This window comes from Bradyrhizobium sp. AUGA SZCCT0222 (assembly GCF_018130205.1).
In the GTDB taxonomy this organism is placed as follows: Bacteria; Pseudomonadota; Alphaproteobacteria; order Rhizobiales; family Xanthobacteraceae; genus Bradyrhizobium.
The window spans coordinates 1-57,671 of record NZ_JAFCLX010000010.1; the positions used below are offsets into that span (position 1 = coordinate 1).

General features: G+C 63.5%; 43 protein-coding genes and 1 pseudogene (1 of these 44 running past the window's edge). 13 read left to right on the forward strand and 31 right to left on the reverse strand.

Features of this window, described 5'->3' with window-relative positions; genetic code table 11:
- Positions 1-453: 453 nt before the first annotated feature.
- The 8 genes from nikE to hydA form a co-directional block, all read right to left on the reverse strand.
- On the reverse strand, positions 454-2,121 hold the full coding sequence (gene nikE, locus JQ629_RS10960; protein ID WP_212412669.1) for a nickel ABC transporter ATP-binding protein NikE: 1,668 nt from the start codon (positions 2,119-2,121) through the stop codon (positions 454-456).
- The gene (locus JQ629_RS10965) at positions 2,118-2,966 is read right to left on the reverse strand and encodes an ABC transporter permease (RefSeq protein WP_212412670.1); all 849 of its coding nucleotides are present in this window, start codon (positions 2,964-2,966) and stop codon (positions 2,118-2,120) included. Before JQ629_RS10965 ends, nikE begins: the two co-directional genes overlap by 4 nt.
- The gene (locus JQ629_RS10970; RefSeq protein WP_212412671.1) at positions 2,963-3,994 is read right to left on the reverse strand and encodes an ABC transporter permease; all 1,032 of its coding nucleotides are present in this window, start codon (positions 3,992-3,994) and stop codon (positions 2,963-2,965) included. The genes JQ629_RS10965 and JQ629_RS10970 overlap by 4 nt, the downstream gene beginning before the upstream one ends.
- 13 nt (positions 3,995-4,007) lie before the next feature.
- Positions 4,008-5,624 carry an ABC transporter substrate-binding protein gene (locus tag JQ629_RS10975; RefSeq protein ID WP_212412672.1) on the reverse strand — a complete coding sequence of 539 codons (1,617 nt, stop codon included), beginning with the start codon at positions 5,622-5,624 and terminating at the stop codon, positions 4,008-4,010.
- A gap of 138 nt (positions 5,625-5,762) precedes the next feature.
- A complete protein-coding gene (locus JQ629_RS10980) occupies positions 5,763-7,196 on the reverse strand; it encodes an NAD(P)-binding domain-containing protein (protein ID WP_212412673.1) in 1,434 nt (477 codons plus the stop codon).
- Positions 7,193-7,954 carry an SDR family oxidoreductase gene (locus JQ629_RS10985; protein WP_212412674.1) on the reverse strand — a complete coding sequence of 254 codons (762 nt, stop codon included), beginning with the start codon at positions 7,952-7,954 and terminating at the stop codon, positions 7,193-7,195. Before JQ629_RS10985 ends, JQ629_RS10980 begins: the two co-directional genes overlap by 4 nt.
- A gap of 1 nt (position 7,955) precedes the next feature.
- Positions 7,956-8,933: an NAD-dependent epimerase/dehydratase family protein gene (locus JQ629_RS10990; RefSeq protein WP_212412675.1), complete on the reverse strand. Its 978-nt coding sequence runs from the start codon at positions 8,931-8,933 to the stop codon at positions 7,956-7,958.
- A 31-nt stretch (positions 8,934-8,964) separates the two neighbouring features.
- Entirely contained in the window at positions 8,965-10,434 is a 1,470-nt protein-coding gene (gene hydA, locus JQ629_RS10995) for a dihydropyrimidinase (RefSeq protein ID WP_212412676.1), read from the reverse strand.
- A gap of 204 nt (positions 10,435-10,638) precedes the next feature.
- Here hydA and JQ629_RS11000 point away from each other — a divergent pair, with 204 nt between their 5' ends.
- The gene (locus tag JQ629_RS11000) at positions 10,639-11,301 is read left to right on the forward strand and encodes an aspartate/glutamate racemase family protein (RefSeq protein WP_212412677.1); all 663 of its coding nucleotides are present in this window, start codon (positions 10,639-10,641) and stop codon (positions 11,299-11,301) included.
- On the opposite strand, the gene JQ629_RS11005 is transcribed toward JQ629_RS11000, so the two are convergent.
- From JQ629_RS11005 to JQ629_RS11035, 7 genes are all read right to left on the reverse strand, one after another.
- Complete coding sequence (locus JQ629_RS11005; RefSeq protein WP_212412678.1) at positions 11,295-11,954, reverse strand: flavin reductase family protein; 660 nt, start codon at positions 11,952-11,954, stop codon at positions 11,295-11,297. The two genes, JQ629_RS11000 and JQ629_RS11005, sit on opposite strands and share 7 nt — an antisense overlap.
- The gene (locus JQ629_RS11010) at positions 11,955-12,887 is read right to left on the reverse strand and encodes an N-carbamoyl-D-amino-acid hydrolase (protein ID WP_212412679.1); all 933 of its coding nucleotides are present in this window, start codon (positions 12,885-12,887) and stop codon (positions 11,955-11,957) included. It lies immediately after the preceding gene.
- Between the two features lie 307 nt (positions 12,888-13,194).
- Positions 13,195-14,517, reverse strand: a complete 1,323-nt coding sequence (locus tag JQ629_RS11015) for an aminotransferase class III-fold pyridoxal phosphate-dependent enzyme (RefSeq protein ID WP_212412680.1) — start codon at positions 14,515-14,517, stop codon at positions 13,195-13,197.
- Positions 14,514-16,100, reverse strand: a complete 1,587-nt coding sequence (locus JQ629_RS11020) for a hydantoinase B/oxoprolinase family protein (protein WP_212412681.1) — start codon at positions 16,098-16,100, stop codon at positions 14,514-14,516. Before JQ629_RS11020 ends, JQ629_RS11015 begins: the two co-directional genes overlap by 4 nt.
- Positions 16,097-18,106 carry a hydantoinase/oxoprolinase family protein gene (locus tag JQ629_RS11025; protein WP_212412682.1) on the reverse strand — a complete coding sequence of 670 codons (2,010 nt, stop codon included), beginning with the start codon at positions 18,104-18,106 and terminating at the stop codon, positions 16,097-16,099. Before JQ629_RS11025 ends, JQ629_RS11020 begins: the two co-directional genes overlap by 4 nt.
- A gap of 377 nt (positions 18,107-18,483) precedes the next feature.
- Positions 18,484-20,175, reverse strand: a complete 1,692-nt coding sequence (gene pdxR / locus JQ629_RS11030; RefSeq protein WP_249134970.1) for a MocR-like pyridoxine biosynthesis transcription factor PdxR — start codon at positions 20,173-20,175, stop codon at positions 18,484-18,486.
- Positions 20,176-20,228: 53 nt separating this feature from the next.
- Positions 20,229-20,483, reverse strand: coding sequence for a hypothetical protein (locus tag JQ629_RS11035; RefSeq protein WP_212412683.1), 255 nt, complete (start codon positions 20,481-20,483; stop codon positions 20,229-20,231).
- Between the two features lie 249 nt (positions 20,484-20,732).
- Between JQ629_RS11035 and JQ629_RS11040 the strand changes: the two genes are divergently transcribed.
- From JQ629_RS11040 to JQ629_RS11085, 10 genes are all read left to right on the forward strand, one after another.
- Entirely contained in the window at positions 20,733-21,692 is a 960-nt protein-coding gene (locus JQ629_RS11040; RefSeq protein ID WP_212412684.1) for an AraC-like ligand-binding domain-containing protein, read from the forward strand.
- A gap of 276 nt (positions 21,693-21,968) precedes the next feature.
- A complete protein-coding gene (locus tag JQ629_RS11045) occupies positions 21,969-23,993 on the forward strand; it encodes a hydantoinase/oxoprolinase family protein (RefSeq protein WP_212412685.1) in 2,025 nt (674 codons plus the stop codon).
- 4 nt (positions 23,994-23,997) lie between these two features.
- Positions 23,998-25,959 (forward strand): hydantoinase B/oxoprolinase family protein, encoded by a 1,962-nt coding sequence (locus tag JQ629_RS11050; protein WP_212412686.1) that lies wholly within the window; start codon positions 23,998-24,000, stop codon positions 25,957-25,959.
- Between the two features lie 107 nt (positions 25,960-26,066).
- Positions 26,067-27,164, forward strand: a complete 1,098-nt coding sequence (gene torT, locus JQ629_RS11055; protein ID WP_212412687.1) for a TMAO reductase system periplasmic protein TorT — start codon at positions 26,067-26,069, stop codon at positions 27,162-27,164.
- A gap of 120 nt (positions 27,165-27,284) precedes the next feature.
- Positions 27,285-28,805 (forward strand): sugar ABC transporter ATP-binding protein, encoded by a 1,521-nt coding sequence (locus JQ629_RS11060; RefSeq protein WP_249134971.1) that lies wholly within the window; start codon positions 27,285-27,287, stop codon positions 28,803-28,805.
- Positions 28,802-29,821 carry an ABC transporter permease gene (locus JQ629_RS11065; protein ID WP_212412688.1) on the forward strand — a complete coding sequence of 340 codons (1,020 nt, stop codon included), beginning with the start codon at positions 28,802-28,804 and terminating at the stop codon, positions 29,819-29,821. Before JQ629_RS11060 ends, JQ629_RS11065 begins: the two co-directional genes overlap by 4 nt.
- Complete coding sequence (locus tag JQ629_RS11070) at positions 29,814-30,827, forward strand: ABC transporter permease (protein ID WP_212412689.1); 1,014 nt, start codon at positions 29,814-29,816, stop codon at positions 30,825-30,827. The genes JQ629_RS11065 and JQ629_RS11070 overlap by 8 nt, the downstream gene beginning before the upstream one ends.
- The gene (locus JQ629_RS11075) at positions 30,824-31,699 is read left to right on the forward strand and encodes an FAD binding domain-containing protein (RefSeq protein WP_212412690.1); all 876 of its coding nucleotides are present in this window, start codon (positions 30,824-30,826) and stop codon (positions 31,697-31,699) included. The genes JQ629_RS11070 and JQ629_RS11075 overlap by 4 nt, the downstream gene beginning before the upstream one ends.
- Positions 31,700-31,723: 24 nt before the next feature.
- A complete protein-coding gene (locus JQ629_RS11080; RefSeq protein ID WP_212412691.1) occupies positions 31,724-32,182 on the forward strand; it encodes a (2Fe-2S)-binding protein in 459 nt (152 codons plus the stop codon).
- A gap of 14 nt (positions 32,183-32,196) precedes the next feature.
- Positions 32,197-34,560 (forward strand): xanthine dehydrogenase family protein molybdopterin-binding subunit, encoded by a 2,364-nt coding sequence (locus tag JQ629_RS11085; protein ID WP_212412692.1) that lies wholly within the window; start codon positions 32,197-32,199, stop codon positions 34,558-34,560.
- Between the two features lie 88 nt (positions 34,561-34,648).
- Here JQ629_RS11085 and JQ629_RS11090 read toward each other — a convergent pair whose 3' ends face one another.
- Positions 34,649-36,574 (reverse strand): FAD-binding monooxygenase, encoded by a 1,926-nt coding sequence (locus JQ629_RS11090; RefSeq protein WP_212412693.1) that lies wholly within the window; start codon positions 36,572-36,574, stop codon positions 34,649-34,651.
- A 129-nt stretch (positions 36,575-36,703) separates the two neighbouring features.
- Between JQ629_RS11090 and JQ629_RS11095 the strand changes: the two genes are divergently transcribed.
- Together JQ629_RS11095 and JQ629_RS11100 are read left to right on the forward strand one after the other, a co-directional pair.
- Entirely contained in the window at positions 36,704-37,186 is a 483-nt protein-coding gene (locus JQ629_RS11095) for a MarR family winged helix-turn-helix transcriptional regulator (protein ID WP_212412694.1), read from the forward strand.
- A 330-nt stretch (positions 37,187-37,516) separates the two neighbouring features.
- Positions 37,517-38,320: pseudogene (locus tag JQ629_RS11100) on the forward strand (LysR substrate-binding domain-containing protein); the annotation flags it as partial.
- Between the two features lie 87 nt (positions 38,321-38,407).
- On the opposite strand, the gene JQ629_RS11105 reads toward JQ629_RS11100, so the two are convergent.
- The 15 genes from JQ629_RS11105 to JQ629_RS11175 form a co-directional block, all read right to left on the reverse strand.
- Positions 38,408-39,865, reverse strand: a complete 1,458-nt coding sequence (locus JQ629_RS11105; protein WP_349631248.1) for an amidase — start codon at positions 39,863-39,865, stop codon at positions 38,408-38,410.
- 7 nt (positions 39,866-39,872) lie between these two features.
- The gene (locus JQ629_RS11110; protein ID WP_212412695.1) at positions 39,873-40,676 is read right to left on the reverse strand and encodes an FAD binding domain-containing protein; all 804 of its coding nucleotides are present in this window, start codon (positions 40,674-40,676) and stop codon (positions 39,873-39,875) included.
- Positions 40,677-40,687: 11 nt separating this feature from the next.
- Complete coding sequence (locus tag JQ629_RS11115) at positions 40,688-43,075, reverse strand: xanthine dehydrogenase family protein molybdopterin-binding subunit (RefSeq protein ID WP_212412696.1); 2,388 nt, start codon at positions 43,073-43,075, stop codon at positions 40,688-40,690.
- A 2-nt stretch (positions 43,076-43,077) separates the two neighbouring features.
- On the reverse strand, positions 43,078-43,566 hold the full coding sequence (locus tag JQ629_RS11120) for a (2Fe-2S)-binding protein (RefSeq protein ID WP_212412697.1): 489 nt from the start codon (positions 43,564-43,566) through the stop codon (positions 43,078-43,080).
- Positions 43,567-43,593: 27 nt separating this feature from the next.
- Positions 43,594-44,700, reverse strand: a complete 1,107-nt coding sequence (locus JQ629_RS11125; protein WP_212412698.1) for an ABC transporter ATP-binding protein — start codon at positions 44,698-44,700, stop codon at positions 43,594-43,596.
- Between the two features lie 10 nt (positions 44,701-44,710).
- On the reverse strand, positions 44,711-45,571 hold the full coding sequence (locus tag JQ629_RS11130; RefSeq protein ID WP_249134985.1) for an ABC transporter permease: 861 nt from the start codon (positions 45,569-45,571) through the stop codon (positions 44,711-44,713).
- 29 nt (positions 45,572-45,600) lie between these two features.
- The gene (locus tag JQ629_RS11135) at positions 45,601-46,461 is read right to left on the reverse strand and encodes an ABC transporter permease (protein ID WP_212263734.1); all 861 of its coding nucleotides are present in this window, start codon (positions 46,459-46,461) and stop codon (positions 45,601-45,603) included.
- Positions 46,462-46,552: 91 nt separating this feature from the next.
- Positions 46,553-47,899, reverse strand: a complete 1,347-nt coding sequence (locus JQ629_RS11140) for an ABC transporter substrate-binding protein (RefSeq protein WP_212412700.1) — start codon at positions 47,897-47,899, stop codon at positions 46,553-46,555.
- Between the two features lie 396 nt (positions 47,900-48,295).
- Complete coding sequence (locus JQ629_RS11145; RefSeq protein ID WP_249134972.1) at positions 48,296-49,462, reverse strand: M20 family metallopeptidase; 1,167 nt, start codon at positions 49,460-49,462, stop codon at positions 48,296-48,298.
- Between the two features lie 99 nt (positions 49,463-49,561).
- On the reverse strand, positions 49,562-51,142 hold the full coding sequence (locus JQ629_RS11150) for a GMC family oxidoreductase (RefSeq protein WP_212412701.1): 1,581 nt from the start codon (positions 51,140-51,142) through the stop codon (positions 49,562-49,564).
- 4 nt (positions 51,143-51,146) lie between these two features.
- Positions 51,147-52,709: an ABC transporter substrate-binding protein gene (locus tag JQ629_RS11155; RefSeq protein ID WP_212412702.1), complete on the reverse strand. Its 1,563-nt coding sequence runs from the start codon at positions 52,707-52,709 to the stop codon at positions 51,147-51,149.
- 292 nt (positions 52,710-53,001) lie between these two features.
- Positions 53,002-54,192, reverse strand: a complete 1,191-nt coding sequence (gene mmsB / locus JQ629_RS11160) for a multiple monosaccharide ABC transporter permease (RefSeq protein WP_212032451.1) — start codon at positions 54,190-54,192, stop codon at positions 53,002-53,004.
- Positions 54,189-55,778, reverse strand: a complete 1,590-nt coding sequence (mmsA, locus tag JQ629_RS11165) for a multiple monosaccharide ABC transporter ATP-binding protein (protein WP_212412703.1) — start codon at positions 55,776-55,778, stop codon at positions 54,189-54,191. The genes mmsB and mmsA overlap by 4 nt, the downstream gene beginning before the upstream one ends.
- 104 nt (positions 55,779-55,882) lie before the next feature.
- Entirely contained in the window at positions 55,883-56,947 is a 1,065-nt protein-coding gene (chvE, locus tag JQ629_RS11170; protein WP_212412704.1) for a multiple monosaccharide ABC transporter substrate-binding protein, read from the reverse strand.
- Between the two features lie 183 nt (positions 56,948-57,130).
- Positions 57,131-57,671, reverse strand: partial view of an SMP-30/gluconolactonase/LRE family protein gene (locus JQ629_RS11175; RefSeq protein ID WP_212412705.1) — the 3' portion only. It continues 347 nt past the right edge of the window; 541 of the gene's 888 nt are visible here — the last part of the coding sequence; the start codon falls outside the window, past its right edge — the gene reads right to left on this strand; its stop codon occupies positions 57,131-57,133.

The following is a 57,671-nucleotide window of genomic DNA, read 5'->3' on the forward strand; positions in this document are numbered from 1 at the left end:
GCCGTTTCCGCTCACGCTTCTCCGACAGCTTGACGCCTGCAACGGGCGCCAGGACCACACGGTTTTGCCGTACGCTTATCCACGCCGTCGTCGAGGCGTAAACCAGCGTCCACCGCAACCCGCCCAACGTCCGTGACGACGGCCGACGCCCTTCTGAGTAGGACGGGATGGCCAAACATATGCACCTGATTTGCCTTCTGGTAAACAGAAATATTTTTAATTTTGGGGCTTGACACACTTTCCGTAAATCAGAACTGATTTGCCCGTCGGGTTGATTTGCCGCACTCCGCCGTCATTGCACATCGAAAAAGAGGACCTACGGGATGGAGCGCCAAAGCCTGCAACGCCAAAGCCCTGCCGATCTCGCCCGTGCGCTCTATGCCGCGCTGGCCGCCAGGTGCCGGACCTGTCGGCCTATCGGTGCTCGGCGGGAACAACTTTGCGGCGTCAATATCAGGTGACGGACACAGCCAGTTCCGGCTCGATATGCGGCACGGCTTCCACCAGCTCGCGTGTGTAGGCGGTTTTCGGATTGTCGAACATCGCGCGGCTCTCGCCCTGTTCGACGATGCGGCCATTTTGCAGCACGATGGTCCGGTCGCACATCATGCGAACGACGTTGAGGTCGTGGCTGACGAAGAGGAAGGCCAAGTCATCCTCACGTCGCAGCCGGTCGAGCAGTTGCAGCACCACCGCCTGTACCGATACATCCAACGCCGCCGTCGGCTCGTCCAGCACCAGGAGGCGCGGCCGGCAGGCGATGGCGCGGGCAATGCCGACACGAGCCTTCTGGCCGCCCGAAAGCTGATGCGGGAAGCGCGTCAGCAATTCGACCCCCAATCCGACCCGTCGTGCACACTCCTCCACCCGCTGCCGCAGCGCGTCGCCGGAGCGCATGCCACCCAGCCGCAACAGCGGATGGGCGATGCAGTCAAAGGCGGTGAAGCGCGGGTTGAGGCTGTCGTTCGGATCCTGAAAGACGATCTGGATATCCTTGCGAAACGGCGAGCGGTGAAAATCGCGGGCCGGGATATGGCCGATCGACTGTCCCTCGAACGCAATCTCGCCCTCGCTCGGATCGATCAACCGGCAGATGATGCGCGATGTCGTGCTCTTGCCGGAACCCGACTCGCCGACCAAGCCGACGCTCTCGCCGGCATTGATCATCATCGAAAAGTCCGCGACCGCCGGGGCCCCCTGATCGAACCGCTTTGCGAGTTTCTGCACCTCCAGCAGCGGCGGCGTGCCCGGAGCAGCCGGCGATTTGGGTGCGACCTGGATCGCCACTTCTCGACCCCTCTCCCCTTCCGGCACCAAATCCGCGATCCGGGACGTCGCCGTGGGCGAAGCAGCCACAAGGCGCTTGGTGTAGGAATGCTGCGGCGCCCGGAACAGTGTCAGCGGTTCGGCCTCCTCGACCAGCCGGCCTTGCTCCATCACCACGACGCGACGACAGTAACGGGCGGCGAGACCGAGGTCATGGGTGATCAGAATGGTCGCCATGCCGCGCTCGGCCGCAATCCCGGTCAACAAATCCATCACAACCTTTTGCGTCGTAACGTCGAGGCCGGTAGTGGGCTCGTCGGCGATCAGCAGTGCGGGATTACAGGAAATCGCCATCGCGATCATCACACGCTGGCACATACCGCCGGAGAGTTCGTGCGGATAAGCGGACATCCGCTTTTCAGGATCGCGGATTTGCACGGCGCGCAACAGTTCCAGCGCCTGCGCGCGCGCCTGATCCCGCGGCATTCGCTTATGAGCCGTGATGGCATCGGCGATCTGGTCGCCGACGGCACGGATTGGATTGAGCGCTGCGCGAGGATTCTGAAAGATCATCGCCATCGCCGCGCCGTGCAGATGACGGAAATCACTCCCTGATATCCGCGTGATGTCCTGCCCGCGAAACCGGATATTGCCTGCCGTGATACGGCCGGCCGCATCGAGCAGCCGCGTGATCGCAAAACCCGTCACGGACTTGCCCGAACCGCTCTCGCCGACCAGGCCGAGCATCTCGCCCTCGCCGAGCGACAGCGTGACGCCACGCACCGCCTCGACAAGGCCACGCCGTGTCGAGAAAGTGACGTGCAGGTCGTCCAGTGCCAGCAGCGATGGGGTCATGTGCGCATGCGGGGGTCGAGAATATCGCGCACGCCGTCGCCGAGGAGGTTAAAGCACAGCACAGTCAGCATCAGCGCCAACCCGGGGAACGCAACCAGCCACCATTTGCCTGTCGAAATGAAGCGCGCGCCTTCGGCAACCATGATGCCCCATTCCGGCGTCGGCGGCTTGACGCCGAGACCGATAAAGGACAGTCCGGCCGCATTGAGGATCGCCCAGCCGAGATTGAGCGATATCTGCACCGCCATGGCCGGCAGCACGTTCGGCAGCAGGAAGCGCAGCACGACCGAGATGTGGCTGTCGCCGCAGGCGCGCGCCGCCTCGACCCAGCCGACATTGCGGCGAACGTTCACCTCCGCCCGCGCAAAGCGGATGTAGAACGGCAGATTGATGATGGCGGTCGCGATGATGATGTTCTCGACCCGGTTGCCGAGGGCCGCGACCATCGCCATCGCCAGCACGAAAAGCGGAAAGGCCATCACGACGTCGACGAAGCGGCCGACGGCGCGATCGAGCCGGCCGCCGGTATAGCCGCAGATCGCACCGATGACGGCGCCGATGGCAAAGGAGATTCCGACCGCCGAGACGGCGATGGCGAGATCGAGCCGTGCCGCGACGATAAGGCGGCTGAACACGTCGCGGCCGAGCTGATCGGTGCCTGCGATGTGCGCCGCGCTCGGCGGCATCAGGGCTTGCGACACGTTCGAGACGATCGGATCATACGGCACGATCCACGGTCCGAAAATCGCGATCAGCGTGAGCAGGAAGACTCCGGTAGCGGCAACGGCGGTAAGCGGATTACCTCGCAGAATCCAGCCGGCATGGCGAAGTGTTGCTGATGTCATCCGATTGTCACCCGTGGATCGGCGATGCCGTAAAGGATATCCACCAGCAGATTGACGATTACGAACACGGTGGCCATCAGCAGCACAAAGCCCTGCACCGGCGCATAATCGGAGGAGAGCAGCGCATCGAGCGCGTAGGAGGCGACGCCCGGCCAGGAAAACACCTTCTCCACCAGGACATTGGCGCCGAGCATGGTCGAGAACACGATGCCTGCGATGGTGATGACGGGCAGGATGGCATTACGCAGCGCATAGGTGACGACGATCTTCCACCAGGGAAGGCCCATGGAGCGCGCGGTACGCACGAAATCGCTGCCGAGCGAGACCAGCATCGAGGCCCGCGTGATGCGCGCCAGCGGCGCCACCACGAACAGCGCCATGCTCAGCGCCGGCAGGATCAGTTGTCTGAAGGCGGCCCACCATCCATCGAAGTCGCCTGCGAGCAGGAAGTCGATCAACAGGAAGCCGGTTCGCCTTGGCGGCAGTGACGCGAAGATATCGACCCGGCCAGTCGGATCGGGCGCGAGCCCGAGCAGATAATAGAAGACATACATCAGCAACAGGCCCGAAACGAACGTCGGCACACAGACGCCGAGCGCGCAGAAAAACCGCACGCCGTGGTCGATGATGGAGCCCGGTCTCAGGGCCGCCAGCACACCAAGCGGCACCGCCGACACCAGCGCGATCAGCAGTGCAGTGAAGGTGAGTTCGAGCGAGGCCGGCAGTCGCTCGCGCAAATCCTTGGTGACGAGCTGGCCGGTCATCATCGACCGGCCCAGGTTTCCGCTGCCGACGTCGTACAAATAGAGCGCCAATTGTTCCGGCATCGGCTTGTCGAGACCCATCTGCTTGCGGATGGCTTCGATCTCCTCCTTGCCGGAATTCGGTCCGGAGGCGAAGAACACCGCCGGATCGCCCGGCAGCACACGCATCAAGAGGAAGGTGAAGACGAGCACGCCAAACAGCGCCGGCAGCGAGGACAGGAAACGCCTGCCCGCCCGTATCACCGTTGCTCCAAAGGCCGCCATCGTACCCGCCGGGTTACTTGCGACTGAGATCGCGATAATCGACCTGCCGGTGGAACTGGTAGGTGTAACCTTCGACCGAGGCCGCCATGACCGCGTCCTGGCTGGGCTGCCAGAGCGGAATCTGCGGCATCTCGGTGAAATGGATGGCGTTGAGCTTCCTGCCGTCTTCCTCATACTTGGCCGCATCGGGTTCGAAGCGGGCCTTCTGCGCGATCTCCACCAGTTCGGCATTGTTGATCGACGAGTAATTCCAGCGCTGATTGCCGGTGTAGAAGTTGCGGTAGAAATAGTCTGGCGAAGGCAACCAGGCGACGATGCCCTCGGTAAAGAAAGGCAGCTTCTTCTCGTTGATCTGCGTCGACATCTGCGCATCCGGCAGCTTCTGGATATCGACCTTGATGCCGATCTTGGCGAGCGACTCCTTCACTAGCGCAGCCATAGGCTCGGCGGTGGAAGCCTGACCGACGTTAAAGCTGAACGTGGTCGAGAAGCCGTCCGGCATGCCGGCCGCCTTCAGGTATTCCCTGGCCTTATCGAGGTCGAGTTTCACCGGCTGCGGTACAGGATAGGCGCCGCTCGATGGCTTGCCATCAGCCCATGTTGCGCCAAACAGCGGCGACCCGCGGCCGAACAGCGCCGCCTTGAACATGTCGTCATAGGGCAGCGCAAAAGCGACGGCGCGGCGCACATTGACGTTGTCGAAGGGCGGGATTTGATTGTTCATCGAAACGAAGGTGACGGAATTGTATTGCGGCGTCGAGATCACCTTCAGCTTGGCCTTGGCTTCGAGCGACTGGACGTCGCTCGCCTGCAGATCGACGACGATATCGGCGTCGCCACGCTCGACCAGATTGGCGCGCGTCGCCGGCTCCGGCACCGACTGCACGATGACGCGTTTGAAGAACGCCGACTTGTCGGTCGTGCCGCGGTTCCAGGCCTCGTTGCGCACCATGATCACCTGTTCACCCGGCTTGAACGTCTCGATCCTGTAGGCGCCGCTGCCGGCCGTGTTCTCCTTCAACCACGCCGTCGCCCAGGGATCCTCTGCCGTCGCATGCGACTTGGCGACCTTGGAGTTGATGATGATCGGGTAGACGGTGGCGAGATTCGGTAAGGCCAGCTTGTCCGGCTTCGGCAGCGTCACCTCGATGGTCAAGGGGTCGACGACCTTGAACTGATCGGCTGATGTCAACGATCCCGTGAGAAGCTGCGCCTTGCCGAGGATCGGCGCCGTGACGACGCGGTCGAGCGACCACTTGACGTCATCAGCGGTGACCGGTGTGCCGTCCTGGAATTTCGCGTCCTTGCGCAGGCGAAAAGTCATCTTCAGCCCGTCCGGGCTGACCTCGTAGGATTCCGCCAGCTCTCCGGTGATCTTGCTGAGGTCAAACACCCATTTGCCATTGAGTTGCTTGCGGCCAAATGACACGAGCCGGTCGTAGGTGCTGAGACTCACCGCAAAGGCTTCGCGGGTCGAACCTGGAACATTCGGCTCGAGCGTATTGACCGATGCGCCGGTGACGTAGCGCAGCGTTTCCGCGCGCGTTTGCGCCTGCACCGATCCGGCGGCCAGTGAAAACGCGACAAAGGCAACCGCCGAAAGCAGACGCCTGGATCCTGTAACGCCCATCGAACTTATTCCCTATTTTGTCAGGTTTATTTTCTGAATGAGAACATCAACTTAAAGCAAGGGATATGCCAACCGGAACCGCCAGAGGCAGGAGCATAGTAGGTATGAGCCGAGCTTCCCAACGCCGTTGAAAACCGTTCACCGTTCCTCACCCGTCGTCGATACTTGCCGCACGACGACAGCCTGGGGCACGTCATACGCCTTGAACGAAGCCCAGTGCCGCTCGATGTCCGCGCGAAACAGGCCGCGTGTCAACCCGTGCACCAGCTTCGGCACGGCCGTGGTCATCGCATTGATCGATGAGCCCGACGCACCGAAGCTCATGGTGGAGGCGATCGCGAAGACATGAATGTTCGCGATCCACGGCGTTTCACCGGCGACCCGCTCCATCAGTGCATAGTCGTCAGCAAGATAGGGGAAACGCCCGAGCCGCGGGCTGCGCTCGTCCGGCGGCGGCTGGTAGCGGTCGGCCCAGGTCGCGATGTTGGCGGCGCTGTTTCGCAGTTCGGGCCGGCCGGCAAAATTCATGTCGATCCCTGTGCCGCAAATCACGAAGTCGGCTGCAAACACCCCCCGCGGCGTCTGCAAGTCGACGCCGCGAGCCGTTTGCGTGGCGGCTTCGATCGGTGCCCCCTCCTGCAGGCGAAAATTGGGATGACGCGCGCAGCGGTCGTAGGTCGCTTGCGGAAAACCTTCCCGCATCTCCAGCACGGCGCGCATGAAGCGCCAGCGCCAGGCATCATCCAGATCACAGAAGTGACGCAGGAAGCCGCGGAACGTGAGCCAGCGGTAGGGCTGTATCACCTGGATCTCCGCCCTGCGGCAAAACAGGTCCACCTCGGCCGCGCCTGCCTCCAGTGCGGTCGCGGCATTGTCGAAGGCCGAGGCGCCGGCGCCGATCACCGCAACCTTCCTGCCGCGCAAGCGGGCGAAGTCGATCGGCTGGGCCGCATGCGCGCAAACCGACGACGGCAGATGGCGTAGCGGCTCCGGAATGGTCCAGTCGCCCATGCCTTCCTGCCCCGTCGCCAGCACAATCTTGCGCGCAAAGACAATATCGAAACCATCAGCCGTTTGCACCTTGGCAGCGAGCAATCCACCGGCCGCAGGCGAGATCTCGATAACCTCGCAACCATTCCGCACCGGCAGGTCCAGGATGCGCCTGAACCAGAGCAGATACTCCGCCCAAAGCTCGCGTGAAATCAGGTCGAGATTTCGCCAATCCCCCTCGCCGAAGCGCGCCTCGTGCCAGGACTGGTAGGTCAGGCTGGGAATATCAAGATCGGGCCCGGTGAAATGCTTCGGACTACGCAGCGTATGCATGCGGGCGTAAGTGAGCCACGGCCCCTCCTGCCCCTCCTCGGATTTGTCGAGCACCAGGATGTTGCTCACTTGCGAGCGCATCAGGCCAAAGGCCGTCGCAAGACCTGATTGCCCGGCGCCCACCACGAGCACATCCAGCGCCGGTCTGCCGTCGGGCCCGAGCTTCGGCGTCAGCCACGCGGCATCCGGATGCGCGGTCTTGGCAAGATCGGTGCGAACCTGGGCTTCGAGAGCGAGCAAGCTGTTCATGCCGCGAGCCAACCGCCATCGACCACCATGACGGTGCCGGTCGTAAAGGAAGACGCATCGCTGGCAAGATGGAGCGCGGCCTCGGCCACCTCCTCCGCCTGGCCAAATCGCTTCATGGCATGGCGGTTGCGCGACGCTTCGCGCACCGGCTCGGGGTCGGCGTGACGGGCAAAACTGCGCCGCAGCATCGGTGTGTCGATGGCGCCCGGCGCGATCGCGTTGACGCGGATGCCGTCCGTGGCGAAATCCACCGCCATCGTCCGGGTCAGGCTGATGATCGCGCCCTTGGCCGCGACATAGGCGCTATTGCCCTTGCCGCCGGCGATCGCCAATTGCGAGGCGAGCGTGATGATCGAGCCGCTGCCTTGCCGCTGCATCTTTGGCACTGCCGCGCGTGCCCAAAGCCAGGTGCCGCCGACATTGGTGCGGAACACCGCATCCCAATCGGCGGGATCGGTGGTCAGTACCGTGCCGCCGCAGGAAAAGCCGGCCGCGGCCATCAGCACATCGAGCCGGCCGCGCCGCGCCATGACGTCGCTAACCACCGTCTGTGCGAAATCCGCCTCGCCGACATCGCCGACATGGAATGAAGCTTCACCCTTCACGCCGTCGATCGCCGCCAGGGTCTCCTGCAAACCCGCGCCATCACGATCGACCAACGCGATAAAGGCGCCCTCCTTCGCAAGCAGCACCGCACTGGCGCGGCCGATGCCCGAGCCAGCGCCGGTTATGATCGCCGTCCGCCCTGTCAGTCTCATGTCAGGCTTCCCCTCGATGCTCTGTCCACCAACGGCTCAGGTCGGCAACCGACTCCGCGCAGCCGAACCGTGCGCGCCAGCCGAACTCTTCCGCCATGCGCGTGACCGAAAGCGGTGCCCGGTCGGCTGGACTATGCAGGTCGATCGTCGCCGCTTCACCGGCATCGGTCAGCCCGCAAATGAAACCGGGGCGCAGCGCGGCCAATTCCTGCCCCCATTGGAGCGCCGGCCATTCCACTCCGGTCGAAATATTGTAGGGCTGATGCTTGGGCCGCTCCGCCTCGATCAGCAATGTCACGGCTTCCGCGACATCCACCGCATAGATCCAGTCCCTGACACCCGGACGCGACAGCACGGCCTCGCGGCCCGCTTGCATCGCGGCCAGAATCTGCACCTGCGGGCTTGGCGTGTCGCGCACCTCGTTGCTCCGCTCCCACGGGCCGAATACGGCGCTCAGCCGCACGCTGATGATTTGGCATTGCCACAGGGTGGAAAGGCGCGCGGCCACTTTCTCCGACGCGAGTTTGGTAATGGCGTAGAGCGAAGCCGGATCGCAAGGCGTTTCCTCGTCAAGCACCGGGTTCCGGAATGCGCTGGCGCCGTAGGCAGCTGCGGACGACAGATTGATGATGCGCTTGACGCCAGCGCGCTGCGCCGCGATCAGGACCGGCGTCTGAGCCAGCAGGTTGACCCGCAGAATGGTCTCGGGATCCTTTGCCTCGCGCTCCGGACCGGCCGTGATTGCGGCTCCGAGAATGATCGCCTCATAGCCAGGTGCGATCGCCTGCCCGACGGCATTCTGATCGGTGATATCGCCCTGGATGACGGTCAGCCGATCCGCGTGAGAGGCAAGATCCCTGGCTGCGTCAGACGGCAAGCCCGCGCGGTCGAACAACGTCACCGCATGACCGCGCGCCAGCAATGTCGCGGCGATATTGAGCCCGACAAAACCGGTGCCGCCGAAAACAAGGATTCTCATTTCTCAATCCGAACTCGTCGCGGCGGACAGATCACAAGAGCCTCGCCCCGAAATTCTGTTCCGGGTCCATATCCGATACCAGCCGGCCGGTCGGTTTCGCCGCCTCTCCTCCCGTGCGTGCGAGGAAACGCCCTGAGCCTGCTTCGACCGAACGTTTGCCGTCCGACACGATCACGCGCCCGCGCGATAGCACGGTCACCGGCCAGCCGCGCAGCTTGCGGCCGGCGAAGGGCGTATAGCCCGTGAGGTCATGCATCATCTCATCGCTCAGCGTCACCTCGCGCGCCGGGTCCCAGATCGCGATATCCGCATCGGCGCCAACCGCGATCGAGCCTTTCCGCGGATGCAGATTGTAGATCTTTGCAGGTGCCGTCGCGGTCAGCTCGACGAACTTCTCGATTCCGAGGCGCCCCTTGGAAACCATGGCGTCGAACAGCAGCGGCAACCGGACTTCGAGGCCTGGCAAACCGTTCGCCACCTGCTTGAAATTGGGATTGGGGCCGGCCCGCAGTTTACCGGTTTCGTCGAACCGGTACGGCGCGTGATCGGACGACACGGTCTGGAGATCGCCGAGCGCCAACGCCTGCCACAGCGCTTCCTGGTCCGCGGCGCGGCGCGGCGGCGGGCTGCACATCCATTTGGCGCCTTCCACGCCGGGCTTGTCGAGATCATCGGCCGTGAGAAACAGATATTGCGGGCAGGTCTCCGCGAACACCTTCAGTCCCTGCCCGCGCGCATCGCGGATCACCTTGGCGCCTTCCGCCGTCGAGACGTGGAAGATCATGATCGGTTGGTCGATCAGCGCAGCCATGCCAATCAACCGCGTGAACGCCTCCGCTTCCGAAACGCGGGCGTGGCTGATAGCGTGATATTTCGGATGGGTATAACCGCGCGCGAGCAGCCGCTTCACCATCCAGGAAATGACCCCGTGGTTCTCGGCATGGGCGCAAAGCATCGCGCCGCCGTCACGCGCCGCCAGCAGAATGTCGAGCAGCGGCTCGTCATCGATCTTCAGGCGATCATAGGTCATGAAGATCTTGATCGAGCCATGGCCCTGCTTGATCAATGTCGGCAGATCCGTCTCCAGCGCTTCCTTTGTCGGATCGGCGATGATCATGTGAAAGGCGTAGTCGATCACCGCGCCCTTTTTGGCCAGCGCATGATAGTCCTCCAGCACCTGCGGCAGCTTCATGCCGACGTGCTGGGCCGCGAACGAGATCACGCTCGTAGTGCCGCCGAAGGCCGCCGAGACCGTCGCGCTCTCGAACGTATCGGCGTTCATGATACCCGCGGCCGAAAGCTGCTCAATATGGCAGTGGCTATCGACGCCGCCCGGCAGCACCAGCTTGCCGCGCGCATCGATCTCGCGTCGCCCGGCCGGCAGCCCGCGGCCGACCGCGACGATCGTCTCGCCGGAAATGGCGACGTCGGCCTCGAACACGTCGCTGACGGTCGCGACGCGTCCGCCCCGAATGAGAAGGTCGTAGGCGGGTTCGGTCATGGCAAACTCTCCAAGTCAGGTCCTGAATCGCAAATCGGGCGTCCGCTGCATAAAAGCACAGATCGTGTCGCTACACTCCCTTGCGCTTTGGGAGCAGACAGTGGACCATGCATCGCTCGATGGCATGGTCATTGCTTCCATCGAAGTCTCTTTGCGCCTCGGCCCCACGGCATCGGCCGATGCACCGTCCAGCAGGAAAACATGATGTCCAGGCAACGCATTCTCGTCATCAATCCCAATTCAAATCGCCTCGTGACGCAAGGGCTGGAAGACGCACTCAGGCCGCTGGGCTTTGAGGGCGGACCGGTGATCGTCTGCGAAACTTTGGCTGAAGGGCCCTACGGAATCGAAAGCCAGGCCGACGTCGATGGCGTGGCGATGCCGCTGCGCCGTCTTGTCGAAGGCGACAACAGTTCGGCCGCCTTTGTCATTGCCTGCTACAGCGATCCGGGCCTGCATGTCTGCCGCGAAGCGACGGACCGGCCCGTTTTCGGCATCGCCGAATGCGGCGTGCTGACGGCGCTTGCGCGCGCCGAAAGCTTCGGCGTCATTGCGATCGCACAGCGCTCGATTCGCCGCCACGTCCGTTACCTCAGGCAAATGGGATTGATGGATCGCCTGACGCGGGAGCGCCCGCTCAACATGAGCGTGGCGGAGACGGCGTCGGGCGAAGGAACGCTCGCGAAGATGATCGAGGTCGGGCGCGCGCTCAAGGACGAAGACGGATCCGGCGCCATCGTGATGGGCTGTGCCGGCATGGCGCGTCACCGAAGGCCGCTGGAACAGGCGCTCGGGATTCCCGTGATCGACCCGACGCAGGCGGCCGTGACCATGGCTTTGGGTGCGGTACAGTTCGCCCATCACTGACTTTCGCCGGACGGTTCACGCGCACCGCTGCGCGCGAGCCACTGCGCGTGGCTTTCGCGCGTCAGCGCGAAAGTATCGCGCTGGGCGGCGTAGAGATTGCCGAACAAGCGCCCGATCGGCCGGTAGGCGTCGAAATCGACGTACATCTTTTCCCGGTCAATCAGCCCCTCGCGGGCATGCAGGCGCAGCACTTCCCCTACAAGGAGTTCGCGGCCGGGCCCGAAAGCGAGTGCGACATGTTGCCGGCATTCCAGCGCAAACGGGGCCGCCGCCAGCCGCGGCACGGCGACATCGACCGATGGCAATGTCTCCAGCCCCGTCGCCTCCACTTCGCTGCTGCCGGATGGAAAGTCGACGGCACAGTCGTTCATGGTGGCTGCGAGCGCCTCGTCGACCATATGCACGACGAACTGCCCGCTGCGGTGGATGTTGCGCGTGGTGTCCTTGGGGCTCTGGTCGGCCTTGTGCTGCAGGCCGAGCACCAGAAGGGGCGGATCTTCGGAGAACACGTTGAAGAAACTAAACGGCGCCGCGTTGACGCGGCCATTCTCGTCGAGCGTGGTGACCAGCGCGATCGGCCGTGGCACCACGACCCCGCACAGCAACTTGTATCGGTCGTGCGGATCAAGTTCGCGGAAGGAGATGCCGGACATCTAGTTTTCCGGCGGCGGCACCGCGCCGGTGCGGCTGGTGATCAGGCCATAATGCTCGATGCGGCGGTGGTTGGCGAAGTTGAAGATGGTTTTCTTGCCGAAATCGGTGGCGTCGAGGTCGCACGGGTAAACCAGCAACTCGTCCTCTTCGGTTTTCGCCTCGACGACGATCTCTCCGACCGGATTGACGATCAGGCTGCCGCCGATCAGGGGGTGGCCATCCTCGACGCCGGCCTTGGCAACGCATACGACCCAGGTAGAGTTCTGGTAGGCGCCGGCCTGTGCGGACAGCCGGTTGTGGAAGAGCCGCTTCTCGGGCCCCTCCTCGCTCTTCTCGGCATTGACCGAGGGCGTGTTGTAGCCGATCAGCACCATCTCGACGCCCTGCAGACCCATCACGCGGTAGGTTTCCGGCCAGCGCCGGTCGTTGCAGACGGCCATACCGAAGATTCCGCCGAGGGTCCGCCAGACCTTGAAACCGAGATCGCCGGGCTCGAAGTAGCGCTTCTCCAGATGCTGGAAAGCGCGCTCGGTATCAAACTCCGAATGCCCCGGCAGATGGATCTTGCGATAGGTCCCGACAATTCTGGCGGACTTATCGGTGAGAATACAGGTGTTGAAGTGATGTCCGTCCGCTGTCAGTTCGGCATAGCCGAAGCTCATCGCCATCTGGTGCCGGGCGGCGCGCTCAAACAGCGGCATGGCCGCAGCATTCGGCATCTCGCGTTCGAACCACGTGTCGACCTCAGCCTGGTCCTCCATGTACCAGCGCGGAAAGAACGTGGTGAGGGCGAGCTCCGGATAGACGATCAGATCGGCGCCCCTCGCCTTGGCTTCATCCATCAGCGCGATCATGCGCTTGACGACGGTTTCGCGACTGTCGGCTTTCTGAATCGGACCCAACTGGGCGGCGGCAACATTGATGACGCGCATGGATACCTTTCTGGGCGCTTGCATTTAAGGCGGCGCTTGCATGAAAATGAAGCAGCCTGTGAAGCTCGGAGTCTTATCCGGCTCAATCGAGCCAGCAGTTAAAGTTTTGGTTCACACGAAGTCAATTCCGGAGACAGTCCTTGTGATGCACGTCAGTTCTGCGTTTCTGCTCGCCGCCCGATGCTCGGCGCGCGCCTGCGCATGTTAAAGCGTGCCCTCAGGCATCGGCAGGTACCAGGGTTCGCCAACCGGCCAAGCGAGAAACGCAGCTCACTGGCGGTATCCTTGATGACTCAGTCCAGCCCTCCTATCGGCCGTGGCCAGGGGCAGCATGGCGTTCGTGCTCTTCATCCGCAACCTGCAGACCGTGATCAAGCGCATCGAGCAACCGATGGGATTCATCCGCGGAGATCACCAAAGGCGGCGCAAGGAACAGCGAGGTCTGTTCACCGCTGGTTCCGATCACCGCGCCCGCCTCAAGGGCGCGCAACGCGACGCGGGAAGCGATGGGATCCTCAAGGCTGTCCGCGTGCCACGTCCGCCAGTCCGGCCCGTGCAGCTCGATGGTCCAATGCAGGCCTTGTCCCGCCACGCGTCTTACGCTGGGATGCCGCCGCGCGATCTCGAGCAGACGCTTTGCGAACAGTCCCTCGAGCTGGCGTACCCGGGACAGGATGTCTTCGCTGGTGACCACGCCGAGATAGGCGCTGATGGCGGCCATGCTGATCGGGTGCCCGCGCAACGTTCCGTAATTCTGCCAACTCTTGCCCTTGAGCTGCTCGACGATGGCTTTCGACGCCACGACCGCCGCGACCGCCGCGGCGCCGCCCCCCAACGATTTGCCGAGCGTCACGATGTCCGGACGGCTCTCGCCACCTTGAAACGCGAACCATCGGCCCGCCCGCCCCGCGCCGGTCACCACTTCGTCGGCGATCCAGATCGATCCAGCCTCGCGAGCGTGCAGCGCCAGCTGGTCCTGATAGTCGGCGTCGTAGTAGATGCCGCCTTGCGTATAGTCGATGATGGTTGCGGCAGTGTCCGACAGGGTGCTTGCGGCATCGGCGAGATACTGTTTCGCCGACGGATTGTTTGGCGGTGCGCCGTAGATTGCGCCATCGGGCGCGGGCAGAATGCGGACCGGTGCCATCACCGCAGGCAGTTGCGAGCCACCGGCATGCACCGCCAGGCCACCATGCCATTGCGGCTGCACGGTCATGCTGCGGGACAGACCGACCAGGCCGTGATAGGCGCGTTCGCGGGTAGCGAGCGCCGTGCGCTGCGTCAGTGCCTGGCAAAGCGAGAGCGCCATGTCATTCGCTTCGCTTCCGCTGATGCAAAAGCGAACGGCGCCGACCCAGTCCTCTTCACCCTCGAAGGCGACCCGGATCAGATCATCGGCGGCTTTCTCGCGCCCGATCCAGGTCCAGCCTTCGTTCACGACAGGCGTATCCGCGGCGCGACGGATCGCTTCCACCATCGCCGGATGACGATGGCCAAGGCCGCCACCGGTATTGCTTCCGTCGATCAGGCGGCGGCCATCTTCGAGGTGGAAATAGACGCCCTCACCGCCGACGACGGTAAGCGGTGCGCTGTCGCCCGCGTTCAGGCCGGTTCGCAAAAGCCTACTCATCGAGAAACCTCATTCGCCGCTCCATAACCGCCGCCGCCGCAGCTTTCGATGGTGACGAGATCGTCGCGCTGCAGCACCAGATTCGATTTGCCGTCGATTTCGACATTGGCGCCATTTCTGACCAGTGATATCCGGCAGGTTTCGCCGGGTTGGCCGCCCTGCATGCCGAATGGCGGGATCACCATTCGCTCGATACATGTGGTCAGATGCATGGACGGCGCGAGAATCCGATAGGAACGCACCACGCCGTCGCCGCCGCGATACTGTCCGGCGCCACCGGACTCGCGGCGAATGGATTGCTGCTCAACCCGGATCTTGTAGTTGGCCTCGATCACCTCGGCCGGCGTATTGGACGTATTGGCCAGGTGCACGCGCGTCGCCGAAACGCCGTCACGATCATGGCGCGCGCCCTCGCCGCCGCCATGGACCTCGTACAGCATCTTCCAGGAGCCGTCCGAGCGCGGCTCGGCGAAAAAGAGCACGCTGGCTGTCGTCGTCCCGCCGGCGGACAAGCGTTCCGGAATCGCGTCCTGCATCGCACGGAAGATGGCATCGACGATGCGCATTGAGGTTTCGTGATTTCCCGCCGCGACGGCCGCCGTCCACCCCGGCTCCAGAATCGAACCCTGGCGCGTGATGATCGTGAGCGGCCGCAAGGCTCCGGCATTTTGCTGCATCTCACGCCCGCTCATGATGCGTGCTGAATAGGCAACCGCGGAACGCGCGATGAACGGCGTCGTGTTGCAGAAATTCGAGGCCCGGTCGGCGCTGCCGGACAGATCAAACGTGGCCTCGTCGCCAGCGATGGTGATCTTGACGTGAATGCGGGCGGGCTCGCCGCCCGCGCCGCCATCGTCCAGGTAATCTTCCCCTTGATAGACGCCATCCGGCAGTTCGCGGATCGCCTCCCGCATCTCGATCTCCGACAGGTCGTGGAGACGCGCCAATGCCACGGTGAACACATCCGTGCCGTGGTGCCGGCAAAGCTCGACGATGCGCTTTTCGCCCGCCTTGGTTGCCGCGATCTGTCCGAGCAGATCGCCCTCGCACGCTTCGGGATCGCGTACATTGGCCTTCAGAAGCTGCATGATGGGCGTATTCACTCCGCCCGCTGTCGCAATCAGAACCGGCGGAATGCGCATCGCCTCCTGAAACGTATCGATGGCCTTGGCGAAGTAGCTGCCCGGCCATGTTCCGCCGATATCGGGCCAATGCGCGAGGCTGATCGCGAATGCGACGATATCACCGTCGACAAAAACCGGCCGGACCACTTTGACGTCGTTGAGATGGTTGCCGCCCAGCGCGCCAAGATTATAGATCAGCACGTCGCCGTCGTTCAGGCTACCTACGGGCACAACTTTCAGCAGTTCCGGGACGGTGTAAGCCATGGCGCCGAGGTGGATCGGGATGTCCCGGCCCTGACCGACCAGATCGCCCTTCGCATCGGTGATCGCAGATGAAAGATCGCCGGCTTCGCGCAACAGTGGCGAGCGTGCCGAACGCGTCATCACCAGGCTCATTTCCTCGGCTGCCGCCGACAATCCATGCCGGATCACCTCAACGGTAAACGGATCGAGCGTCATGGCGTCACCTTCGTCAAAAAGAGATGACCGATCGTGTCCGGTTTGGCCTGCCAGCCCGGGGGGACCACAATTGTGGACCACGCATCTTCAATGATCGCGGGCCCGAGGACCGGCTCCTTCATCGAGGCGCGGTCCACAATCACCGTCGCCACGTCATGGCCGCCATCGAACGTGCATCGACGCGAAGCCACCTGCAACTTGCGAACGGCGGTCGTGGGGCGATCGACGATGGTGGTCGATGGCCGCCGCGCCTGCACGCGCACCGATTCGATGACGCAACTCTCCTGCGTCGCGTAGCCGAACAGTTCGTGGTGACGAACGAGAAAATCTTCCCGCAGGCGCGTGGTATTCAGAGGCAGGGAGAACGGCACGGCAATGGCGTCGTTCTGCGCGGCATAGCGCATCAGGGCGACCAGTTCGACGTCGATCTCTGCGCGCGCAACGCCGTTGGCAATCAATGGTTCCGACGCCTGCCCGATCAAGGTCTCGATCCGCTCCAACACCCGAGCGAGATCGATACCGTCCAATGCGACACGGAAGGTCTGCTGCTGCAGAAAGCTGAAATCGGCAGTGAGACAGCCAAGCGCAGAAAATGCACTCGATGCGTTGGGCACCACGATCGAACCGATGCCGTAGAGATCCGCCATTCCCGCCGCATGCATCGGACCACCGCCGCCGAAGGCAAGGAGCGTACAGTCGCGGCCGTCGATGCCGCGTTCCACCGTCACCCGGCGCAGCGCCCTTGCCATGGTTGCATTGGCGACCTTGACGATGCCGAGTGCGGTCTCCTCGAGGCCCAGTTTCAACGCTTGTGCTATGGGCGCAATGGCGCGCCGGGCAGCCTCGATGTCGAGGCTGATACGGTCCCCGAGCCGCGTTTCGGGATTGAGATAGCCGAGCACCGCGTTGGCATCGGTGATCGTCGCCGCCGTGCCGCCGCGGCCATAGCAGGCCGGGCCGGGTTCCGACCCCGCGCTCTGGGGTCCCACGGTCAAGCCGCCCGGCCCATTGCGCACGATCGAACCACCTCCCGCTCCGATCGAGTGAACCGCCAGCATCGGCTGGCGCAGCGGCCGATCCCCGAGCATTCGGCCGTCCGCCATCTCCGCCTGCCCGTCGATGATCAGACAGACGTCGGTGGTGGTGCCGCCCATGTCGAAGGTGAGCATTCTCGGCGTGCCGAGCTGACGCGCGATGCTGACCGACGCTGACACACCGGCCGCGGGCCCGGACATCGCCATCACCAGAGGACGCCGCTTGACCGCAGCAATCGGAACCATGGCTCCGGCGGAATGGAACACCTGCAGGCCAGGTCCAATCGGCAAGCGCTGCTCCAGCTCACTCAAATATTCGACGGCAATCGGCATCGCCGCCGCATTGAACACCGTCGACGACGTGCGCTCGTATTCGCGTGCTTCCGGATTGACCTCATGTGACAGCGAGACATGCGGCACGATCGCCTTGAGCCGTTCGGCCAGAATCCTCTCATGTACCGGATTGGCGTAGGCATGCAGCAAGGCCACCGCGACGCTTTGCACACCGGTCTGCTTCAGCCAGGTCACCAGACGGTCGATCTCGCGATCCTGCAACGGCTTCAGCACGTTCCCTTCGTGATCGAGCCGCTCGACCAGACCGAAGCAAAGCTCGCGCGGCACCAATGATGGCGATTTCGGCGGGATATCGAGGCGGTACAGATCACGGCGCCGGTAGCGGGCGATATCCAGCACATCCTCGAATCCAGCGGTGGCGATCAGCGCAACCTTTGGGAGGCGTTCCTCGACGATCGCATTGGTTACCCGTGTGGTGCCATGGACGAAGCGTTTGACCTGATGCTTCTGCAGTCCAATGGCCTCAAGGGCTTCGAGCATCGCATCGACCGGCGCATGCGGACGCGACGGAACCTTGGCGATCCGGGTTTCGGCGGGGTCACGCCGGATGGCAATGATGTCGGTGAACGTGCCCCCGATATCGGTACCGACCTCCCATTCCCTGTATAAGCCGCTCATTTCATTCCTTGTTCAGCCATTGCCTTCCTTCTCAGCGCACCGAACGAGGCCGGGGGCGACGACAGAAGCCACGTTGCGACTCAAATCGCGAAAGTCGAGCTAGAGATAGGCCGCGCCGATCAGTAGTTTCAACGAGACTCCACGATCCGTCATCATCACCCTGCTTCCCCTGTGAAGGCCACCCAGGCGAATTTGTGACAGACCGGTCGAGCCATCGCATAGAGCCAGACTTGCCGCAAACAGGTAGGCCAGCCGCTCGAACGCACTGCCGCTCTTCCAAGGTCTTCTGCATTAATCCGGGCATTGATGCTCACGGAAGATGCACACTCGCCGCCCCCGGAGCCGCGATTCCGATGGCTCAAGCTGATCTGCTGCCGCTATGCAGCACTGAGGCACGCGGCCATTTTGGATATCAACCGGCGTGCATCCTCCGTCTGCAGCCGCCCATATCCAAACACCAATCCATGTCGCGTGGGTTCGCCGAGATAGTTCTGCGACAGCGGCTGCACGTGAATGCCGGTTTGCAGCAGGAGCCTTGCCGCCTCTGCGTCGCTCATCCGTGCCCGCATTCGCTCGGTGAAGAAGGCGACCAGATGGAGCCCGGTCGCCGCGGATGACACGGTCAGATCATCAGGCATCAATGTGGTGATCGCGTCAATCAAGGCAGCCCGCCGCGCGGCATAAACCTTCCGCATTCGTCGCAAATGTCTCACCAGGTGGCCTTCCCGCATGAATTCCGCCAGCGCCACCTGCCCGATTCCCGATGTGTGGACATCGATCCGGGCGCGACCTTTCGAGAACGCCCTGATGAGACGTTCGTCGGCGATCATGTAGCCGATACGCAAGCTCGGCATCATCAGCTTCGAGAAAGTCCCTAGGTAGATCACGCGTCCATCGCGATCGAGCGACCGCAGCGAGGCAATCATGCTGTCCTGGTGCCTGAACTCCGAATTGTAATCATCTTCGATGATCCAGGCGTCATTCTTGTTCGCCCAGTCCAAAAGCTCAAGCCGCCGCTCAAGCCCCATGCTGACGCCGATCGGATATTGATGTGACGGCGTCACGACCACCAGCTTGGCATGCGGCGCCAGCCGAATTCCCTCGCAAACGCAGAGGCCCTTGTCGTCGACAGGCACCGGAATGAGTCTCGCGCCGGCCGCGGTCAGCGTCCACCGGGCTTCGACGAACCCGGGCTCCTCGACCCACACCTCATCGCCCTGATCGAGGATCATCCGGCTGCAGAAATCCAGCGCGCCGGACGTGCCGGAGGTCACGGCCACATTGCCCGGAGCACAGACCAGGCCGCGCACCGATCCGAGGAAATTGGCGATTTCGCTTCGCAATGCCGGATGCCCCTCGGGCGGAAGATCCAGACAGTCGGAATTTTTCGGATTCTGCCAAGCCTGCCGCAGCAGCCTTGCCCACTCCTTGAACGGAAAGCTGGAAACATCCGGCGCACCGGGGCTGAATTCGGACTTCCAGTTGGTGTCGTATTCGAATGCCAGCAGGGACTGCCAACGATCAGAGACCGGGGCAATTTCGATAGCAATTGAATCCTCTCCTGACGAGGACGCCGCCGCTGGCGCCGGGCTCGCTTGCGCCTGCTTGACCGACGCGACGGTGACGCCTCCACGCGGGGTCGATTCCAGGTAACCTTCGGCATAGAGCAAATCCCACGCTGTCAGAATCACGGTTCGTGAACAGCCCAGTTCGCGCGCGATCTCCCGCGAGCCGAGGAACTGCGTGCCGGCCGAAAGCCTCCCCTGCAGAATGCCGTTCCGGAGATGCGCGGCGATCTGCAGGTGGATCGGGACCGCTGAAGCGCGATCGATATGCATGCCGGCGATCGACACGCGCCTCTTTTGGGGGCGGGATTTTTCCATAGACGAAGGATTTAACTTGAGCGCGGCCAACCAGCAAACCGCAGTCTTCATATGCACGTTCTTGAAACGATCGACCCGCCACTGATACCCCAGCACGTTCAGGTCGGCTTGCGCACGCTGGATGTTGCTCGATTTCCTCTGATCTCTCGGCGCAACCATCGTGCGCATGCCGCCTTCGCGCTCCAATCCATCAAGGGGGCGATGGAAAAGAGATAGTCTCGGTATTTCAGCGGCTTATCTTACGCCCTCAATGCGACTAACCACGGTTGGATTATCTGCTTGGTCGCGAAGGACTTGCGCGGCCTGCCGCCGGCGGCGATCCCGACGCCGTTTCGGGCGGCGGCTGTTTCATGTTCGGCACGGTGATCGCAGCCGACATCGAGCTGATCGGCCAGCGTCAGCCGCACTGGCGTGATCGCCGGAACGTTCTGACGATGGGCAAACTCCCCGGACCGTAATCCGTCCGGAAGGTTGTCGTTGACCGCGGCCTCCATCCTTCGGTTGCCTAAATCGAAATTGAGCACGCGTAGCCTAAAATATCGGCTTCCCCTTCCATTGGACTTGACGTCATCCTGCCGTCCTCGCCAAGCTGACGACGGCGGCAACGGGGTGCAGCATGAGTGCGGCCATCAGAAATCGGATCGACGCCGCCTTTCGCAGTCGTCACGGCATCGGCACGGCCGATGGTCCTGGTCAGGAGAGAACCTAAGACCCCGTAGTCGACGGCAGTGACGGAGCGCAAGATGCAGACCACTTTCGCGACCAACGACATTCCTACCCATCACCGCCGCCAGTTCTGGCAGAAGGTCGTCTCCGACATCTACTACTCGTTGGATCTTCGCTTTCTCGGAGGTCATGACTTCCACGGCAATTTGGGCGCCTGGTCGCTCGGGCCGGTTTCGATCTCCCGCAACGTCTGCGACGGCCTGCTTTACAAGCGGCACGAGCGCCACCTCGTCAATGAACGCGAGGAATGCTTCCTGATCACCGTGCCCGAGCTCGCCGAGATCCGCTTTGAGCAGGACGGCAAGGACATCCGCTGCCGACCGGGCGCCTTCCTGATCGAGCGCAGCCATTTACCCTATGAGTTCAGCCACCACGATCCCGCCGCGCTCTGGGTGCTGAAAATCCCAAGCGCCGTGCTGCGCGGGCGGATCTCCCGCCCCGAACGCCTCGCAACCTTGCAATTCGACGCCAGCCGCAGCGTCGGCGCGCTCTTCGTCGATACGCTACGCCTGTCCGGCGAGCGCATCGAGGAAATGGACGAGACCGCGCGAACCATGATGGGCAAGCATCTCATCGATTTGCTGGCGATGGCGGTCGAGTCCGACGAGCGCGTGCTGGCGGGTCACTCGTCCACGATCCGCAATGCGCATCTGCATCGCTGCGAGCATTTTATCCGTACACACCTCGACGACATGCGGCTGACGCCGCAGACGGTGGCGGACGGTTGCGGCATTTCTCTCAGATATCTGCACCAGATATTCGAAGGCGAAGGCGTCACCGTGAGCACCTATATCCGCGCCCAGCGCCTGCTGATGTGCGATGCCATGCTGCGCGATCCGCACTGTCGCAAGAGCATCTCCGAAATTGCCTACCATTGGGGATTCGGCGACCAGGCGCAGTTCAGCCGCAACTACCGCGGCCGGTTCGGCTGCACGCCGAGCGAGGCGCGGGCGGCGGCGCGCGCAGCCTATCCATGAAGCAATGACGGCTCCAGTACTCTTCCTGATCCGACCCTTGATTGTTTCCTGGGCAGGCTGGAGTAGACGCGACGGCTGAGCCGTTCGTGCTCTCTGGCACAAATCTTCCTGCGCTCAGCGTCAAGAAGCCTCACCGAAGGCCTGCCTATAATCCTCGCGACAACTTTCGAAATCCGCCGGTCGAACGGGCCGTCTGCGGCAGCCGGATCATCGATCCGGCGCGCCTGAACCGTCGACCCGACCTCGCCCGGCACGCGTTGGAAAGGAAGCCGTATCGTGCAAAATCTTCGCGTGGCCGTCGACGTCGGCGGCACCTTTACCGACATATGCATCATGGACGAGGCCACCGGCCTCATCCGCATCGAGAAAACATCCACGACCCGGGATCCCATCGAGGGGATCATGGGCGGCGTCTCCAAGGCCGGCATTGATCTGTCGAAGGTGGCGCTGTTCTCGCACGGCACCACGGTTGCGACCAACGCACTGATCACGCGCCGTCTTCCGCGCACGGCCGTGGTGACGACCGAAGGCTTCCGCGACGTCATCGAAATCCGGCGGGCCAACAAGGAAGACCTCTGGGACACCTACAAGGACGTCGTCAAACCCTACGTGCCGCGACGCGACCGGCTGACCGTACCCGAACGCGTCGATGCGGCCGGCAAGGTGATCCAGCCGCTCGACACTGACGCCGCGCGCAAGGTCGCGCGCATTCTGAAGCGCCGGGGCGTGGCCGCGATCGCGGTCTGTTTCATGAACGCCTACCTCAATGGCGAGAATGAGCGCGCGATGCGCGACATCCTGCTGGCGGAGATGCCGGACATTCCGGTGTCGATCTCCTCGCAGGTGCTCCCCGAAATCTTCGAGCACGAGCGATTCTCGACGACGGTCGTCAACGCCGTCGTCAGCCCGGTCGTGGTCAGCTACACGAGCCGCCTCGGCGAGCGCCTTGCCGATGAAGGCTACACCCGCGATCTTCTGCTGCTGCACACCGGCGGCGGCGTCATGACGCCGGCGAGCGTCAAGGATTTCGCCGCGCGCCTCGCAGGTTCCGGCATTGCCGCCGGCGCGATTGCCAGCCGCTACATCGCGGGCCTCTGCGGCTTTCCCAATTCGATTGGCCTCGACATGGGCGGTACTTCGACCGACGTTTCGCTGGCCTATGAGGGTCAGTCACGCATCACCAAGGACTGGTACATCGAATACGGCTACCCGATCCGGTTTGCGTCCATCGAGGTGCTCACCATCGGCGCGGGCGGAGGATCGCTCGCCTGGACCGATCCGGCCGGTTCCTTGCGCAACGGCCCGCAATCGGCCGGCGCCTATCCGGGCCCGGCCTGTTACGGCAATGGCAATGCGCAGCCGACCAATACCGACGCCAACGTCACGATGGGTCGGCTCGGCACCAGTCTGGCCGGCGGCAAGGTGATGCTCGATCCCGAGCTTGCGCGCAAGGCCGTCGAGGAAGGCGTCGCAAAGCCGTTCGGTTTTGGCCTTCACGAGGCAGCCGACGCGATCCTGAAAGTTGCCAACGCCAACATGTCGGATGCGGTACGGCTGATCTCGATCAGCCGCGGCTACGATCCGCGCGACTTCGCGCTCGTCGCTTTTGGCGGCGCCGGCGCCCTGCACGGCGTCGATGTCGCCCGCGAACTCGCGATCCCCGTCGTGATCGTGCCGCCCAATCCCGGCGTGACCTCGGCGCTCGGATGCCTCCTGGTCGACATGCAGCACGACTTCTCGCAAAGCTGCATGGTCGGCGCCGACGAGGCCGATTCCGCCGACATCGAGGCGCAGTTCGCCGCGCTGGAGAAGGAAGCCCTGGCGCGGCTGACCCACGAAGGCGTCGCCCAGCAGGACATCGTGCTGCAGCGGTCGATCGATATGATGTATCGCGGCCAGTGGCGGTCGCTCGCCGTCAGCGCGCCGCGTCCGATCGGCGCGATAGCCGACCTCGTCAAGAGCTTCCACGCCGAGCATCAGCGCGAATACAATTTCCGCCGCGACGATTCTCCCGTCAGCTTCTTCCGTCTCAACCTGAAGGCCGTCGGCATCGTCCCCAAGGCCGAGTTCGCGGTGCACAAGCCCACCGGAGCGATCCCGGAGCCGGTCGACCGGCGCCGGGTATGGTTCGATGGCAACGGACTCGACACACCGGTCTTTCAGCGCGACGACCTGCCCTGCGGCTTCAGCTTCCAGGGTCCCGCGATCATCGAACAAGTCGACGCGACCACCGTGGTGCCGCCCGGCGCCAGCGCGGAAGTCGACAAATACCTCAACATCATCATCCGCGTGAAGGAGTGAGCCGATGGCCGGCAATCTTGCGCTCGACCCTGTAACCTTCGAAGTCCTGAAGAACTCCTTCATCACCAGCGTCGACCAGATGGGCGAGCAGGTGCTGCGGACCTGCTATTCCTTCGTGATCTACAACCGCGATTTCTCGAGTGCCCTGCACGACGCCAAGGGCGAATGTGCAGCCCAGGGCAATCAGGACATCGCCGTCCATGTCGGAACGCTGCACTTCACCTGCCAGGACGTCATGCGCCACTTCGAGGGCGACATGCATGAAGGCGACGTCTATGCGATCAACGACCCCTATGCCGGCGGCACGCATTTTTCCGACGTGCGCCTGATCCGGCCGATCTTTGCCGACGGCAAGATCATCGCCTTCAGCCAGTCGAACGGACACTGGTCTGATGTCGGCGGCAGTGTGCCCGGATCGTTCGACGTCGCCGCCCGCGAGATGTTCCGCGAGGGACTGCGCATCACGCCGGTACGGCTGTTTGACAAGGCCGGCCTGCGCAGGGACGTCGCGCACCTGATCGCCTCGAACACGCGCGATCCGGCTTCGATCATTGGCGACATCCAGGCGCAGGCCCAGGCAACGCAGGTCTGCGAGCGCGAAATCCTGCGCCTCGTCAACAAATACGGCCGCGACACCGTCGAGACGGGACTTGCCGCGGTTCAGGACTATGTCGAGCGCTCGGCGCGCCAGCGCATCGCCGCGCTCCCGGACGGTGAATGGGAGACGGTCGACTTCATCGATCGCGACCCCGCCGGCGGCGAAGGCATGATCCCGATCCGAATCAAGATGACGATCAAGGGCGACCGTGCGATCTATGATTTCACCGGCAGCCATCCGACCATCGGCTCGATCTACAATTCGGCCTTCGGCGCCACCTTCTCGGCCGTTGCGGCGGGCATGAAGACCTTCTTTCCCGACCTGCCGCTCAACTCCGGCTTTTACCGTTGCTTCGACATCATCGCGCCCGAGGGCTCGATCGTCGATGCCAAATGGCCGATCGCAGTCACCGGCTTCCTGATGCCGTTCGAGAAGATCATGAACTCGATCTACGAGATGTGGTCGAAGCTGATGCCGGAGCGCGCGCTCGCCTGCGCCTTCAATCTCGAATATTTGCTCACCGGCGGTCTCGACGCCCGCAGTTCCGACAAGCCGATCTTCATGTTCTACGACTGGCTGCCGGGCGGCTGGGGTGGACGCAACGGCAAGGACGGCAGCAACGTCACGACCGCCTGCTTCGGCACCGGCCTGATGTCGCAGCCTGTCGAGGGCCAGGAGCGCGCCAACCCTATCCTGACCACCAAGTGCGAAATCCTCACGGACTCGCCCGGCCCCGGCAAATGGCGCGGCGGTGCAGGGGTGGTGAAGACCTCACGGATGTTGCAGGCGGAGAAGACGGTGATCTCCTATATCTGCGACCGCGAACGCGCCGTGGTCTGGGGCATTGAAGGCGGCCTGCCTTCGATGCCGCATGGCCTGACCTTGCATCGCGCAGGCGCGGCCACCGAAGAACGGCTGGGTTCGATCTTCTCCGATGTCCCGATCGGCGAAGGCGACGTGTTCTCGCGCCCCACCGCCGGTGGCGGCGGGTTCGGCGATCCGCTTCTGCGCGATCCGCGTCTCGTGATCGAGGATATCAAGGACGACTACGTCTCGGTCGAGCGCGCCGCCAAGGACTATGGCGTGGTGGTCCAGACCATCGACGCCGAGCTCTGCGAATATGAGATCGACAGGGCCGCTACCGATGCACTCCGCGCCAAGATCAGGACCGAGCGTGTCGCCAAGGCGCGGCTCGACCCGGAAGTGGTGGCGCAACGTTTTCGCAGCGGCGCGATCGATACGCTCGACGTGATCCGCCAGCACGCCGTGATCCTCGACTGGGGCACCGGCGCTCTCCTTCCTGAATCCACGCGTCAGTTTCGCGAGGTATTCGAGCGACGCTCGGTCGCAAATTGGGCCGCGGACTAATCCCCGCCGGCAACCGCGTCGCCCACGGGCGGCGCGGCGCGCGCATGCAAATGAGGATCCGAACTTATCGGCCCTCGCCCTTTCATTCGAACCATGAGGATAGAGCTATGACCAGTACGACGTACCTTCCCGTCAACCGGCTTCGGCCGGTCCGCTCCACGCTCTGCATCGCCGCGGGCCTCGCACTTGCGGCGATCTCGCCCGCCGCGGCCGAGACGCCCTGGTTTCCGATGAAGGTCTACGACGCCTCGTCCGGCACACCGAAGCCGGCGGAGTACACACCGCTGCCGAAGGCCGAGAAGCCCTACAAGCTCTGCGTGCTGTTTCCGCATATGAAGGACAGCTTTTGGGTGGCGGTCGCCTACGGCATCGTCAAGCAGGCCGAGACAATGAACGTCAACATGACCCTCTACGAGGCCGGCGGCTACGAGAACCTGCCGAAGCAGCTCTCGCAATTCGACGATTGCATGGCGAGCGGCGCCGACGCGATCATTGTCGGCGCGATCTCCGGTGCGGGTCTCAGCAAGAAATTCGAGGAAGCCAAGGCCAAGGGCGTGCCGGTCGTCGGTGTCGCCAACCCGCTGCCGCCCAACGCCCTGCCCGCCGCGATCTATGTCGACTTCGTCGCCATGGGCGGGGTGACCGGCGAAGGCCTGCTGGCGCAGGCCAAGCCCGACGCCAAGCTCAACATCGTGACATTCCCGGGTCCCGCCGGCTCGGGCTGGGCGGAATCCTTCAATGAAGGTTTCAAGAAGGCGGTGGCGAAGAATCCGAACGCCAAGGTCCTTGCCGAGAAGTTCGGCGACTCCGGCGTTGCGGTCCAACTCCAGTTGATTCAGGACGCGCTGCAGGCCTACCCGGGCATGAACGTGATCTGGGGCACCGCACCCACCGCTGAAGCGGCGATCGGCGCGGTCGCGGAAGCCGGCCGCAGCGACATGAAGATCATGTCCTCCTACGAGAACCAGGCCATGCTCGATGCACTGAACCGCGGCGACGTCCTCGCCTTTGCGACCCAGTACCCGGTCGGCGAAGGCGCCGTCTCGGTCGATCAGGCCGTGCGCCTGATCGAGAAGAAACCCGTGATGAGTCTGGCTCAACCGCTGGCCTCGGCCGTCGACAAGACCACCGTACCGAAGCTGCAGATGGGCCTCGTGCTGGCGCCCGGAAGCTGGAAGCCGGTCTACTCGGTCAAGGCCAAGTAAAGCCTCAAGTAAGACCTAAGGTAAGACCTAAGTAAGCCCCGGCAACACACCGGCGGGAGACAAGCGCTCCCGCCTGCTTACCGGCCGCCTGCGGAGACGGGGATAAGTGTCGACATCGACTTGAAGCAGACCGGGCCCCTGCTCGCATTGCGGGGGATCTCAAAACGATTCTCCGGCGTCCGCGCGCTCGACCGGGTCGATCTCGATGTCCGTGCCGGCGAACTGCATGTGCTGTTCGGCGAGAACGGCGCCGGCAAATCGACCCTGATCAATGTGGTATCAGGGACGTTTCCGCCCGACGAAGGCACATTCCATTTCGGCGGCGAGGAAATCCGCCACCTCACGCCGCAGCGGGCGCGCGCGATCGGCATCAGCCCGGTGTTCCAGGAATTCTCGCTGGTTCCAAGCCTCACGGTGGAAGAGAACCTGTTCCTCGGCCGCGAAGTCTCGAGCAGCGGCGTGTTGCGGGCGCGCGAGATGCGCAAGCGGGCCCGGGCGCTGATCGACGAACTCGGCTTCGACCTTGATCCATCGCAGCGCGTCGACGATCTCTCGCGCGCGCACCAGCAGATGACGGAGATCGCCAAGGCGCTGCTCGGCCGGGTGCGTCTGCTCATCCTCGACGAGCCGACCGCCTCGCTGACGGAGCGCGAGACCGGGCGGCTGTTCGAGCTGATTGCCCGGCTGAAGAGCCAGAATGTCGGGCTGATCTATGTCTCGCACCGCATGCGCGAGATCCGCGCGCTTGCCGACCGCGTGACCGTGTTGCGCGACGGCCGCCATATCCGCACCCTCGATGCCGCCACGTCGACCGACGGCGAACTGGTCGAACTGATGACCGGCCGCAAGATCGATCTGCTGTTTCCGACGATCGCGCACAAGCCGGACAAGGTCATGGTCGACGTCGAAAACCTCACCTTGACCGACGGCAGCGTTCGCGACGTGAACTTCTACGCCCAGGCGGGCGAGATCACCGGCATTGCAGGCCTCGTCGGCTGCGGCAAATCGGAGCTGATCCGCGCCATCTACGGGCTGGAGCCGATGGCTTCGGGCGTAGTCCGGATCGATGGCTTGCGCTACGAATTTCCCACGCCGCGGCGCAGCCTGAAGCGTGGCATCGCCTATTTCCCCGCAAACCGGATCGCCGAAGGGCTCGCGCTGTCGCGTCCGATCCGCGAGAACGTCTCGATGACCGGGCTCGACCTGCCCGCGTTCGCCCGCTTTGGCGTGCTGCGACAGGCTGCGGAGCGCATCGCGATCACCGGCATCATGGAGCAGTTGCAGCTCAGGCCGCCCAACATCGAACGGACCGCCGGCGCGCTGTCCGGCGGCAACCGCCAGAAGGTCATGCTCGGGCGCGCGCTGACGCGCGAGCTGACCGTCTTTCTGTTCGACGAGCCGAGCGTCGGCATCGACGTCGGCGCCAAGCTCGAGGTCTACGAATTCATGAAGCGTCTTGTCGAGGCCGGCGCCGCCGTCATCGTGGTGTCGTCCGAATTGCCGGAGGTGCTGGCGCTGTCGAACCGGCTCTACGTCATGCACCATGGCCGGGTCGCTGCCGAGCTGAAGGGCGCCGAGAAGACCGAGCAAAACGTGCTTGCGAGCTTCTTCAGGGATCATCTTGCGGCGGAGGTGGCATGAGCACGGCCCTCACCGCCACCCAACTTCGGACTTCCATCGGCTCCGGCCGATCGATCGCCGGACGGATCGGATTGCTGCCGGCGCTGCTGGTCGCGCTTGTCGCCGGCATGTCGGCGATCGATCCCCAGTTCTACGGCATCATCAACATCCTCAACATCCTGCGCAACGCGTCGTTTCTCGCGATCGTCGCTTGCGGCCAGGCGATGGTGATCATCGCGGGTGGTTTTGACCTCTCGGTCGGCGCCGTCGTCGCGCTCGCCAGCGTGGTGACCGCAAAGACCATGGCGGCCGCCGCGGTCGCGTTTCCCGGCAACAACGCCCTCATCATCGCTAGCGGCGTCGCGGCCGGGCTCGGCTGCGGACTGCTGGTCGGGCTCGTCAACGGCTTCTGCGTGGCGAAGCTCAAGGTCTCGGGCTTCGTGGTGACGCTCGGCACGATGTCGGCGACCGCCGGCGTCGGCCTCATGATCACCAGCGGCATCCCGGTCTACGGCATGCCCGAGGCTTTCGTAAAAGGTTTTGGGCGTGCCCAGGTGTTCGGCTTGCCGACCGCTGTCTACCTCGCACTCGCCGTCATCCTCGTGACGATGTTCGCGCAGCGGCGAACCTTGTTCGGCCGCTACGTCTATGCGATCGGCGGCAACGTCGATGCGGCCGTGGTGTCCGGTGTGTCGATCCAGCGCCACATCGTCGGAACCTATGTCCTCTCCAGCGTGCTCGCCGCCCTCGCCGGCATATTGCTGACCGCGCAGGTAGGCTCCGGCCAGGCCAGCTTTGGCGGCGACCGCATGATGCTGCAGTCGATCGCCGCCGCCGTGATCGGTGGGGTCAGCCTGCGCGGCGGCGTCGGCCGGGTCGAGATCGTCGCCATCAGCGCGCTGTTTCTGACCATCCTCGGCAACGCACTCAACCTCCTGCACATCGACTCCCGCCTGCAGCCGGTTTTCCTCGGCGTCATCATGGTGGCGGCCGTGGCGCTGGACGAACTCAGCCGACGGAGGAAGTCCCGTGTCTGACCTCGAATTGTCGGTAGCCGCCAAGGACACCGGTCACACGCGATGGCTTCCGGCCGAATGGCTCTGGCGCGCGATGCTGCCGATCGCGCTGGTCGTGCTGCTGCTCGGCTTTGCCGCCGTCGACGGCCGCGTGCTCTCCCCGGCCAACCTGCTCAACATCGCCCAGCAGACCAGCTATCTCGCACTCTTCGCGATGGCGCAGACCGTGGTCATCCTGACACGCGGCTTCGATCTTGCCCTTGGTCCGACAGTATCGATGGTCAGCGTCGGCACCGCGCTGGCGATGGCCGGCGCCACCGCATCGGGCCACGACACGACCACCGTCCTGCTCGCCGGACTTGGCGCCGGCTTCGGCCTTGGCATCGCGTGCGGCCTGTTCAATGGCGTGGTGATCGCGCTGCTCGGCGTGAACCCCTTTGTCGCAACCCTCGGCAGCTACAATATCGCGATCGGCGTCGCGACGACGCTGTCGGCCGGACGGCCCGTGCAGGGCGTACCTAGCACCTTCTCGCAGATCTTTTACGGCGGCAACATATTCGGTGTCCCCGCCGCCATCGCAATCACCGTCGCGATCGGCATCGTGCTGCAACTGATGCTGGCACGTACCGTCTTCGGCCGCTCGCTCTACATCATCGGCACAAACCCGCGCGCCGCAGCGGTGGCGGGTTTGCCGGTGAAGCGCATCCTGGTTCTCACCTATGTGCTGTGCTCGGCCCTCGCCGCCCTCGGTGCCATCATGATGACGGCGCGCACCGGCTCGGGCGAACCTAATCTCGGCGGCTCGCTGTCGCTGCAGGCGATTGCAGGCGCCGTGGTCGGCGGAACGAGCCTCGCCGGCGGACGCGGCGGGGTCGGCACCGCGGTGCTCGGCGCCTTGTTCGTCACAATCCTCTCCAACGGCATGAATCTCACCCGCATCGACGGCTACGTCCAGATGGTCGTGCTGGGCGCGATCGTCATCATCGGCGTACTGCTCGATCGCCTGCGACTGGAGCGGCGCCAATGACGACTGATCCCCTCCTGCAAAGCGGTCCGGCGGGATCGTTCTACGTCGCGCCCTCGCTGCCGGCAGCACTCGATGCGCTGAGCGACTACGGCACCGCTGGCGCTCCCTTTGCCGGTGGCACCTGGATCATGCGGTCTCCGATCCGGCACGAGCAGCTCAAGGCGCACTATGTCGCGATCGGGAAAATCCCCGAACTGAGCGCGATCCGGATCGGCACTGAGACGATCGAGATTGGCGCTGCGGTCACGCACGCGGCGTTGGCGGCGGCTTTGGCCGGTCTCCCCGGGTTCGGCGTGCTCACAGCGGCGGCCGGCCGCGCCGCCAATCCGGCGATCCGCGCGATGGCGACGATCGGGGGCAACCTCTCGGCAACGGCGTTCGCCGCGGCCGATTGTGTGCCGGCGCTGCTATGCCTCAACGCCGAGGTCGAAATTGCCAGCCGAAACGATCGTGAGCGGATCAATCTGGAACAGTTCCTCAGGATGCGATCGACACTCGCACCCGGCCGGCTGCTCACGCGGATCGTCGTGCCGCGGAACGCGCGCAAGACCGCGCATGCGCGCCTGCCACTGCGCCAGTCGGGCGACTACCCGGTCGCCATCGTCAGCCTCGCGGTGGCGATCGATCCGGCAAACCGTGTGCAGGCCCTTCGGATCGCCGTCGGTTCGGTCGAACCGGTCGCGCGCCGCTGGGTCCGTCTCGAAGCGGCGCTGCTCGGCCACGTGCTGGATTCGGTACAGGCTACCAAGGTCGCGGCCGAACTGGCCGATGAATTCACCGGCCGCGACAGCGTCGAGGTGCCGGCCTGGTACCGCGTGAGCGTGTTGCCAAGCCTTGTGCGTCGCGCTGCCGTCGCCGCGCTTGGCAGCTGAGCGCCGATGATGATGGAGGTGAACATGGCCCTGAGCCTGAACGTCAACGGCGATCGTCGCGGCTTCACCGCCGATCCCGTCACGCCGCTGGTCGACGTCCTGCGCGAGGAGTTTCACCTGACCGGCGTCAAGCCGGTCTGCCGCGAGGGCTTTTGCGGCGCCTGCATGGTGCTGGTCGACGACAGGCCCACTTTGTCGTGTCTGATGCCCGCGGCGCTCGCGCAGGGTTGCGAGGTCCGCACCGTCGAAGGCCTAGCCGCAAATGGCACATTGAACCCGATCCAGCAGGCGCTCGAGGCTTGCGACGCCGTGCAATGCGGCATGTGTTTTCCCGGCATGGTGGTGACCCTGACGCACCTGATGAAGGCAACACCCGGCGCAACGCGCGACGACGTCCGCTCCGCGCTGACCGGCAACATCTGCCGGTGCACCGGATATGAGAGCATCGTCGAAGCGGCCGTGCGGGCGCTCACCGCGACATGATGGGAGGCCCAGCGATGGCCGACGTTTCCGCAACCATGGATTTCCGACGCCGCGATGCCGGCGACAAACTGCGCGGCCACACGCGCTACACGGTCGATCGCTATCTACCGGGCATGTTGCACGCCGCGGTGCTACGCGCCGGCGTCCCCTCGGGACGCATCGTCCGACTTGACACCGCCAAAGCCGCGCGCATGCCCGGCGTGCGCGCGGTGGTGACAGCCGCCGACGCACCCGGCACGATCGGAATCGGCATCGCCGATCACCCGCTGTTTGCCCGCGACGTGATCCGCTACGATGGCGAGCCCTTGGCAGCGGTTGCCGCCGACACGCTTGCGCAAGCCCAGGCTGCCCTCGCCGCGATCGAAGTTGAGATCGCGCCCGTGACGGCCGTGCTCACCATGGCCGAGGCGCTTGCGCCTGAAGCGCCCCTCGTTCATCCCGACTGGAGCGCGTACGAAGTCCTGTTCGAAGGCGGGGCACGCGAAGGTAACGTCGCGTGGGAGGCGACCGTGGTCCGCGGCGATGTCGATGGCGCCTTCGCACGGACTGACGTTGAGATCATCGAGAGCACCTTCCGCGTCGGCCGCCAAAACCATGTCGCCTTCGAGCCGCGCGCGGTGCTCGCAAGCTACGAAGACGGACGCTTCCATATCGAGACCTCGACCCAGGTTCCCTGGGGCATCCGCAACGCAACCGCACGGCTCCTCGGTGTCGCCGCATCGCAGGTGCGCGTCACGGTGCCACCGGTCGGCGGCGGCTTCGGCCTCAAATTCGATCTTGCGGTCGAACCCTTCGCCGCCCTGCTTGCCCGCGCCAGCGGACGGCCGGTCCGGCTGGTCAACTCGCGGGAGGAGGAGATGCTGACCTGCCTGTTCCGCGAGAATGCCGAGATCCGCATTCGCTCGGCGGTGACACGCGAAGGCGAGATCATCGGGCGCGAAGCCGTCGTCCTGATGGACTGCGGGGCGTATGGCGGAGAACAGATCTTCCTGACCACCATGACCGCGCACACGCTCGGCGGCAACTACCGGCTCGGCGCGGTGAGGCTGGTCTCGCGTGCGGTCTACACCAACACCGCTCCGAACGGAGCGTTCCGCTGCTGCAACGGCGTCTACAACACCTTCGCGCTGGAGCGGCACACCGACGAGATTGCCGCCCGGATCGGCATGGACCCCCTCGCCTTCCGCCGCCGCAACGTGCTCGGCGATGGCGATCTCGGCGCCACCGGCCAGGTGTTCGAGGGCGACGTGCTCGGCCCGATGCTCGCGCGGATGGACACGCTACGCGACGCGGCCGCCCCGCCCCGCAAGCTTGCCGACGGTCGGCTGTTTGGCCGCGCCACCACGGTCGGAACCTGGTTCGTCTTTGTCGGTCCTTCGGCGGCAACCGTGAACATGAATGCCGATGGCACGGCCACGCTCGTGACGTCAGGCGTCGAGATCGGCTCCGGCTCGATGATGCAGAGCCTTCCGCAGATCGTCGCTAGTACGCTCGGCATTGACCCTGGAAATGTGATCGTCCGCGCCGCCGACACCGATGCGGCCGGCTACGATGTCGGCGTCGGCGGCGGCCGCACCACGGTCGCGCTCGGCGCAGCCAGTCTGTCGGCCGCGCAGGAAGTACGCACAAAGCTGCTCAAGGTCGCCTCTGACATGATCGAGGCGGCACCGGAAGACCTCGTGATGCGCCAGGGACGAATCGAGATCGCGGGCGCGCCCGGTTCGGGCCGCACGGTCGCCGAGGTCGCGACCCGCGCCCAGGCCCAGATCGGACCGGTCTCCGGCACCGGCGCCTTCACCGGAGCCGGCGTGCCGGCGATGCCGGGATGCGTCGCCGGCCACTTCATCGACGCGATCGACATCCCCGTATTCGCTGTCCATGATTGCGAGGTCGCCGTCGACGGAGAGACCGGGCATGTCGAAGTGCTCAGCTATCGCGTCGTCCAGGATGTCGGCCGCGCACTGAACCCGCGCGCGATCCAGGGCCAGATCCAGGGCGGCGTCGTGCAGGGACTGGGCTATGCCTTGCACGAAGAGGTGACGATCGGCACCAACGGCCGCGTCAACCAGAGCGGTTTCGAAACCTATCGCGTGCCGCTGGCGCTCGATGTCGTGCCGGTCGAGACCAGTCTTTATGAGGGTGCGCCGTCAATCGGACCACTCGGTACCAAGGGCGCCGGCGAAGTGCCCATCCTCAACGTCGGCGCGGCGATCGCATGCGCGGTCGCTAACGCAACGGGCAAACGCGTCCAGGAGCTGCCACTCACGCCGCCGCGCGTGCTCGAACTGCTCCTCGACCGGAAGCCAGACCTCTCGCTGCCCCACATTGCCGAAGACTGGGCGGACAATCTGGTGCGCCCCCACGGTACTACCGGATAGAATTGAACGAAGACTGCGATCGCAGCTTGCTGCCACGCGTCCCCCTTGGCAGGTGTGCAAGCACCAATTTAGTGGGCGTTGGCTGCGTTCAGTCCGGCTGGGTCATGAAGCCATCGAAGAATGTCGCGAGCGGCCCATAGCCATCGAGCGGCAGAACGTGCGCCACGTACTGGTCTGGCCGTACGACAACCATGCATCCCTGTTCGCGATCGATGCCACGCATCGTGAAGATGTCGTTGCCGCCTGTCAGGTCGGCGCAAAACATTTTTTCGTAATCACGAAGTCCATAACGCCCCTTCCCCGGAAGCAGGAAGGACGGCATCGCTTCGATGGTGAGCGCGTGATGATCCTGCTGGAAAACCGCGCGAACATCGATCACCGAGTCGATGTCCTCGTTATCAGGGGTGTATTTCCGCACAGGAGAGGCCTCCGCTTCGCCGAGGAAGTCGCACAGGGCCCGGATGCCGGAGTTGGACGCCGCGGGATCCTCCGCGCCGGCAAAGGCAAAAATGCGCCAGCGGCCGTCCGCCCTGACCGTGTGGCCGAGGTGAACCGGTTTGGCGTCGGCCACACGGATGACCGGCGCCGAATGAAAGCGCATGCCGATCGTCAGCCCCTGGGCCAGATGCTGATGGGTTGGCTCACCGGTCAGGATCGAGGGCCGGTAGCGGGCCGCGGTTCCGGCGGTGTAGCGACCATGCCTCACAAAGTATCTCTGGGTCTCGGCCGGATCGAACCCCTTGCTCGACGCGAGCAAGGCGGCCCATTCGCGGTCGAAGTCGATCAGTTCGCTGGCGATCGCCTGGCGTTCGGCCGAATAGCTGTGCAGGAGGCTGGGCGCGCAGCGCTGCCGCAAGACCGAGGCCAGCTTCCATCCGAGATTGAAGCCGTCCTGCATGGAAACGTTCATGCCCTGGCCCGCTTTCGGGCTATGGGTGTGGCAGGCGTCGCCGGCGATGAACACACGCGGCAGACGTTTCGCGACGTCCGCTTCCGGCACGTCATCGAACTTGTCGCACAGGCGCTGGCCGATCTCATAGACCGACCACCACGGAACCTCTTTCACGTCGAGCGAATAGGGCTTGAAAATGCGCCGCGCCGCCGCGATCAGGTCGTCGGCCGTGATGTTACGATTGGAAATCCTCTCGCCGGCATCGAGCTTGTCGAGTTCGATATACAGCCTGAAAAGATAGCCGCCTTCCCGCGGAATGATGATGATGCTGCCGTGGTTGGCGGACTGTATCAATGACTTGAAGCGGACATCCGGAAAGTCGGTGACGGCCAGCACGTCCATGACGCCCCAGGCATGGTTGGCGGAGTCGCCGCGCAGCGTGCGCCCGATGCTCGCGCGCACCGTGCTGCGCGCCCCGTCGCAGCCCACCACATAGCGCGCCTTGATGGTCTCGATCTGTCCTTCGTGCGCGGAATCGAGCCGTTCGAATCTCGCGCTCACCTGATGGGAACCGGCATCGTTGCCGGAGATGGCCGCTGGGTCGATCTGAAGATCGAGCAGGCGCCGCGCATAGTACGGCTCGAGCCGCGACGGCGATTTGCGCATGACGTCGAGGTAGAAATCATGCACCCGCGCCTGGTTCAGGACGACATGCGGAAACTCCGACAGCCCGTCTTCGGTGTCCTGCACCCGTCCGCTGCGGACGATGTTGTCGGGCTGCGCAGGGTCGGGCTTCCAGAAGGTCGTCTCGTTGATCCAGCAGGCTTCCTTCAGCACACGCTCGCTGAAGCCGTAGGCTTCGAACATCTCCATCGTGCGGCAGGCAACGCCATCAGCCTGGCCGCGGAGCAAAGGGCCCGGCTTCTGTTCAACGATGCAGGTCTTGATATCGGGAAAGGCGGACAGCTGAGCCGCCAGCGTCAGACCGGCCGGACCGCAGCCGACGATGAGGATGTCGACCTCCGCCGGAATGGCGCCGGCAGATCCTGACGCAACAACCCGTTGTGCAGGGTCTTGAATCTCGGGGTCGCCGGGTTCGAATCCGTTCAGATGAAATTGCACGAAACCCTCCCCGCGCCTGACGCGACTTCCGGGCCGTCAGCTTGCTGGGGCTCCACAAAGCCGTTGCCGAATTTAATCAGTATGCTTATTATCAGTATACTTGTCAAGCGAGCGACCTGGAGGGTTTTGTTGACCGAGAACGACGACAAGCCGGGGCACCTGGCGCGCCGGTTCCAACAGATTGCGGTGGCGGTCTTCCATGCCGCGGTCGAGGAAGCCGGCTATGACCTCACCCCCGTTCAATACGCAGCGCTCACCACCATCGGGACGCAACCGGGAATCGATCAGGCGACGCTTGCCGGGTTGATCGCCTATGACCGGACGACCATCACCGGCGTTGTGGATCGGCTGGTGCAGAAAGGCTTGCTGGTTCGGCTGGCTAGCCGCACCGACCGGCGCGCCCACGCGTTGCAGGTCACCGATGAAGGACATCGGACCCTCGAAGGGATAGAGCCGGCAGTCGAGGCCGCGCAGCGGATCATATTGGCTGGCCTGTCCGATGCCGAGGCCGCGACACTCATGCGGCTCCTGCGCAAGGCCATCGCTGCGGGCAATGAACTAAGCCGCGCGCCGCAGCAAACGGCTTTGACAGATGCGACCAGAAAGAAATAGCTTTCGTTCGTCAGGCAGCGACGACGGGAAATCTGCGGCGCCCTACTCGGCGCGTGCTGACAAGCCTTAATCCGGTCGTTTCCTGCCGACGTCCAGCTTAAATCGCACCGACTGCTATCTTTTTTGGCCTGCTGCTTAATCTGTGATCGCTGGCGCGCGAATCTTTCGAGAACAGGACGCGCCTGCGCCGCGCCAGTCGTAGGCACACCCCGCTCTTTATCAGCACCGGCCCAGGACTCCTTATTTTCCCACCCAAGCACGAAAATTGCATAGAACGGCCCTGCCTGCACAGCGAGCAACGCCATGAACCTGATCAATCTGGACATCCGCATGCTGCGTTCGCTGATGTCGGTCGTCGAAACCGGCAGCATCACCGAGACGGCGCGGCGGCTTGGTCGTACCCAACCCGCGATTACCCTTCAGCTACAGCGGCTGGAGGAGCTCACCGGAAAGGCGATTTTCATCCACGAGGGCCGCCGGCTGTTTTTGACGGCGGAAGGCGAGACGGTCCTGAGTTACGCGCGATCGATCGTCGGATTTCACGACGAAATGTTGTCGCAACTCGCCTCTCCGGACATCGAGGGTCACGTGGTGCTCGGCACCCCGGACCTCTATGCCGCCTTCATGCTCCCCTCGATCCTGAGGATTTTCCGCAAAGCCTTTCCGCGCGTTCAGCTGGAGCTGAATTGCTCTCTTTCGACACCACTCGTCGGATGCGTGAAGCGCGGCGAAGTCGATATCGCGCTGGTGACCCGCATGAACGATTTCACTGGCGGACAGGTGGTGCGGCAGGAGCAGTTAGTCTGGATGACCGGGGAGCAATCCACGGCGCATAACGAAAAGCCGATCCCCCTGGCGCTGCTGCCGCCGGGCAATATCTTTCGCGACCATGCGATCGAGCGGCTGGAAGCATCAAGACTCCGATGGCGCATTGCCTGCGTCAGTCCGAGCGTCGGCGGTTTGCAGGCCGCCGCTTTCGCCGGCATGGCGGTCACCGTCCTCGGCCGCTCCGCCTTGGTGCGCAACATGCGCGAGATCGGCGACAAGGAAGGGCTGCCGCCGCTACCGAAGGTCGATCTCCTGCTGTACAAGTCCCCGACCGCGACATCAAAGGCCGCGAGCGCCCTGCACGACTATCTCGCACACTATCTCAATCTCGAAGACGAGCTCCTGCTGGGCAAGGAGCTTCCGCTATCCGAAAACGACAGCAGCGCCAGCCGATCAGCTCATCTGGGGCCGAAACTCGCTCCAGGGCCTCGCCCGCTCGAAGGCAGCGGCGATGCGGATGATGAGCCTCTCCTCGAGCCACGGCGCGATAATCTGAAGTCCAATCGGAAGCCCGTCGCGGTCGAAACCGCAAGGAATCGTGGCGGCAGGCAGCCCGGTCAGATTTATCGGCCAAGAGAACGGCGACCAACCTAGGTGGCGGTCGACGGTAACGCCGTCGACTTCATCGACCCCAAGTGTACCGGCCGGAAATGCCGTCACGGCCACCGTCGGCGTGACGATCGCATCGACCTTGCCAAACATTTCCAAAAACGAACCGCGCAGGCTGTTGCGGCGATAGCTGGCCTCGACATATTGGACGCCGCTATAGGTAGTGCCCTTTGCCACGACGTCACGGTAGTCGCCATCCGAGCCTGCGAGCGCGCTGGCGTCGCGGGCCGCGACGGCTGCGGCCTGCTCGGTGTAAGCGATCGGCTTCAAGATTCGTTCGAGCATATCAGGTTCGAAATGAACGCAATCCGGAACGATGCTGGCGCCAAGCGAACCGAGCGTCTCAACCGCCGACTGAAAGGCCTTGCGAATGTCGGGCGCCACCGCCGCATAGCCGAAGTCGACACTGCTTCCGATCCTGATCCCGTCGAGCTTTACCGCTGTGGCGTCAAAGCTGCGCGTCGGCACCGGCAGGCTGGCGGCATCACGCAGATCGTGGGCCGCAATCACTTCGAGAAGCAGGGCCCCGTCGGCGACCGTACGCGCAATCGGTCCGGTATGCGCGAGTGAAGCCCACGACGGCGGCGCGAAGCCCGGCGACCTCGGAACCAGCCCGAAGGTCGGCTTGATACCGACCACGCCGCAGAAGGAGGATGGCACGCGTATCGATCCGACTCCGTCGGTGCCGATCGCGAGCGGACCGCATCCGGCAGCGACCGAGGCCGCGGCCCCGCCACTCGATCCGCCGCTGGTCCGTTTCGTGTTCCAGGGGTTGCGCGTAATACCGGACACCGGGCTGTCGGCCGTCAGCTTGTAACCGGATTCGCATGTCGTGGTTTTGCAGGTCACGATTGCACCTGCCGCCTTCAACGCCGCAACAACCGCGCCGTCGACGGTCGGCACCAGATCCCTGTTGGCGGGCGCGCCCCCGAGCGCGCGCACACCGGCGACATAGACGAGGTCCTTGATGCTGACCGGCACGCCGGTCAGTTTGCCTGCCGGCTGTCTGGCAGACCAGGCAGCTGTCGCCACGTCAGCCGCCTTGCGCGCCTGATCATAGGTCTCGGTCACGACCACGTTGCAGGATGCATTGGTCAGTTCCAGTGCGGCAATCACATCCTCGATGACGTCGCGCGGCGTAAACCGCCTGGTGCGATAGCCCTCCAGTAATTCAACGGCTGACAGCCTGGCCAACGCATTGGCTTCAGTGGCGCCGTCGGCGCGGGCCTTTCCTGCTTTCACGGCAACCTCACAACGTCTGGAGAGCGGCCGCTATGGCCTTCTTTGCCATCACAGTCACGAGATGGGCGCGGTATTCCGCATCCGCGTGGATATCGGAGCTGAGGTTTTCCGGGCTCACCTTGATGGCGGCGATGGCAGCTGGCGTGAACGAGCCTTCGAGCGCGGCTTCCATTGCGCCGACCCTAAACACGCCCGGCCCCGCCCCGGTCACGGCGACCCGGACCTTTCCGGCCTTCTTCGCCGCGCAGACGCCGACGACCGCATAGCGCGACGCCGGCGATTTGAACTTGGCATAGCCGCCGGCCGACGGCACCGGGAAGCGCAGCGCAATAATGATCTCGCCCGGTTCGAGCGCGGTTTCAAACAGCCCGCGAAAGAACGCGTCGGCGGCGATCTCCCGGCGATCGGTCACCACAATCGCATCCAGCGCGAGCACCGCGGCTGGATAGTCGGCCGAGGGATCGTTGTTGGCGACCGAGCCGCCGATCGTGCCGCGGTTGCGAACCGCGGGATCCCCGATACCGGCGGCGAGACTGGCCAACAGCGGGATCTTGCCGCGCACCAGTTCTGATTCCGCGACATCGACATGCCTGGTCATCGCGCCGATCGTGAGGACATCGTCCTTGAACGAAATCTCCGACATTTGCGGGATCTTCGACAGGTCGATCAATGCTGCCGGCGCCGCCAGCCGCTGCTTGATGGTCGGCAGCAGCGTCATCCCGCCGGCCAGCGGCATGCTGTCGGCGACACCGCCAAGCAGTGCCGACGTCTCGTAGAGCGTGCTCGGCCTGTGAAATGCAAATGATCTCATTTCGACTTCTCCTACTCTGCGGCCTGCGGCATCGCGGCATTCTGAATGACACGCCAGATCCGGTTCGGCGTCGCCGGCATATCGACATGCATCACGCCAAGATGCGACAAGGCATCGACGACGGAGTTGATGACGGCCGCGGGCGACCCGATGGTGCCGACCTCGCCGCAACCCTTCACGCCCATCGGGGTGTGCGTACACAGCGTGGAATGGGTCTTGATCGTCATGTTCGGCAGATGATCGGCGCGCGGCATGGTGTAGTCCATGAACGATCCGGACAGCAGCTGCCCCGAGACGTCGTCATAGACGGCGTTCTCATAGAGCGCCTGGCCAACGCCCTGCACGATGCCGCCATGCAACTGGCCTTCGACGATCATCGGGTTGATAACGGTGCCGACGTCGTCGACCGCGGTATATTTCTCCAGCGTCACGATTCCGGTCTCGGGATCGATTTCGACCTCGGCGATGTGACAACCGCCGGGATAGGTGAAATTGACGGGATCGTAATAGGCCTGCTCCTCCAACCCGGGTTCGAGGATTTCGAGCGGATAATCGTGCGGCACATAGGCAGCACCCGCGATTTCCTGAAACGTCTTGCTGCGGTCGGTACCGGCAACCGAGAAGACGCCCGCCTCAAACTGGATATCCTGCTCACTGGCCTCGAGCAGGTGCGCGGCGATCTTCTTGCCTTTGACGACCACCTTGTCGCTGGCCTTCGAAAGCGCGGCGCCGCCGACCACCAGCGAACGCGAGCCATAGGTGCCCATGCCGAATTGCACACGGTCGGTATCGCCGAACACGATGTCGACATTGTCGAAGGCGACCCCGAGCTTTTCCGACACGATCTGCGCGAAGGTGGTCTCGTGCCCCTGCCCGTGATTGTGGGTCCCGATCAGCACGGTCACCTGCCCGGTCGGATGCACCCGCACGGTGGCGCTTTCGTAGAGACCGCCGCGGGCGCCGAGCCGGCCGGCAAAGCGCGACGGCGCGAGACCGCAGGCTTCGACATAGGTCGAATAACCCAGCCCGCGGAACTTGCCGTCGCGTTCCGACGCCGTCTTGCGTTCCGCGAAGCCGGCGACATCCGCCGCCACAAGCGCCCCCTCAAGGCAACCCATCGGATCGCCGGAATCATACTCGACCAGAACCGGCGTCTGGTACGGATAGGCTTCCTTGGGAATGATGTTGCGGCGGCGCAGTTCGACGCGATCGATGCCCATTTCCTTGGCCGCGACATCCACCAAACGCTCGACCACGAAGGTCGCTTCCGGCCGCCCGGCGCCGCGATAGGCATCGACCGGCACCGTGGTGGTGAAGACCACCTTCACGTTGCAATAGATCGCCGGGGTGGTGTAGACGCCGCCGAGCAGCGGTCCATAGAGGTTGGTCGGGATGTTGGGGCCGAAAGTCGAGAGATAACCGCCCATATTGGCCAGCGTGACCACCTTCAGCGCCAGGAATTTGCCGTTCTCGTCGAGCGCGAGTTCAGCCTCGGTGACGTGATCCCTTCCGTGCCGGTCCGAGACAAACCCTTCCGAACGGTCCGCCACCCATTTGACGGGACGGCCGACGCGTCTGGCCGCCCAGGTGATCACGGCCTCCTCGCCGTAATGGAATTGCTTGACGCCAAAGCCGCCGCCGACATCGGGCGCCACCACGCGCATTTTCTGCTCGGGGATCTTGAGCACCAGCGCGCTCATCAGGAACCGCACCACGTGCGGAAACTGGCTGGTCGTCCACAGCGTGTAGTGGCCCGTTCCGCCATTATACTCGGCAATCGCCGCGCGCGGCTCCATCGGGTTGCCGATCAGCCGATTGTTGACGAGGCTGAGGCGCGCGACATGCGCGGCCTTCCTGAACGCGGTCGCAACCGCGGCCTTGTCGCCGAGTTCCCAATCGCAGCACAGATTGTTCGGCACGTCGTCGAACAGTTGCGGCGCGCCAGGGCGAACGGCTTCGAGCACGCCGACTACCGCCGGCAGCACGTCATAGTCGATCACCACCGCCTCCGCGGCCGCGCGCGCGAGTTCCAGCGTATCGGCGATCACGAAGGCGACCATGTCGCCGACGAAGCGCACCTTGTCCTGCGCCAGCATCGGAAACGCCGGCTCCTTCATCGGCAGGCCGTCCGAGCCGTGAATGCCCCAGCCGCACGGCAGCGAACCGAGCCCGTCGGCGGCGACGTCGTCGCCGGTGAGCACGGCCTCGACGCCCGGCATTGCCAGCGCCGCCGTCTTGTCGATGCCACGGATGACAGCATGGCCGTGCTGGGAGCGAATGAACACGCCGAACGTCATGTCAGCGCGCTTGACGTCGGCGACGTAGTTGCCGCGGCCGGTCAGAAACCGGAAATCTTCCTTGCGACGGGGCGCGGCGCCAATTCCGATAATGTTGGACATGGCTATTCTCCGATCGCAGGTGCGTTCATGGCGGCGGCACCGGCCAGCACCGATGCCACGATGTTCTGATAACCAGTGCAGCGGCAGATATTGCCTTCGAGGCCGTGGCGGACTTCAGCCTCCGTCGGCGCCTGGTTCTTCGCGGTCAGCGCCACCGCCGTCATCACCATGCCCGGCGTGCAGAAGCCGCACTGCAGGCCGTGATTTTCATGAAACGCCTGCTGCATCGGATGCAGGGCGTTCGAACCGCCCGGTCCCGACAATCCCTCGATCGTCGTCAGCGTGCCGCCGTCGAGCATCGGTGCAAGCAGAGTGCAGCTCTTCACCGCCTCGCCGTTGAACAGCACGACGCAGGCGCCGCACTGGCTGGTGTCGCATCCGACATGGGTCCCTGTCAGGTTGAGGTTCTCGCGCAACAATTCGGCGACCAGCGTCGCAGGCTCGACATCGACCGTCCGGGGCCGGCCGTTAAGCGTAAAACTGATTTTCATCTGGCATCTCCGGGGCTGGGGCTGACATCAGGCAAGAACGCGGGCGCGGCCCGCCGACCAGGTCGCAAGCAGCATATCGCCGACATCGAAGGGATCGCGGAAGAACGTCCGCTCCGGGATGTAGGCGACAAAATCCTCGTCAGGCAACGTGTCGAGCATGACCTTGACGAACGATCCCTGGTACTCGATGGCGACGACGCGGCTCGGCAGCGCCGTCGCACCATCGCCGAGACCGCCGGCGTCGACCCGCATCAGTTCGATATCGTCACGCCGCACCGCCAGATCGATCCGGTCGCCGACGGAAAGCCGCGCATCGGCGCACAGCCCGACCTGGATCCCGCTGCGGTTCGGTTGCGACAGCACGACGTGGTCATCGCCGATCTTCTCGACCTTGCCGGACAGCACATTCTGGCCGCCCAGGAATTCCGCGACGTAGCGGTCCCGCGGATAGGCGTAGACGTCGCGCGCCGGCCCCGATTGCTTGATCTTGCCCTTCTCCATCACCACGACGATGTCAGCGAGTGCGATCGCCTCGAGCTGGGTATGGGTAACGTGAATGAAGGTGATGCCGAGTTCGCGCTGCATCCGGCGCAGCTCCTGGCGCATCTGAACCCGAAGCTGCTCGTCCAGCGCCGACAACGGCTCGTCAAGCAACAGCACCCGCGGTTCGGTGATCGCCGCGCGCGCCAGTGCGACGCGCTGCTGTTGTCCACCAGACAGATTGGCCGGCAGGCGGTCCGCCAGTTCGATCAGCCGGACCTTTTCCATCATCAGATCGGCGGCCTTGTAGCGCTCGGCCCTGGATTGGCCGCGCACCCGCAGCGCGAAGGCGATGTTATCGCGCACGTTCAGATGCGGAAACAACGCGTAGGACTGGAACATCATCGCAGTGCGTCGCTCGACCGGCGCCATTCCGGCGACATTCTCGCCGCCGATCACGATCTCGCCCGCGGTCGGATCCTCGTGACCCGCAATCATCCGCAGGATCGTGGTCTTGCCGCAGCCGGAGGGCCCGAGAAAGCAGCAATAGGCGCCGTCGGGAATTTTGAGGTTGACGCCATCGACCACGTTGGTCGCGCCATCGTAACTCTTGCAGAGACCTGCCAATTCGATATCGCCGGCGCCTGCGCGCATTCCCAATTCCTCAGTGCGTTGCCGCGCGCACGCCGCGGCGCTTGTTGATGAAAACAATAGCGGCGATGCAGCCGCCGATGATCGCAAAGGACACGATTGTGGTAACGGTGCCGAGTGCATAGAGCGATGGCGACGTCACGTTGAGCGTCATGCTCCAGATTTCGAGCGGCAGGGTGTTGAGCGAGCCCGCGGTCTGCAGCGTGCGGGCGAACTCGTCATAGGACAGCGTGAAGCCGAACAACGCGACCGCGACCAGGCCGGGCGCCAGCACCGGGATCACCACCAGGCGGATGGTCTGCCAGCGGGTGGCGCCGAGATCGCGGGCCGCCTCTTCCCATACGCTGTTGAAGCGGGACATCACGGCGAACATCACCAGCACGCCGAACGGCAGCGTCCACGACAGCTGTGCGCCGAGCGCGGAGGTGTACCAGCTCGCGCTGATGCCGAGCCACTGAAACAACAGACCGATGCCGAGCCCGAGCACCAGCCCGGGCGCCACCAGACTGCCGATCATCAAATAGAACACGAAGGTGTCACCGAAGAAGCGGCGGCGGAACGCCAGTCCCGCCATCAGCGACACCACCAGTGTAATCACCGTCACCAGCGCCGCCAGTTTGATCGAACGGTCGAACGATCCCTTGACGTCGCCGGTGCGCACCTGCGTGAACAGATCGACGAACCAGTGCAGCGAATGCCCTTTCATCGGAAACACCAGCCCGCCGCGGATATCCTGGAACGACAGGATGTAGATGCAGATCATCGGCCCGTAGAGTGCGGCCACATAAAGCGTGAAAACGGCCGCGAGCGCGTAGAACGTCCAGGGGCGGCGATCGCCGCGCGCGACGGCGGGGACACGCCGGGTTCTGACCATAGCCGTATCGGCCTCGCCGAGAGCGACCGTCATTGCGTGATCTCCCGGCGAATATCGACGACGCGCAGGATCAGGGCGATGACGGCAATCAGAACCACGGTCAGCAGCACCGCGCTGGCCGCGGCGATCGGATATTGCAGCACGCCGACGTTCTCGTAGAACGCGCTGACGACGGATGCCGACCCGCCGCCGGACATCACTTTGACCACGAAGAAGTCGCCCATCACGATCGAAATCACGAAGGTCGATCCCAGCGCGATGCCGCTCTTCGACATCGGGATGATGATGTAGCGCATCACGTCGAGGCGGCTGGCGCCGGCGTCGAGCGCCGCCTCCACCACCCGCTTGTCGATGCGCGCCAGCGAATTGAAGATCGGCACCACCATGAAGATCGTCAGCTGGTGGACATAGGCGATGACGACCGCGAGACCGGAATAGAGCAGCACTTCCAGCGGTTCGCGGATCAGGCCGACGCCAAGCAACGCCGAATTGACGAGTCCTTCCTTTCCAAGCAGCGGAATCCAGGAAATCATCCGGATGATGTTCGAGGTCCAGAACGGAATCGTGCAGATCAGAAACAGGCCGATCGCGAGCAGCTGGTTCTTGACGTGAAAGACCAGGAAATAAGCGACCAGAAAGCCGATGATCAGCGTAAACAACCAGGTCAGCACCGCGAATTTCAGCGTCGCGACATAGAGATGGAAGGTCTGCGCCGAGGTCAGCACATCGGCGTAGTTCGCCAGCGTGAACGTCGGCAGCAGCCCGCCAAAACCGTCGGTCTCGAAGAAGCTCGCAACCAGCACGACCAACGTGGGCAGCAGGAAAAACGGCACCAGCACCAGCATCAGCGGTGTCACGTAGAGCCATGCGCTCAGATTTGGTTGCCGCATCACCTGGCCTGACTGGATTTCATTCTGGATCTTTCGGGACGGCAATTTAAGGCTTGCCGGCGCTCGGGCTGCGCCGGCAGGCCCATTCACATCAAGCGACCTTGAAATCGTTCCATCGCTTGTTCATGTAGGCCGCCTCATCCATCAGCGTATTCCAGCAGGAGATGTTCTTGACCCGGTCGAGGAATGAACCGCCGTCCCGTTTGGTGCCGGCCTTCTCCATCGGCACGCCGTAGGGATCGTTGATGACGGAGGGCGCGGGCTTGCCGTCGTACCAGAAGTCCCATTCGGCCGCGGTCAGGAACTTCCTGGCCGTCGATGGCACCGGGCTGTAATAGCCGTAGCGTCCGACAAACCCACCCTGCCAGCCCGAGAGATACCAGTTGAGATAGTCGTAGGCGGCGCCGAGCTTCTTGCCCGACAGGTGCTTCATCAGGCCCATGCCGTTGCACCAGCCGCGATAACCTTCCTTGCCGTTCTTGACGTTGACCGGCGCATAGACGCAGGGAATCTCCTTGACGCGAACGGCGGCCACCGCAGGCGACCACATCGACTGGATCACCACCTCACCTGCCGCCATCAACTGCACCGACTGGTCGAAGGTGGTCCAGGTCGCGCGGAACTGGCCGGCCTTCTTCAGTTCGATCAGCTTGTTGCAGGTAAAGTCAATCTCCTCCTTGGTCATGTTGCCCTTGTTGCCGTATTTGATCAGCCCTGCGCTTTCGAAGCACAACGCTGCGTCCATGATGCCGATGGCGGGAACGTCGAGGATGGCGGCCTTGCCCTTGAACTTCGGGTCGATCAGGTCCTTCCACTCGGTGATTTCGCGGCCGACGAGATCGGGACGATAGCCGATCGAGTCCGCATTATAGACCTGCGGCAGGAAGGTCGCCCATTCCGTCACGCCGTCGTTCAATTCGGTCGAATTCGGCTTGGCGATATACATCGCCTCGTAGGGGGAAATGCCCTGCCGCGGAATCTTGTGGCCGTCGATCTCGCCCTTGGTGAAGATCGGCAGGATGTTGTCGAACTCCTTGATCTTCTTGACTTCGATGCCCTGGATCACGCCGCGCTTGGCGGCGAGCTTGGCCTGCCATCCCTCGAGGTCCGCGATATCCACCGAGTCCGGCTGGCTGATGAAGCGGTTGATCGAGGCCGACGTATCGAGGTTCTGCATCGTGACCTTGAAGCCCAGGTCCTTTGCCGCCTGATCGCCGATCGCCTTGACCACCGAGTAGGAGACGCCGACGTGCCGGAGCTCGATGTCCTTGATCTCCTGCGCCCAGATCGTCGGAAAGCCGCGAAACGCGTCGGATCCGACAGCCGCACCGGCCGCAGCCGCGCCAGCTTTGAGAAGCGCCCGCCTCGAAAGACCTTTCTTCTTTACCGGTAGCCTGGACGAACCGGCCTTCGCATGATCCTTGTCGTCATCAAACATGGTTCTCTCCGTTCGCGTTTGGTGGACCAGCCTGCACCCCAACCGGCTCGTTCGTTTGCGCGACCGTGTTGATGATGAACCGTAGCGAGGGAGAAATCCGTTTGTAAAATCGGAAGTTAAAATTCCACGTATAAGGACGACTAATGTAAATCGCGGCCTGCTCAATGTGGCAGCAAGCCGATCTATAATTTGACCTTTACTTTGGAGAACGGTGGACGGCCGATGAGCAGATGACGGAGGCTGCCTGACGTCGTTTCGACACCTCACATCGTCGTTTGCGACGTTTCGGTCCAACCAGGATGTCGGAATTCAGGATCGCTACCGTCGTCAGAAACTGAGCTGAACCTTCATGAACGCTCACGGTGTCATTGCGGTCGCGGTTGAGGAAGCGGCAGATTAATCGACGCCGGTCCTGAGGATCGCCAGCGCGAGCGCCTGGGCGCGCGGGACGATGCTGTCGAGCTCGAGATATTCCCGCGCGGTATGGGCATTGCCGCCAACCGGGCCGACACCGCAAATCGTCGGGGTGCCGACACTCGCGGTGAAGCCGGAATCGGCGCAACCGCCGGCGAATTCGCCGTCCAGGTTGGGCAGGCCTGCATCCTTCGCCGCCGCGCGGTAGACATCAAACAGGATTTTCGACGTCTCACTCTGCACCACCGGCAAGAATTCGCCGTTGATGTGCAGCTTCGCCGTCGTGCCCGGCACCGTCGACGTGGCGATAATGGCCTCGATCGCCGCCAGCGTGGTGGCGCGATCGGCGGGATCGATGTAGCGCATGTCGATCTGGCCCTCGGCGTACGGCGCAGTAGTGTTGACCGACTGGCCGCCGGCAACCAATCCGACATTGAGCGTGATGCCCTTTGCAAGGTCGGTCAAAGCGTGGATCTGCACGATCTTGTGCGCGAGCTCGCCAATCGCGCTGATGCCTTCCGCGAAATTGCCGCCGGAATGCGCCGCCTTGCCTGATATCTCGAAGCGCATGAACACGCCGCCCTTGCGGCTGGTGACGACGTTGCCGGTCGGTCGGCCGGGCTCGGAATTATACACCGCACGCGCCGCACGGCCTTCACGCTCGATCACCGGCCGCGACGACGGGGAAGCGATCTCCTCGTCGGCGGTGAGCAGCAGCTTGATCGGGCACGGTGCGCCGCCGAATTTGTGGAATGCCGCGGCGACGAAGGCGTTGATCACCAGCCCGGCCTTCATGTCAGCGACCCCCGGCCCATACGCCCGGTCGCCCTCGATGGTGAACGGCCGGCGCACCACCTCGCCCTTGGGAAACACCGTATCGCGATGCCCCATCAGCAAAATCGGCTTCTCGTTGCTGCCCGGCTTCGTGACCAACGCGTGGACGGCATCGCCGAAAACGTCATGCGGCTCGCGCCACACCTCGATGCCGTGCGCCGCAAAATGCTGCTCGAACCGCGCGCCCACCGCATCGACGCCCGCCTTATCGTAGGAACCGGAATCGATATTCACGACGTCGCGCAACAGATCGACCATTGATTGTTTCTGCGACGCAATCCACTCGGTGATCTGCGCTTCGGTGCTGGCGGGCATGGCATTTCCTTCGTAGCAATCTATCGAACCGGGCCTGCCTCCATTTGGGACACGGAGCGGCTCTCGGTTCTTACAATGCCAATTCCTAAAGTGCCATTCCTATAGCGCCATGGCGGTGGCGTTGTTCGACACGCCCGTCTTCATCATCATGCGTGCAATCAGCTCGCCAATCACCACCGTGGTGAAATGGGTGTTGGCGCGGCAATCGGACGGCATGATGGAGGCGTCCGCCACACGCAGCGCGGCGATGCCCTTCACGGTGCCATCCGGATTGACCACGCCGTTGGCGTCGTTGAAGCCAGCCATGCGGCACGAACCGGCGGCATGCTGGATGTCGCCTGTGTCGCGGCGGAGCAGCGCTTCGAGTTCCCCGTTCGGCAGCGCCGCGGCTTGCGGCAGCGTCAGATCGGTATCGATCAGGCGAATCCACTCGGCGATGTCAGCCAGCGCCGGCCGAGTGGTGAGCACGGCCAATCGCTTCACCGCATCGACCATGCGCAGCAAGTCGCGGTCATCGGCAAGCATGTTTTCCTCCACGATCGGATCGATCGACGGGTCGGTCGAAGCCAGCTTCAGATTGCCGCGCGAATAGGCGTTGAACAGCCCCGCACCGATGGCGCCGGGATTGCCGATGCCGCGATGGTTGAAAGCGATCAGGATCATGTCGCGCTTGCCGCCATCCGCGAGCCCGGACGAATACGTCACGCAGCAATTGGTGTGACGCGTGTCCGGATCTGTCGGCTGGAATCCGTCGCGCAGCTTGATGGTAGCGCGAAACAGCGGATGGTCGAAGAAGTGCCTGCCGACCGGCAGGTCGCGCTCGACCGCGATGCCCATCGCCTTCAGTTCGTCGGCCGGGCCGATGCCCGAACGTAGCAAGATCGCCGGACTGTGGATCGCGCCGGCGCACAGCACGATCTCGCGTGCGTTGATTACCGAACTGCCCTGCCCTTCGATGTGAACCAGCACACCGGTGGCCTGACCGTCCTTGATCAAGAGGCGGTCGACCAGCGCGTGACCCCGGATCTCCAGATTGGCGCGGCTGCGTGCCGGCTCCAGATAGGCTTCATTGGTGGTGATGCGGCGGCTGTCGCGGCTGTTGATCGGATAACAGGCAACGCCCTCGCCATCCGGCCCGTTGAGATCGGCACACCACGGATATCCCGATGCCAGCGCGGCGTCGCGCAGCCCACGATCGATCGGCCCCCACTTCTCCGGCGGCGCGCGATAGACGGGCAACGGTCCGCCGCGGCCATGACCTGCGCGGTCGCCGAACTCGAAATCATCCTCGATGACCGAAAACAGCGGCATGACGTCTCTTGCCGACCAGCCGGTGCAACCGCGAGCCGCCCATTCGTCGAACGCGTCAGCCACACCGCGGATGGCGATCTGGCCGTTCATCATCGAACTGCCGCCGAGGCCCTTGCCGCGCCAATAAAAGCGCGCTTCCTGCCCCGCCACCCGGCGCGTCAGCAGGTTAGGCCACTGCCATTTCTCCTGATATTCGCGCTGATGAATGATTGGAATCGGATTCGGCGTCCGGACTTCCCAGGGCGCCTCATCGGCGCGCCAGTCGAGGCCCGCTTCCAGCAGCAGCACGCGCCTGGCAGGATCCTCGGAGAGCCGGGCGGCAACCGCGGCGCCGGCAGAACCGCCGCCGACTACAATGACGTCATACATGGCGTTACTTCTCGATGTTCCAGAAGATCGGAATGGCCGACGTTATCAGACCGCGCAGATTGGAGCGATAGGCGGCCGGCTGAGCGAACTGTCCCCACGGGATGCCCGGCGCCTGATCGTACATCACGGTCTGGATTTCGGCAGCGATCTTCTTGCGATCCTCCTCGGCGGGTGCCTTGGCAAACGCATCCAGCAACGGCGTGATGCGCGGGTCGCATTGCCAGCCCGTGAAGTCGACGCAGTTGAACGCCACCATGACGTTGGTCAATGGTGACGCCAGATCGAAACCGCCGGCGTGAACGCCATAAACGCTCCAGCCTTCCTTCTTGGTGCGACGGGCAAGCACCGAGGCCCAATCCATCACCTGCAGATCGACATTGAAGCCGGCCTGCTTCAACTTCTCTGCAAGGACCTGCGCCGAAATGCGCGGCGCCTCGAGGTCGCTGGCCTGCATCACGATGACAGGCTCGCCGGCATATTTCGTCGCCTTGAGCGCCGCACGCGCCGCCTCGACGGAAGGATTTGCGGCAGCTTCGGTTCCGGCCTTGCTGTCATAGGTGGTGCCGCAGGTGAAGAATGTTGCGCAAGGTGTGGCGTATTTGGCATCGAGCCCCAACCCGTCCATCACCTCGCGCTGATCGACCAGCTTCCACAGTACGCGCCGGATCGCCGGATCGTCGAACGGCTTCTGCGTGGCGTTCAGGCGATAGGCGCCGGCAAACATGTTGCCGCCGGTGAAGTTGACGACCTTCACGCGGGCGTTCTTTTCAAGAACCGGCAGCAGATCGAACGGCGCGTATTGCATGTAATCGACTTCGCCGGTCTGCAGCGCCGACGCCGCGGTGGATCCGTCCGGAATAACGCGAATTTCCAGCGTGTCGATGTTGACGCGCTTGCCACCGGCCAGGAAGTCGGCAGGTTCAGAACGCGGCACATAATCGGCGAACTTCTTCAAGATCATGCGGTCGCCGCTGCGATGATCGGCCTTGCTGTAGACGAACGGCCCGGAACCGACGATTTCGGTGATGCGTTGATCGGCCGGCGTCTTGGCCACCCGCTCCGGCATCATGAAGGCAACAGGGCTGACGGGATTGCCGAGCGCGTCGATCACGAGGCCGGAGGGCTCTTTCAGCGTCAGCACAAAAGTCCTGGCGTCACTTGGCTCGAGCGATGCGGCGATGGCGAAGATTCGCCGGCCAAGCGCGTTGCGCTGTCCCCAGCGGCGCAGCGATGCGACGCAATCCGCTGCCGTGACTGGCTGGCCGTCCTGCCATTTCAGGCCGGCACGCAGCGTGAAGGTGTAAACTAGGCCATCCGGCGATACCTTCCAGTCCTGCACCATCTGCGGCTTGATCTCACCCTTGGTGTCCTTTGCGAACAGGGTGTCGAACACCATGAACCCGAAGGTCCGCGAGATATAGGCCGGCGTAAAATGCGGATCGAGCGTGGCGATTTCCGCTTCCAGCACCGCGACAAGATTGCCGCCAGCATAGGACGGCGTAATCGCCGGAGCCGCGCCGAGCGCGAGCGAAAACGTGGCAGCGATGAAAGCCTTCAATTTGAACATGGATGCCTTTTTTGGGTTCGTGAGGAGAGTCTGCGAGGCTTCGGAAGCCGAGAAACGCCCCTCCGCAAGCAGGTGCTTAATCAAGCAATGTCCGTGCCGTGTGGGGCGCGCTGCTCATGTCGCAACGACTACCTGCCGTGCATTTGCCGAGGCCTCGGAGCACCGGTTGTGACGTTGGTCCCGGCACGTCGCCTGCGAGAATGAAGCGATCGCAGACGTATCCGCGCCGCAACTACGGCCGCGCGCGCATGCCGGATCGCCTGCTGATTGAGGAATTGGATTGCTTCGCGCCTCAGCGTCGCTGGTTATAAACGTCAAGACATACCGCGCCCAGCAACACGAGGCCCTTGATCACCTGCTGGTAGTCGATCCCGATGCCGAGGATTGACATGCCATTGTTCATCACCCCCATGATCAGCGCGCCGATCACGGCGCCGGCGACTCGCCCGACACCGCCATAGGCCGAGGCCCCGCCGATGAAGCAGGCGGCGATCACGTCGAGCTCGAAGCCGACCCCGGCCTTTGGTGTCGCGGTGTTGAGCCTTGCGGCGAACACCAGGCCGGCGAGCGCGGCCAGCACACCCATGTTGACGAAGGTGAGGAAGGTCAGCCGCTCGGTCTTGATGCCTGATAGTTTCGCGGCCTTCTCATTGCCCCCTACCGCATAGATCTGCCGCCCGATCGTGGTGCGCGCGGTGATGAAGCCGTAGAGCGCGATCAGGGCGATCATGATCACGAGCACGTTGGGCAGTCCACGATGCGAGGCGATCAGATAGGTGAAATAGACGATCACGCCGAACAGAACGATGTTCTTGAACACGAAGAAGCCGGTCGGCTCGACCTCGACACCGTGGCTTGCGCGCCGGGCGCGGGTGGTGACGCTGACATATACCAAGCCAAGCGCCAGCACAGCGCCGATCAGGAGTGAGGTGGGGTTGAGCGAGCCGGCGCCGGGAAACAGTTCAGGAATGAAGCCGGAGGAGAGTTTCTGGAAGGTCGGTGAAAACGGCCCAACCGATTGACCTTGCAACACCGCCAGCGCCAGCCCCTTGAACACCAGCATGCCGGCCAGGGTGACGATGAAGGACGGAATCTTGAAATAGGCTACCCAGTACCCCTGTGCCGCGCCGATCAGTCCACCGAGCGCGAGGCAGATGATCGCGGCTGGAATGAAATGCATGCCGTAACGTACCATCAGTACCGCGGCGATCGCGCCGATGAAGCCCGCGACCGATCCGACCGACAGATCGATGTGCCCGGTGACGATGACCAGCAGCATGCCGAGCGCCATGATCACGATATAGCTGTTCTGCAGCACCAGATTGGTGAGGTTGAGCGGGCGCAGCAGCGTGCCGTCGGTAACGACCTCGAAGAACAGCATGATCGCGAACAGCGACAACAACATGCCGTATTCGCGCAAATTGGCCTTGAGAAAGCCCGCATGCTTGCGCGCCTCGGGAAGCATCACGGTGTTATCGCTCATGGATGCGTCTCTCCCAACAGCTTCTCTTCCAGTTTTCGTTCCAGGTCTCTGTCGACCAGCTGTTCGCCCTTGCGCACGATGACCCGCATGATTTTTTCCTGCGTCGCCTCGGCGCGATCGAACTCACCGACAAAGGCCCCTCCGTTCATGACGCAGATGCGGTCACAGATCCCGAGCAATTCCGGCATTTCCGACGAGATCACGATGACCGCCTTGCCGGCATCGGCCAGCTCGTTGATGATGCAATAGATCTCGTATTTGGCGCCGATGTCGATACCTCGGGTCGGCTCGTCCAGGATCAGGATTTCCGGATCGGTGAACAGCCATTTCGACAGCACCACCTTTTGCTGGTTGCCGCCGGACAGGTTGCCGGACGTCTGATAGACATCGGAACAGCGGATGCGCATCCGGTTGCGATAATCGCTCGCCACCTGCAATTCCTTGATGTCGTCGATGACGCGGCCGGCTGCGACACTGTCGAGGTTGGCCAGCGTAATGTTCTTGCGCACGTCTTCGGCGAGCAGCAGGCCGAGCTGCTTGCGGTCCTCGGTGACATAGGCCAGACCGGCGTCGATGGCGCGGCTCACGGTCGACAGATCGGTCTCGCGACCATGCAGCAGAGCGCGGCCCGTGATGTTGCGGCCCCAGGAGCGGCCGAACAGGCTCATGGCGAATTCGGTGCGGCCTGCGCCCATCAAACCGGCGATGCCGACGATCTCGCCGCGGCGAACCTGGAAGTCCACATTCTTGATGGCCTGCCGATCGGTATGCTGGGGATGATAGACCGACCAGTTCTCGACCTTGAACACCACCTCGCCTATCGCAGGCTCCCGCTTCGGGAAACGATGCTCTAGATCTCGATCCACCATCTTGCGGATGATGCGATCTTCCTCGACCGCGCCAGCCTCACAATCCAGCGTATCGACAGTACGGCCATCGCGCAGCACCGTAATGCGGTCCGCGACGCGGGCCACCTCGTTGAGCTTGTGCGAGATCAGGACCGCGGACATGCCATGGGAGCGGAACTCGAGCAGAAGGTCCAACAGCGCCGCGCTGTCGCTTTCGTTGAGGCTCGCGGTGGGCTCGTCCAGAATAAGAAGGCGCACTTCCTTGGACAGCGCCTTGGCGATCTCAACCAGTTGCTGCTTGCCGACGCCGATATCGGTGACCAGCGTGTCCGGCGCCTCATTGAGCCCCACTTTCGCCAGCAGCTGCTGCGACCGGCGGTAAACCGCGTCGCGATCGATCACGCCGAACCGCGACGGCGGGCTGGCAATGAAGATATTCTCCGCGATCGAGAGCAGCGGGATCAACGCAAGCTCCTGATGAATGATGATGATGCCGAGCGCCTCGGAATCGTTGATGTCGCGGAAGTGGCGCTCCTCGCCGTCATAGACGATGCTGCCGTCATAGCTGCCATGGGCATAGACGCCGCTCAGCACCTTCATCAAGGTCGACTTGCCGGCGCCGTTCTCGCCCACCAGCGCGTGTATCTCGCCCTGCCTCACCGTGAAATTGACGTCGTCGAGCGCTTTCACGCCGGCAAAGGCTTTGCTGATACCGCGCATTTCAAGCAATGTGGCCATTCAAGTTCCCTGGAAGATGCGGGAAGGCATGGATGGCCGGGGCATACGACACGAAGACGCGCTTCGCGCCTTTGCCCCGGCCATCCGCTTCATTACAGCTCGCCTCAGTTGATTTGCGCCTTCTTGTAATAACCGCCGTCGATCAGGACTTTCTCCCAATTGGACTTGTCGACGACTACAGGCTTGAGCAGGAAGGACGGCACGACCTTGACACCATTCTTGTAGGTGGTGGTGTCGTTCACCGTGACGGTCTTGCCGCTCAACGCCGCGTCCACCATGTCGGCGGTGACCTTGGCAAGGTCGCGGGTATCCTTGAAGATCGTGGAGTATTGCTCGCCGCGCAGCATCGATTTGATGGAAGGCACTTCGGCGTCCTGACCGCTCACGATCGGCATCGGCATATTGCCGCTACCGTAGCCGACGCCCTTGAGCGACGACAGGATGCCGATCGAAAGGCCGTCATAGGGCGAAAGCACCGCGTCGACCCGCTTGGTGGTGTAGAACGCGCTGAGCAGATTATCCATCCGGGCCTGCGCCGTGGCGCCGTCCCAGCGCAGCGTCGAGACCTTGTCCATTCCCATCTGCTTGCTCACGACCACGAGCTTGCCGCTGTCGATATAGGGCTGCAGCACCGACATCGCGCCGTTGTAGAAGAAATAGGCGTTGTTGTCGTCGGGTGAGCCGCCGAACAGCTCGATGTTGAACGGGCCCTTGCCTTCCTTCAGCTTCAGCCCTCCCTCGATCGACTGCGCCTGCTGCACGCCGACCTGGAAATTGTCGAACGTCGCATAATAATCGACGTTGGGCGTGTCGCGGATCAAGCGGTCATAGGCGATCACGGTGATGCCCTTGTCCTTGGCCTGCTTGAGCACGTCGGACAGGGTGGTGCCGTCGATCGAAGCGATCACCAGTACCTTGGCGCCCTTGGTCACCATGTTCTCGATCTGGGAGAGCTGGTTCGGAATATCGTCTTCGGCGTATTGCAGGTCGGTATTGTAACCGCGCTCCTTCAGCACCTTGACGATATTGTTGCCGTCATCGATCCAGCGCGCCGAAGCCTTGGTGGGCATGGCGATGCCGACAGTGGGCTTGGTTTGGGCGAGCGCGGGTTCCGCAAGGGCGACCGCGCCGAGCAAGATGGCCGATAGAGCAGATTTGAGCAGTTTCATGTTTCACTCCCAGGTGTTGAGCGTTAATCGCCGCGTTATCAGCGGTTTGCTTTTGGCGCCGGTAACGTATCGGCGCATCATTGGGGAACGTCAGGCCGGCGGAGACGTGAACGGATGATCGGTCACACCTTGTGGTTCCGCAAGTACATGCAGCGCTCATGCGCCGTATTGTTAAGCGACCCATCATGTCGAACCGAGCCTGATGCGAGGTTCCGGTCGCCCCCGTGCGCCGACGTCGAGAACGAAGGTTTGGCCATGGTGCGGGTCGACAGCCCGGGCATGCTCGTCCATACCCTCCCAGGCCGTGGTGACCAGCAGCGAGGCGAAATTTCGGCCGACAAAGACCGGGCAGCTCGGCTGCTTCGCCGGAATCCTGATGGTGCGGACCCGATCGCCTGCCGGGGTGTAGACATCGATGCAGGATCCGCCCCAGCGCGCATTCCAGATCAACCCCTCGGCATCGACCACGGCGCCATCCAGGCCGCCTACCCCGCCGCTGGCATTATAGAGTGTCTCGGGATTTCCGGTCGGCAGCGCGTTCGCCGGGTCGACGGCGACGCGGTAAAGGACGCCCTTGCTGGTATCGGTGAAATAGGCCGTGGCGCCATCGGGCGAAAAGCAGATTGCGTTCGGGATGGTAATGCCGGCATAGAGCCGAAGCAGCTCGCCGCCGTAGAAGCGATAGATCGCGCCGGCTCCCTTTTCTGCGTTGCGGCCCATGGTC

What these genes read in the sequence shown, in the direction of transcription:
- JQ629_RS11020 (WP_212412681.1), bottom strand. Translation starts at nt 16,100, where the DNA reads ATGACGCTCGATCCGTTTACCGTTGAGGTGATCCGGCATGGATTGTCG.
- JQ629_RS11075 (WP_212412690.1), top strand. Translation starts at nt 30,824, where the DNA reads ATGACGACTGATCCCCTCCTGCAAAGCGGTCCGGCGGGATCGTTCTAC.
- JQ629_RS10965 (WP_212412670.1), bottom strand. Translation starts at nt 2,966, where the DNA reads ATGACATCAGCAACACTTCGCCATGCCGGCTGGATTCTGCGAGGTAAT.
- JQ629_RS11110 (WP_212412695.1), bottom strand. Translation starts at nt 40,676, where the DNA reads ATGAGATCATTTGCATTTCACAGGCCGAGCACGCTCTACGAGACGTCG.
- JQ629_RS11040 (WP_212412684.1), top strand. Translation starts at nt 20,733, where the DNA reads ATGCAGACCACTTTCGCGACCAACGACATTCCTACCCATCACCGCCGC.
- chvE (WP_212412704.1), bottom strand. Translation starts at nt 56,947, where the DNA reads ATGAAACTGCTCAAATCTGCTCTATCGGCCATCTTGCTCGGCGCGGTC.
- nikE (WP_212412669.1), bottom strand. Translation starts at nt 2,121, where the DNA reads ATGACCCCATCGCTGCTGGCACTGGACGACCTGCACGTCACTTTCTCG.
- JQ629_RS10970 (WP_212412671.1), bottom strand. Translation starts at nt 3,994, where the DNA reads ATGGCGGCCTTTGGAGCAACGGTGATACGGGCGGGCAGGCGTTTCCTG.
- JQ629_RS11135 (WP_212263734.1), bottom strand. Translation starts at nt 46,461, where the DNA reads ATGCGGCAACCAAATCTGAGCGCATGGCTCTACGTGACACCGCTGATG.
- JQ629_RS10975 (WP_212412672.1), bottom strand. Translation starts at nt 5,624, where the DNA reads ATGGGCGTTACAGGATCCAGGCGTCTGCTTTCGGCGGTTGCCTTTGTC.
- JQ629_RS11080 (WP_212412691.1), top strand. Translation starts at nt 31,724, where the DNA reads ATGGCCCTGAGCCTGAACGTCAACGGCGATCGTCGCGGCTTCACCGCC.
- JQ629_RS11150 (WP_212412701.1), bottom strand. Translation starts at nt 51,142, where the DNA reads ATGTATGACGTCATTGTAGTCGGCGGCGGTTCTGCCGGCGCCGCGGTT.
- mmsA (WP_212412703.1), bottom strand. Translation starts at nt 55,778, where the DNA reads ATGGCCACATTGCTTGAAATGCGCGGTATCAGCAAAGCCTTTGCCGGC.
- JQ629_RS11015 (WP_212412680.1), bottom strand. Translation starts at nt 14,517, where the DNA reads ATGAGTAGGCTTTTGCGAACCGGCCTGAACGCGGGCGACAGCGCACCG.
- JQ629_RS11155 (WP_212412702.1), bottom strand. Translation starts at nt 52,709, where the DNA reads ATGTTCAAATTGAAGGCTTTCATCGCTGCCACGTTTTCGCTCGCGCTC.
- JQ629_RS10990 (WP_212412675.1), bottom strand. Translation starts at nt 8,933, where the DNA reads ATGAGAATCCTTGTTTTCGGCGGCACCGGTTTTGTCGGGCTCAATATC.
- JQ629_RS10985 (WP_212412674.1), bottom strand. Translation starts at nt 7,954, where the DNA reads ATGAGACTGACAGGGCGGACGGCGATCATAACCGGCGCTGGCTCGGGC.
- JQ629_RS11140 (WP_212412700.1), bottom strand. Translation starts at nt 47,899, where the DNA reads ATGTTTGATGACGACAAGGATCATGCGAAGGCCGGTTCGTCCAGGCTA.
- JQ629_RS11130 (WP_249134985.1), bottom strand. Translation starts at nt 45,571, where the DNA reads ATGGTCAGAACCCGGCGTGTCCCCGCCGTCGCGCGCGGCGATCGCCGC.
- JQ629_RS11005 (WP_212412678.1), bottom strand. Translation starts at nt 11,954, where the DNA reads ATGTCCGGCATCTCCTTCCGCGAACTTGATCCGCACGACCGATACAAG.
- JQ629_RS11035 (WP_212412683.1), bottom strand. Translation starts at nt 20,483, where the DNA reads ATGGAGGCCGCGGTCAACGACAACCTTCCGGACGGATTACGGTCCGGG.
- JQ629_RS11050 (WP_212412686.1), top strand. Translation starts at nt 23,998, where the DNA reads ATGGCCGGCAATCTTGCGCTCGACCCTGTAACCTTCGAAGTCCTGAAG.
- JQ629_RS11065 (WP_212412688.1), top strand. Translation starts at nt 28,802, where the DNA reads ATGAGCACGGCCCTCACCGCCACCCAACTTCGGACTTCCATCGGCTCC.
- JQ629_RS11025 (WP_212412682.1), bottom strand. Translation starts at nt 18,106, where the DNA reads ATGAGCGGCTTATACAGGGAATGGGAGGTCGGTACCGATATCGGGGGC.
- JQ629_RS11145 (WP_249134972.1), bottom strand. Translation starts at nt 49,462, where the DNA reads ATGCCCGCCAGCACCGAAGCGCAGATCACCGAGTGGATTGCGTCGCAG.
- JQ629_RS10980 (WP_212412673.1), bottom strand. Translation starts at nt 7,196, where the DNA reads ATGAACAGCTTGCTCGCTCTCGAAGCCCAGGTTCGCACCGATCTTGCC.
- mmsB (WP_212032451.1), bottom strand. Translation starts at nt 54,192, where the DNA reads ATGAGCGATAACACCGTGATGCTTCCCGAGGCGCGCAAGCATGCGGGC.
- JQ629_RS11085 (WP_212412692.1), top strand. Translation starts at nt 32,197, where the DNA reads ATGGCCGACGTTTCCGCAACCATGGATTTCCGACGCCGCGATGCCGGC.
- hydA (WP_212412676.1), bottom strand. Translation starts at nt 10,434, where the DNA reads ATGACCGAACCCGCCTACGACCTTCTCATTCGGGGCGGACGCGTCGCG.
- JQ629_RS11120 (WP_212412697.1), bottom strand. Translation starts at nt 43,566, where the DNA reads ATGAAAATCAGTTTTACGCTTAACGGCCGGCCCCGGACGGTCGATGTC.
- torT (WP_212412687.1), top strand. Translation starts at nt 26,067, where the DNA reads ATGACCAGTACGACGTACCTTCCCGTCAACCGGCTTCGGCCGGTCCGC.
- JQ629_RS11115 (WP_212412696.1), bottom strand. Translation starts at nt 43,075, where the DNA reads ATGTCCAACATTATCGGAATTGGCGCCGCGCCCCGTCGCAAGGAAGAT.
- JQ629_RS11125 (WP_212412698.1), bottom strand. Translation starts at nt 44,700, where the DNA reads ATGCGCGCAGGCGCCGGCGATATCGAATTGGCAGGTCTCTGCAAGAGT.
- JQ629_RS11010 (WP_212412679.1), bottom strand. Translation starts at nt 12,887, where the DNA reads ATGCGCGTCATCAATGTTGCCGCCGCCCAGTTGGGTCCGATTCAGAAA.
- JQ629_RS11000 (WP_212412677.1), top strand. Translation starts at nt 10,639, where the DNA reads ATGTCCAGGCAACGCATTCTCGTCATCAATCCCAATTCAAATCGCCTC.